The following is a 56,517-nucleotide window of genomic DNA, read 5'->3' on the forward strand; positions in this document are numbered from 1 at the left end:
AACCGATGACTTCACTAGCATCAGTTTCAATGACCGCTAATGGCGCATTCTTGCCATCAATGTCGTAGCGGCATTTTTCGGAAAGCCCAATCGAGCTTGCTCAATGTGCGAGGAAAACACCGCTTACTCCTTACCTTCGTTCAGGTGATCGCTCACTGCGAAGACAAACAACACTAACGAAGGATTCGGCGGGTGCGAGAAATTGAGGATTTCACTGACGATCGGCTTAAGGCCTGGTGCATCCACTGTGGCGCGGTGATTGCCGACGTCGAGAGCAATCGCGACCATGTTCCGACCAAGTCGCTCCTGACGAAGACACTTCGAGAACGGGGCGCCGACTATGACAGCGGCGCGGGGGATGAAATGGACTATCTGCCACAGGTTATCGTCTGTCGACGCTGTAATTCCAGCTTCGCGCCAGACGAGAACTACCTCCTTTGCGTGCTTCACGCGGTTATGGCTGGAAGCCTCTATCCCGATCCGACGAAACATCCCGAAGCGGCAACCATTCTGCGGAGTAACCGGCACGTAGTCCGATCTCTGAAGAAAGGGCCGGACGGACAGCTTCTTTTGTTCGAAAGCCTCCAGCCGTTCACCCTCTTTCCCCACCCCGACAAGGTACGGCGCGTCATTGTAAAAAACGCTCGGGGCCACGCCTATCACGAGATCGGCGAGCCGCTGCTCGAAGCGCCTGATCACGTTGCATTCGTACCGCTGGAGCAGTTGAGTCGAGAGCAGCGCGACGCCTTCGAGACTGTCGGTACCGGCGCGGAACTTTCTGTTTGGCCAGAAGTCGGAAGTCGCATGACCGTCCAACTGCTCGACGAGGAAGCGATGGTCGGCGGCTGGACCACGGTCGAGCCCGGTCGCTACCGCTATTCTATAGACTGGTCCGACGCCGTGAGGGTGAAGACTGTCGTATGGGAGTATCTCGCTACCGAGACATGCTGGGAGCGCTAGACACTGCTAAACGGCTCCGGCAACGACGGGACTATTGTCGGCGGAGTGGCCATTGGCAGCGGATGCGGTACACGCACCCGTCAGTGCGAGCCAATTTTTCGTTCATGCTACGCTGTAGCGTCACCTAAGGTGTTCGTCCTGCGACAACGGCTTTTCCGCGAACAAGAAATAACTTATCTAGTTTCAACCCCCAGCTCTGAATCGCGGGGATGCAATTAGCGAAATTAGCAGAAAGAGCATTGGATCGATTTCTGCGGCTCTCATAAAAGGTGGTCGAATAACCCAATGCCTGCTTCGGGCGGTACTCAAGGAGCTGCGGACGGAAGCGTGGCGGCGATGAGATCGTGGTCCAGAGTTTTACTGTCACAGATGACCACGCTTCGCTATCCAAGTTCCTGCAGCGGTTCCAGCAATCGTGAAGACGGGACATTAGCACCCGCTCAACGAGGATGATCATGAAGGCCTACGTGATCGACAGCAATATGCTGCAGTCGGACGAACTCCGCCGCTACTTTAAGGAAGAATGCGGCAATCTAGCGATACTCCCGGATCTCGCGTGGTACGAACTCTACAAGCAGCAATCCTTAGAAGGGCTGAGATTGGGGGCTTTCTGTCGTCGGCGATTATGCTGAGCAGGTGATCCTCCTTCGGTCTGGGGGCCAGATATCGAGCTTGGATCCTGCGGTCGCTGAGGATTTGAAACGACTGGTCTTCGAAGGACCTGAAGGAGAGATCGGCGAACTTGTTCGCCTCGTAAGGTCTGACGAACCAATGGACGACTTGGCGGCGGCTCAATTGAACTCGCTATGGGACTGGGCACGAACTCTGCAACCTTCGTTGATCGAAGGCGCGATGGACATCGCCGTGTCTTTTCCTGAGATGCAGGAGCAGATGTTCAATCACCAGGAGCTTCGGATTATCAGGACGAACGGCAAGTACACCGAAGAGATGGTCTTCACCACCTTCGGCGCCGCGTTGCAGATTTGGGAAACTTTGGCAGGCTATTACGAAATCGAGTGGGAGGGCCTCGACGAAACCCTCGTGTGCCGCGCCTATCTCTTTCGGTATGCACTGGGGATAGTGATCAATCTGCTCTGGTGGATCCGCGGCGGCAGTCAAGCGGTGGTGCGCATGGATCGAATGAGCAATGATCTCATCGATCTCGGTTTCGCTGTGTATGCCACTTACTTCGACGGACTTTTCACCCGTGACGAGAAGGCCGCCTGGGTTCATGCCAATCTAGTCGCAGCAATCGCAAGTTTTCGCAACATTCACAGCGCTGATTGAACTCCTGCCGCACATGTTTCGCAAAGGCCGCCCGAAAAGTCCCTTGGACGCGCCCGTGAGTTTCAGAGGCTCATGGCGAGGCACTAGCCTGGCTGGGGCGTGAACAGCGTCGCTCGCGAAAGGGTCTTTGCTGCAAGCCCCACGTACCAGGCATTCATCCGGCTGTCCCAGCTGCGCACCTCGCAGAACGTTTTCCAGTCGAACTCGTAAATCGACAGCAGCTGCCAGTCGGAATCGATGCGCACGACAATCAAATATTCGAATAGCTGCTTCTCCCGGTCATCGCGATCCGGATAGACGGTGCCGGTCTTACGCGCATCGAGCACGCCCTTGATCGAATAGCGGTCGCCGCGCCGGGAGAGGGCATCGACATTCTGCGTGCCGGTCGGCGCAGGCTGTAGATTGGGACGACCCGGAGTAGCGTTGTAGAGGGCGATCGCAAGGTTTTCGGCGACCTGCCCGACATTCAACGCCAGTCCGCGTCGCTTGAGCTCCGCCGCCACCCGGGCGCGCAATCGAAGCAAAGCAATGTCGCTTAAGTCAGCGAGCGCGTCCGACGGATCTGTTGGCGGAACCGGCAGGGCTTGGCTCATAAAATCTCCTCCGCTGTCGGTGAAATACGTTTCTCTGCAATCTCGTCGAACATGGCGTCGCTGTTCAAGAAGGCTGTAACTTTTTGAGCGAGCTGACTTTCTGGCAGGCGGCCGCGTCCCTTAAGCGCGCATTCCCAGATCAACAGGCTGCGCCAGCCGAGCTCCTTGAGCAAGCTCACCGCAGTGGCATCGCGCTGGCGGTTCAGAGCGATCTTGGCTAGCCAGAATTCTGTGCGAGTCGCCGGCGTACGAAACAGGGAGCAGGTGTGACCATGCCAGAAACAGCCATGCACGAAGACAGCTGTGCGAAACCGTGGCAATACGATATCAGGCTTGCCCGGCAGGTCCCCGCGATGCAGTTGGTATCGGAATCCGCGGCTGTGCAGCAGCCGGCGTACTGTCCATTCTGGCGCTGTGTTCTTCGCGCGGATGCGGCTCATATTGAGCCGGCGCTGCTCCAGTGTCAGTCTATCGGCCATCGCTCCCGGCCGCCTGCTCCCGGGAGACAGCATCGTCCTCGGCCAAGGGCGCACCGACCGCCAGATCGGCGGGCACGGCAGGAAAGGCTGCTGACAAGGCGTGAAAGGCATCCGACCCCGCGGACAGCACGGCTACGCTGTCCCGAAATTCGACGGCAAGGCTAGCAACGATCCCCGCATGGAGCAGACGCTCACGCTGGCGGCCGATAAAGGTCATCAGAATCGGCTGATCGCCGTTATTGTCCGCAACTGAGCGCAGAAGCACGAAATCCTTACTGTCGAGGAAAGCGCAAGCGTTGGCCGTGATCTTGCGGCCGCCGAGGCGCCAATTCTTGCCGACTTTACCAATGTTCCTGAGTTCGCGGTTGCCATAGCCTCCATAGACACAGATCAAATCCATATCCGCGCCGCCGTTTTCGAACAGCTGCGCGCTCAAGAGCTTGCGCGCGACAGGCGTGGTCAGCGCGATCGCGCGCTGCTTGCTGGTGGCGCTCAGGCGGTGCGCCGAGAAGATACCCAGGTCCGATTCCGCCAGTGATCTGACGACGATAATCTCGTCGCGCCGGCTCATCAGCGACCCGCGCCCGCCGCGAGCGGCAGGTCCTCTGAGCTTGCTTCCCCTATGAGCTGCCTGTGCAGTGTCTGTGCGATCGCGCGCGCCAGCAGCGGTGGGACGGCGTTGCCGATCTGACGGAAGGCCGGGTTCATTGTTCCCGCGAAGCGAAAACCGTCAGGGAAGGACTGCAGGCGGGCAGCTTCGCGTACGGAGATCGGCCGTGCCTGCCGGCTGTCGTAATGAATGTGGCTGTAGCCGTCCTTGCCGAGATGCGCGAGGAGAGTTCGGGCGGGCGTCACTGCTTCCATCTTGCGCCACTTGTTCGGAAATTTCCCGGCATCGTAAGGCGGCACGAAAGCGGCCTTGAGAGCATCCCATTCGGAATCGCCGTCTTCCGGCCGCTCACCCAGTGCCTGGAGCCGCTCGAGCTCGGACTCGAACAGGCTCAGTGCGTAGCGATGCGCCTCAGGATATTGATCACCCGGCTTCAGGCCGGCGAAGATACGATAGTCCCGCGGGAGGTATCGTATCACATGGTCACGCACATGCGAGCCGCCCTCGAACCCGGGCCAAGCCCGCATCGCCTTCACATAGTCGTTCTGCTGGTTATGCCCACCATAAGGGAGCATCGCATCGAGTCGCCGCGTGCCGCGCCGGAGCGTCCCTTCGGCAAGTAGTTCCCGCGCCATGATTTCCGGAAGATCGCCGATGGCCTCTTGGGTGCAGACCGCAGGCTGCAGGGTATCATCAGCTTCGGGCGCAGCCTTATATCCGCTGCCGCTAGTTGCCGCAGTAGGTAGATCCTTCCCCGTCGCCAATTTAAGCGCGACAGCGCGCGACCCCTGATAACCGGACGGCAGGTCGATCCAGTGCGTCGGCGCGGGAAACTCGACATCGTCCGCAAGCTCCTTGCGGATTGCGATGAGGATCATCCGTTCACGCATCTGCGGCACGCCGTAGAAGGCTGCGTTGAGCAGCGTGTAGCGGACAACATAATCCTTGCCGGCGAGGATCTCGCCGATCTCTGCAGCGAGATTGTGACCGCCATGATTGAGCATGTCCGGCACGTTCTCGATTACCACCGCGAGCGGAGCGCAAGCCTCCACATAGGCGAGATATTCAATATAGAGCCGCGCGCGCGGATCATGCCGGAACGCCTCGGGGTGTTCGGCTATCTCGCGCAGCTTTGAGCGTCCAACACGCGCAAATGCCTGACAGGGTGGACCGCCGACAATGACATCGAAGGCACTCGCCGCCGAGCCGAGACCAAGCGCCGTGGTAAGATCGGTAGGAGATGTCGCAGTGATATCGCGCGCAATACTGTGGCGGTCTTCGCCATGATGGAAGTTGAGGCCGTGCGAGCGGGCCGCTTCAGGATCATTCTCGACCGCGGCGACGATCTCGTAACCCGCCGCCTGAAAACCAAGCGAAATCCCGCCACAGCCCGAGAAGAGATCAAGCACACGAGGGCGCGCCCCGGCGTGTAAACGCTGGATTTTCTGGCGGATGACTTTCGGGTCAGCGCTCATGACCGGTCGCTTCCGAACGGCAACTCAGTCTGGCCGGCTTTCGTCGCAAGATAATGCAGAACTGCCTGTCGAATCACCCAGGCACAGGATACATCATTGGCAGCAGCCAACGCCTGCACTTGGCGATGCACGCCTTCTGGCAGTAATACGGTTGTGCGGACGGTTTTTACTGTTGCCAAGATTGCGATACTCCTTAATACCGTGATACACCAGATCGCACCACTATGCACCACTTTTCATCAATGCATGGCCGGAGGCGATGTGCAGGATCGGATGAGTTCCCAGACGGGCTGACAGAATTGCGAGAACGCGGTTTCGCGCCGGTCAGCTCCACTCTCCGCACTGTCCGGCTCATGTACGCGTTGGCAGACACGCGTTTCTACTGCCGCCATCGGAGATTCTCTTTGCGTCCTATCGAGATCACGCCATCACCACATGCACTCCTGAGATCTCTACGTGGTCTTGGTTATTCACCCGAAACCGCGCTCGCTGATCTAGTCGACAATTCGCTCGCTGCCGGTGCGCGGCAGGTCCGTATCCGTCTCGAATGGCGCGACAGCAATCCAATTGCCGAAATTCTCGACGACGGTGCCGGTATGAGCTTTGATCGGCTCGTTGAGGCCATGCGCTTCGGGGGCGCTGGACCCGACGCCGAACGAGAAGGCGGAGATCTCGGGCGGTTTGGACTGGGATTGAAGACTGCTTCGCTGTCCCAATGCCGCGAGCTGACCGTTGCGTCGCGCCGCGAGGGCGTAGTCGCGCGGCTGGCCTGGGATGTCGACCACGTCGGGCAAGAATGGCGCGCCGACGCGCCTGACGAGTCGCCGCCAGGTGAGCTGGCGACCGAATTCCAGACGTCAGGCGATGGCACGCTGGTGAGCTGGGGCCGGATGGACCGGTTCGGCGGGCTCTGGGGGCTTGATCGCGATGCGTTCAATGACCGCATCTCCGATATCCGCGCGCATCTTGCGATGACCTTTCACCGCTTTTTAAGTGGCGAAGCACGGCGGCTCGCGATCAGCGTTAACGGCCGGCCCCTTGCCGCCTGGGATCCGTTTTGCCGAGGACATGATGCAACCATTGCGTTGCCGCGTGATATCATTCGCAGTCCTGAAGGCGCGATCACGGCACGGCCATATATTCTTCCTCATCGTGACCGGTTCGCGAGCGAACGCGAATGGGAAGACGCCGGCGGCCCGGGCGGCTGGATCGAACGGCAAGGGTTCTACGTCTACCGCGGCGACCGCCTCGTCTCTGCCGGAGGCTGGCTTGGCCTCGGCGGCGCTCGAGCCTGGACTCGCGAGGAGTCAAGCCGGCTCGCGCGTATTGCTCTCGATCTCCCCGTCGCGATGGACGAGACGTGGCGGATCGATATTCGCAAGTCTGTCGCTCGACCGCCCGCCTGGGCGCGGGCACGATTAGCAGGTCTTGGCGCGGACTGCAGGCGGCGCGCTCGCGAGGTCTTCGCTTGGCGTGGTGTCGGATCGGGTGGCAAGGGCCGCCGGGGCGACGCTGATGGGGGAGCATGGCCATGGGAAGCGCGCAGCGCCAAGGCCGTGCCACGCTATCGTGTACGACGGGACCATCCTGCAGTTTCGGCTGTGGTTGAAGCGCTCGGTGCCGAATCGAGGCTGCTTGAGGGACTGCTCTCTGCCCTCGAACTCACCGTTCCGGTCGAACGCATTTGGCTGGATGTCGCCGAACAGGGCGGCGCGGATCCTGCGCAACCGGTGGCAACCGAGATTGCCGAACTCGCTGCACCGCTTGCAACGCTGGTGCGCAGCATGAATAAGATGGACGATAGTGGAGATCGGCTCGACTCGGTGCTACGTTCGCTTGGCGTTGCGCAGCCTGCGTTGCGCGCCGCCATCATCCAAAAATTGGGGGAGAATTGAGCTGATGGATCCGGTCACACAGCTTGCGAACACTGCCCGCGTTGCACTCGGTCCGCGAGCCGGCGACCGCACGCTGGGCACGGATGAGATCATGGCGGTGGTGCGCGCCTCGGCCCCGCTTGTGGGGCTTACCAGTGGACACAGTTTCACCGAGGATGAGGTTCAAGCAGCGACGCGCGATCTTGAGGCCCTTTTCGTGGTTGCGCAGGGACCGTCGATCCGGCTGCTCGGAGAAACGCAACCGCCACCCTGGTATCTTGGCGAGCGTCGTCGCCCGGGCGCCTTTTTCTCGCGCTATCTGCAGAAGCTGGGCGAGAGCGGGTGGGCGCCCCGCGCGCTCGAGGTGCTTGAGGAAAGCACCGCTGATGTGCTTGAGCTGATCGATGATCCCAACCGGGATGTGCCCTGGAATTGGCGCGGCCTCGTAGTCGGCAATGTTCAGTCAGGCAAGACCGCGCATTATGCAGGGGTCATCAACCGTGCCGCTGATGCCGGCTATCGCGTAATTATCGTTCTGGCGGGCATGCACAATATTCTGCGTCGCCAGACCCAGCTGCGTCTCGACCAGGATTTTCTCGGCTTCGATACCGCCGGGAATGCCGGAAGCGGGGGGCGGCGGCCGGTCGGAGTCGGCTTGTTGCCGGGACCGGTGCAACTGGTCGACAGTCTGACTACCTCCCAGTTGAACGGCGATTTCAACCGCACGGTTGCGCAAAATTCCAATTTCGCGCCGGCTAACCGCCCGTTCGTGTTTGTCCTCAAGAAGAACGGCGCAGTGCTCAAGAACCTCAATCGCTGGATCGCGCGACTGCCCGAGGAGTCGCGCAACGCACCACTGCTAGTGATCGATGATGAGGCTGATCAGGCATCGCCTGACACGGGAGATCAGGGCTTCCTCCCGGACGGCAGCTTCGATGAGGATTATGATCCGAAACGCATCAACGGCGAGATCCGCAAGCTGCTCGGCGGGTTCAGGCGCAGTGCTTATGTCGGCTACACTGCGACTCCCTTCGCCAACATCATGATCCATGATGAGCGTGCGGCTGAGGACTATGGCGCCGACCTATTTCCTTCCGCCTTTATCGTTTCGCTGTCCGCTCCGGACGATTATTTCGGACCACTCGCGGTGTTCGGTCGCGACGACGACGCTGATTCAATGGGACTGCCTGTCATCCGCCATCTCGACCAGACCGCTGAGAATTGGATTCCTGACCCGCACGATAAGACGCTGCGGCCGATATACCGGGGCGTGACGCGAGTCCCGCCGAGCCTCGCGGAGGCGATCCGCAGCTTTGTCGTCTGCTGCGCAGCACGAGCCGCGCGCGGCCAAGCCAACGCGCACAAGACCATGCTTGTGCATGTTTCGCGATTTCAGGATGTCCATGACCCGGTCCATGCCCAGGTCGAAGGAGAGCTTCGCTCGATCCGCAATGCGATCGCTGCGGCCGATCCGATCGAAATGGCGGAGCTCGAGCGGCTGTGGCGCGAGGACTTCGAACCGACCACCGAGGCGATGGCATCGTCTGTGTACGGCCGTTCTGTCCGTCGGATCGGCTGGGATGAGGTCGCAGCACGGCTGGGAAATGAGGCTGACCGAATTCAGGTCGCGGTATCCAACGGCCGCAGCCGCACGGGGGTCGATTATGATGCTGCCGACGCTGCCGGGCAGAGCCTCTCGGTCATTGTCATTGGTGGCGACAAGCTGTCACGTGGGCTGACACTCGAAGGTCTGTCGACCAGCTACTTCCTGCGTGTCTCCCGTCAGTATGACAGCCTGCTGCAGATGGGGCGCTGGTTCGGTTACCGCCGCGGCTATGCCGATCTCTGCCGGCTGTACACCACCACCGATATGGAAACCTGGTTCCGACATTTGGCTACGGTCAACGAGGATCTCCGCGCGCAACTGGCACATATGCGCGTTACGGCTGGCACTCCCAAACTCTACGGTCTCAGCATCGCTGACCACAGTATCATGAACGTGACGGCTGCGAACAAACGGCGGCATGCTGTGCTTCGTCCGGTCACCTACGCCGGCGAAGGCAAGATCCAGACGGTGCAATACCGGGACACCGATACTACGATCGCGAATGCTGCGGCTGTCGACGGCCTTCTCGAGGAACTGGAGGATCCGGAGATCGATCCGGCCCGGCCGGGAGGCCGACCACCGGCAGCGGGGTTCATCTGGCGGAATGTTCGTGGCAACCGTGTCGCCGCGCTGCTTGAGGCCCTGGCGTTTCCGCCGGAAAGTAGCGACGTCGATGGAAAGCGCATGGCGGGCTATATCACTACGCAGCTCGGGCGGGGCGAGCTGAACGACTGGACGGTGTTCGTACCTGCTGGTGTCGGCGCCACTGTGCAGGTGGCCGGGCGCGATCTGCCCAGCGTTCGTCGCTCGCCGATCGCCCGTTCGACCACTGCGCGATTTATCACCAAGTCGATCCTCAGCCCGCTCGACGAGGCCATCGATCTGAGTGACGATCAGTATCGCCGCGCGCAGGCAGAAACTGATCAGGTACTAGCCGACGAAGGCGAGCCTCCCGCCGACCGTCCGGCCGGTCCCTGGATCCGAAGGGTCCGGGGTGAGGATCCGCGTCGCGGTCTGCTCATTCTCTATCCAATCGACCCGGCAGGCGCCGGCCTTGAACCTGGAATCCCACTCTGGGGTGTAGTGGTGAGCTTCCCGACCTCGCCGACAGCTTCGGCCAACTGGCGCCTAGAAAATACCGTCCAGCAGCGCGCGGCACCATGAGCATGACTCCTGATGCGGCCGCATTACTGGGGGAGTGGGACGAGCTGGCTGCTGTAGCTCCAGGGGACCGGCTGTATCGCACCCGACGGCTTTCCCGACCCGCGCAACTCGACCTCCGCGCGGGTCTGCGAGAAATCGACGGCGCGCCGTGTCTCGTTGCATTGCCGGGTGGCGCTGGTAATTCCATCGCTTCTTTTGAGACCGCAGGCCTGCGGCTGTCGCGAGCCGCTGATCCTGCTGGCCTCCTGCTTGTCCTCTCACTCGAAGAACCCTCCCGACGTGATCTTTTCGCCGAGATTTGCAGCGATTGCATCCGCACCGTCCTGCGCTGGGAAGATGAAGGCGAAAACGAATTGGTCACCGTCCTCGCCGCACGCCTCGCTGCGTGGCGAGCGTTTCTGCGTGATCAGACCAGTGGTCTCTCGAGAAACGAGATGGTTGGCCTAATCGGTGAGCTCCTCGTCCTCGATCGGCTGCTCGATGAGAACGCTGAAGCGGTCGCCGCGTGGAAGGCACCCGATGATGGGTTGCATGACTTCGTGCTCTCCGGTCATGGCCTTGAGGTCAAGACTGCGCTGGGGCCGACGCGACAACTCCATATTTCGACGCTCGATCAGCTTGACGACGCCGGGCTCGCCTCGCTGCACATCGCGCACGTCCGCCTTGTAGAGTCGGTTTCCGGCGACACGCTCGGCCAGATCACCACACTGATCGAACAACGGTTGAACGGTGAGCGGGCGCGTAGTGCTTTTCGCAATGCGCTTTTGCGCCGCGGACTCTTACCGGGCGGCGACGCCAACGCTGGGCCGCGGGTCGCTTGCGCCGGGATTGATGGTTACGCGGTGAGCGATGGCTTCCCGCGGCTTCTAAGGAACGATGTATCGCTCGGTATCGCCGAGGCCACCTATCAGGTTGAGGTGCGTGCGCTGGCCGGCTTTGCCGTCGACATGGCAACGGTGTTAGACACGTTCGGGGGGACGGGCAATGAGTGAGAATGCAACGTCGGAATTCGCTCGAGCGCTGGCGGATGAAGTCGATGAGGCGCGTGATGATCCGACGATAGACATCCCGTCGACTGAGGCGCTCTTCACCCGCATAGTCATCGATGAACTGGAGGAAATTGGTCATTTCGAGGCGGCCTTTGATCTACCTCAAGAGGGGAAGGTCGGCCGGTCACCGTTCCGGATTAGTGGGTACGTGATCGATGAGGACGCTGGCCAACTTACTCTCTTCGCGACGCACTACTCGGGCGACGTGCCGCCGCGTCGCGTTCCCGCCTCAGACCTTCTAAAGACTGCAGAAAAGGCTGGCACCTATGTCGCTGCATGCATTGGCGGGCTTGCAGACCGCATCGAGCCTTCCAACACAGAGGCTGGGGACCTCGCGCGTCGCGTGGCGGCGCTTGGCGAGCGCATCGACCGCTTCCGGATCGTCGTGCTGACCGACTGCATTGCAGGGGGCACGCTGCCCGCGACGGTCGACAGTCATGGAAAGTCGATCGAGATCGAGCTCTATGACATTGTCAGGCTACACAGAGTTCTTGGAGAAGGCCAGACCCGCGGTGATATTGACGTCGACCTTGTCGCCCTGGCCGGTCATCGCATCGCCTGTCTGCCGGTCGCTTCGGGGGCAGGGCATTACGACGCGTTCCTTGCGGCTTTCCCTGGGGAGGTGCTGTCTCGCATCTACGATCGATATGGCACGCACCTCCTCGAGCTGAACGTGCGCGCATTTCTGGGACTTTCCGGGCGCAAATCGGTAAATGCCGAACTGCGCCGCACGCTGGTCGAACAGCCGGAGATGTTTCTGGCATACAACAACGGCGTGGTCGCAACTGCCGATGAGGTCCGGCTCGAGTATGAGGGTGGCGCGGTGTACCTGACCGGTCTGCGGGGCCTGCAGATCGTCAATGGAGGACAGACGACGGCATCGCTTCACCGTGCACGGCGCAAGGAAAGCGTTGCGCTTGGCGCGGTGGAGGTACCGGTCAAGATTATCCGAGTGACCGAGGGGGATCTGGAGCAAATAGTCTCCTCGATCTCCCGCGCAGCGAACCGACAGAATACTGTGCAGCAGGCCGACTTCTCGGCCAGTGACCCGTTCCACCGCGAGGTGGAGACATTGGCGAACAACGAGTGGCTCGAAAGCGGGCGCGGGCGCTGGTTTTATGAGCGAGCGCGCGGATCATGGCTCGCAGCCGAGCAGAAGGCTTCTTACCGCACTACCGAGCAGCGCGCCTTCCGCGAGCAGACGCCAAAGTCCCGACGCTTCGATAAGCTCGACCTCGCACGTTATCTGTCGGCGTGGGACGGCTTCCCCTGGCGTGTCGCTTTTGGCGGTCAGAAAAACTTCCAGGCGTTCATGCAGCGCCGCAAGGAGCTGACCGCTCCACCTCCGGACACTGCTTGGTTCCACCGGCTGATTGCGCTCACTATTCTTTATCGTACGACTGAGCGTCTGGTCCGAACGATAAAATTCCCTGCGTATGGCGTGAATATTGTCGCATATCTGATCGCCGCCCTTGGAGAGCGCACCGGCGGCCGGATCGATTTCGACTTTGTCTGGCGCCAACAAAAGCTGTCGAACGAGATGGAGGCCCTCATCTCCGCCTGGGCTCCGCTGATCGATCAGGCGCTGCGTGCAAGCGTCGGTAACCACAATCCCACGGAATGGTTCAAGAAAGAGGACTGCTGGGCTGATGTCCGCAATCACCTGCCGACCCTGTCGGATCCGCTCCCGGCAGAGCTTAACGGCACCTCAACCACGACCGGCGCTTTGGCGGAAAGACGCGCACAAACTCTCCAGGTAGCTGACTATGATCGAATCGAGGAATGCATGCGCATTCCATCGGCGGTCTGGGTGGCGGCGGCCGAGGCCGGTCAGCGCAGCGGAGTGCTGCATTTCAAGCTCGCCAGCATCTGCATGACACTCGCCAACTATGCGGCAGGCGGCTGGAGCCGTCGTCCTTCGATTAAGCAAGCAAAGCATGGGCTCGAGAGTGTTGCTAAGGTGCGTGCCGCGGGCCTGTTCGACGAAACACAACGCGACGCCGGGTAGAGGATTGCAGCGTGCATGACCTTTAAGAATGTCGATGCCGAAGTAATGTTCTTGTCGCCGCCCAATCGCACGGACGTCAGCCCGCGCGGAAACACTAACAGCAAGTTAATTGGTTGTCTGCCTCTCGGTCGAATGCCGCCGGGTTTACCAGCCGAATCGGTTCGGCTTGTCCCTTTCCGGATGCCCTCTCCCCAGGGCATCTTCAACTGAAGTGAGCATAATGACGGACAAAGTGATCGCACAAGTCCCAGGCTTCATCATCTACCGTACAACGGATTCCGGACCGCCTGTCCCATATGTTCCGGAAGCGCGGGAAGAGTCCAGCAATCACGGATTCATGGATCTGCGCGACCATCCGGAGCTGGTCGACGCCATTCCCGAGTGCATGAAAAGCCCCGGCCTTGCCGATCTCATCCGTGCCCTGAACGAGGCCGGCTCTCTTCTTATGTCGATCGGATGCGAGTGCAAGATGAACGACCGGGAGCCGGACGACGGAAATCCTTTTCTGCGCTACTTTCACTCCTATACCGACCTGACCTTCCGCGATCCGGCGAGGCACGCAACGGAAGACCAGCTCGTGACACTCGCGAAAGCAATGGCCAACAGCATCCAGTTCGAGGAGGAGGTCCCCTGCTCGTTCGAGCTCGGCGTCCAGCGTATGAAGCATTTCTTCGGCGGCGAGGGCTATAATCTCAGCATGGGCCTGTCCGGCTTTGGTTCTGACGAAGCTGAATCCCGCGCGAACTACGAGAAGGCCGCTGCTTTGACCGCCGCCATGTTCCGGCGCCTGACCGCGAAAGAGAAGCTCGGTGCATCCGGACTTTAAGGCTTACGCGGAAGCGCTTCATCCCAAGTTCGAGGCCCTGATCGCGATGGCGCCGGTGTCCGGCGGCAATTTGCCGAAGATCATGCCGGCGCGGGGCGTTTATCTGTTCAGCGAGGGGAACGACCATCTTTATGTCGGCCGGACGAACCGGCTGCGCCAGCGGTACGGCGATCATTGCCGGCCAAGCTCCGACCATAACAGCGCCCCCTTCGCCTTCAAGCTCGCGCGCATCGAGACCGGGTTCATCGAGAAATCCTACAAGGCGGGCGCCACGAGTCGGAAGGGCCTGTCCCTCAACGAAATCTTCATCGCCGCCTTCACAGGAGCGAAGGCGCGGGTCAGAGCCATGGATTTCCGGTTCGTCGAAGAGGTCGATCCGACCGCACAATGCCTGCTTGAGATCTACTGCACGGTCGCGCTGCGCACCCGTCACAATGACCTCGAGAACTCCTAGCCGGCTTGATTCAGGCGCTTAGCATTCCGGGATGGAGCCGCCTTCACGTTGTTCCGTCCGACATTTCTGGCCTCTCCTGGCTGTTTCCTCCTCCGCCGCGGTGCTCCCGCGACGTTGCCGACAGCGTTGCCGACCGCAGAGCGGAATTTCCAGCGCCCTGACCAGGGAAGCTTGTGACGGGTGGCATGCCAGGAAGTCCTCGCGTTCACAGCGTGCGCGACGGAACCAAGCATGATGAAGGCGGCGATGATGCCCGCGGCGATGGCGGCGCCGGGATCGACAGTGCGCGAAGGGCGTGGAACCAGACATAGGCGCCGACCGCCAGAGCGGCCAACATGATGACGTTCCCGACGGGATCACCAGTTCCTCTCCGCGGCGGCTTTGCCGGAGCCCGGTTTTCCTCCTGTTCTTTCCTGTAGCGATCATAGCCCAGCATTCCGCCCAAGGGAGTAGGTTGGGAACCCGGATCGCCCGATCAAGATATTTGCGCCTTGCCTAATAGATTTCCTGACAGGATTTCCAGACAACGGAAGGCCAGAAAACAGGTGGTCCAGCCGCCATCAATTTCTGTGTCCGGAAAACGATCGATTTCCGGACCCAGGAAGACGGCTATGTGCTTCAGTGGCGTGCGTACTCGATTGCAATAAGAAGGTACATAATCGCTATGATTGCATAATAGAACGGCATCATTCTTTGGTCTCCAATGTTGCGGAGGTGCGACGTGCGCCTCCGTCACATGGCGAAGGCTTTGCGGATCAAAATTCGCTGAGACAGGCGGGACCCGCCGTGATGACGGAGTCAGCTGCCTTGGGCGTCTTTATCGCTACCAGCCTTTCTTGAACGATCCATCAGGGCGATGACGGTGCTATAAAGCGCTGCCTGAACCTCCTCTAGCTTCGTCGGGTTCTGGTCTTCCTCGACGCCATTGCTATAGAGGTGGCCTTCCCAAAGGCCGCCGACGAATTGCCCGCCAAGCGTGAATCCCCCAGTCTTGCTGCTCACGACCGACAAGTAACCGTCGTCGGGATGCAGGCGGCGTTTAGGCAGCTCAGGAAGGGGAAATGGCACCGATGCACTGAAAAACTGCATTTCGGATGGGTCGCGGAGTTGCATCTTCACCCGCCAAGCTCCGTAGTCATAGCCGCTCGGCCTGTAGATATGGACTGTCAGACGATCGGTGAGCCGTCCATATTCTGCCTTAACGAACTCCTCGATCAGCTCTCGGGCTTTTGTTGTCGGCTGGACGCCGATCCCCTGGCAAATAGCTTCGAAATCAGCTTTGGTGCCGCTGGAGATCCTAGCCTTTATGATAGCGTCTTTTTCCACAATGCAGTTCCTTGTGACCACATTTTTAGAATATGTGTCTTGTGCCCCCAAATGTCAATTATGGGTGCACAAAAAAATTATCGTCTCGATGTTCTTGCAGCCGGCGCGGCTGATTACTATTTGTGTGGAAACAGTTTCGGGGATGGAAGTGGGTTCAAATCCCACCACGTGGCTCGTTGCGGTTGCCTTCTTCTTATTAGCGATAGCGATTGACGCTCTCACCAATGGAAAGGACAACCACATGAAAACAACGAACTCTTTTATTGCCAACGTGCGGACCGTTTACAAACGACTGAAGACTAGCCTGATCACGACAACTCAGGCGATCGCGACAGCCGTGGTGACGGATTTGGTGACCACCTTCCTCCATTCGAAGGGCGCTCCCGGAAACGGTTGAGCGCCTTTCTTTTTATCCTCGAGGTAGAAAAGAGGCGGGCCGAATGCCCGCCCCTACTTAGGCAAGTTTCCGGTCCAGCCAGTCATAGCCGAGACCGGAACAGGCGGCGATGGCCGCGATCAGCAGCGGGTGCAGCTCTGTCGCGATGGCTCCGTAGAGGAAGGTGCCTGAGGCTACGGCAAACGGGGCGAGCTTGTTGAACGTTTCTGGTGACATGATGTTTTCCTATGTCGAGCGGCAAAAGCACCGCACCAGAATTGTCGGCCGTGGCGATGCAAGGCACAAAAAAATGCACTTTCTTCACCGACAGGATTCTGCGCAAACCACCATTGTGCATCACCAATGCCTGTAATCTAAAATACACCCCACGCCCGAAACCTCCCCCTCCCCGTCATCTCCCGCAGGCCCAGCTCCAAAACAATCCGCCGCGCCGCCTGCGGCGTGACCTCGAGCGTCTTGGCCACCATCCCAGCCGACACCAGGGGCTTCGCCATCACCAGCTCGATCAGTTCCGGCAATTTTGAAGACGTCCGCCGCCCCTCCAGTTTACGGTCCATCATCGTTTTCGCCAGCGCCAGCCGGTCATGTTCCTTCAGCCCGATCTCGGCGGCCGCCAAAAGCCCGTGCGCTATCGCGAGCAGTCGGGTCTCCCGTTCGCGATGCCGGCGCCGATCGACGGGAATGGTTTTGAGGCCGAGATTGATCGCCGCCAGATGCGCTCCGCTGGTGATGCCGGCCTGGCGCAGGATCGAGGCGGCCAACAGTCTGCCAAGCCAAGGCGCGTGTTGAAGGATCGACAGTTCGTTCCAGGCATCGAGGGCGACGATCGCCTGCAGCACCGCCGGCAGATTTTCGACATGCCGCAGCACACCGCGCATTCGTCGAGCCTGGAATCCTCGTCCCAGTCGAGATCATAGACCAGCGGATCGGCCGGAGCCCGGCCGGGCTTCTTGGCTCGTTCGATCGCGGCGTCAGAGCGAGCGAGCAGCGCATCGATGGCAGCATAATCGACGCCGGGAATCCCGTCAGCTTCGTCGATGTCTTTCCACTCATCTTCTGGATCGGCCGTGACCGCGGGCCGAATGACGCCGGCCGGCTCCAGCGCCTCAGCGCCGAGCGTAGTAATGTCCGACGTACGTCGCAAAGTTCGGATACCCTCTGTCGATAACGCCCAGTCCGGCGTCTGCGCGGCGATGCGCCTGCGAGTTCGCAAAATGTCACGGGCGATTGTCAGTTCATGGGTGGGTGTGCGGATATCGCGGGTGGCGTCATGGAGGACGAGGTCTTCCAGGTGGACGAGTTCGCCGTCGATCCACAGCGAGGCACAGGCGTCGGCGAAGTTTTGGCGTTCGATCCATCCCTGACCGACCGGCGAACGGGCAATCCGCTCATCGAGACGCGTCAAGGCGACACCGGCGTCAAGCCGGCCGCATCAAGGTGGATATGCTGATTTTCGCGAGATCGTAAGCCATTGAAATCATGGTAAACGATTTGCTAAAGGAAATCTATCTCGGTATTACAGTTCGCCACTGGATATGATGCTCCAGGCCACGCCTAACCATCGATAAGTACTGGTTATCGATGGCAGTTGATCTGGAGTCGCAAATCAGAAAGAACTGGGGCAAATGGCGGCCCTGAAGGCCGCCAAAACTGCGATTTTGGAGCGCCCGTGGCCAAAGCCAAGAAATCAGCAACCGCGGTGGAGTGCCGCGCCGAGGAGCTCGACACCATCGCCGCCGTGCTGCCGATCGAGCGCCGCGACGAGCTCGCCGAGCTGCTCACCGACCAGGATGTCGAGACGCTGCGCCATCTCGTCAACCAGGGCATGGGCGACAACACGCTGCGGGCGCTGACTTCCGACCTTGCCTATCTGGAAGCCTGGGGACTGGCGGCGACCGGACAATCCCTGCCCTGGCCGGCACCCGAGGCGCTGCTTTTGAAATTCGTCGCGCATCACCTCTGGGATCCGCAGCACCACGAGATGGATCCCGATCACGGCATGCCGGCCGCCGTCGACGAAAAGCTTCGGAGCCAGGGTTTCCTGAGATCCGTCGGGCCGCACGCGCCAGCCACCGTGCGCCGGCGGCTGGCGAACTGGTCGACGCTAACCAGATGGCGCGGTTTTAACGGCGCCTTCGCCTCCCCTTCTGTGAAATCAGCAATCCGCCTCGCCGTGCGCGCTGTCCCGCGGACGCGGCGCCGCAAGAGCGCCAAGGCGGTCACCGGCGATGTGCTGGCAAAGCTGCTGTCGACCTGTTCCACCGACAGCCTGCGCGATCTGCGCGACCGGGCGATCCTGATGGTCGCGTTTGCCTCCGGCGGCCGCCGGCGCAGCGAGATCGCCGGCCTGCGGTGCGAGCAGCTGACCGTCGAGCCGCCGATCGAGGAGCCGGACGGCCCTCCCCTCCCCTCACTTGCCATCCATCTGGGCCGCACCAAGACCAGCTCCGGCGAGCAGGACGATGTCGTATACCTGACCGGCCGGCCGGTAGAGGCGCTGAATGCATGGATGGTGGCCGCGAAGATCGAGAGCGGCAGCGTGTTTCGGGCGATCGGGCGGTGGGGGACTGTTTCGAAGCGGGCGATCGATCCGCAGTCGGTCAATGCTATCCTCAAGCAGCGGGCCGAAATGGCTGGGTTGGATGCTGGGGAGTTTTCCGCGCATGGATTGCGGTCGGGATATCTGACAGAAGCGGCCAATCGCGGCATTCCCCTCCCCGAGGCTATGGAGCAGTCGCGCCATCGCTCCGTGCAGCAGGCGTCTAGCTATTATAACAATGCAACAAGGAGGAGCGGCCGGGCCGCGAAACTTCTCTGACCGAACTCGACAGAGGGCCGTCTTGAGCAAGGTCGGGTACAAGAGTACTGCGATTAAGAGCGAATTTTCACGCTAGCGATTGGTGCAGCGGGCCTTGAGTTGCTAACCGACGTCACCCACGGCAGCGGCCTAGGCGTCCGAATGCTATAACGAGCAATCTCATAAACGCTTTGAAAGCGTTCTTTGTTACATGAGAAGTTGGCAAGAGCCAGGTAGAGTATGACCGACAAAAAATTCTTATGCGCCACGTGTGACCAAGAACTCCAGATATGTCATTGCGAATGTTCAAGCATGTTCGTAGCGGGCACTAAACGTCTTTGTGAGCTCTTGGAGTTCTGCCTCAAGAAGACGGATCATGAATTAATCATCTCTTCGCCTTGGATAACGGACAAAGCCGTGCGGACGATCACCGAGCGTTTGGCAAAGGAGGCGCATCGGATATCAATACATATTTACACCGACTACGCGTCAAACCGGGAAGAGCCAGGTTTGAGTAAAAATAAGCGGCAGACCCTCACCCAGGGCAGCAAAGTCACCTTGAAGAAGCGATTTGAGCGGAGCGTGCGGACGCTCCGCTCCCTTGGGGTATCAATCCATCAGCTTCGGAACGTTCACAATAAATCGCTCGTTGTAGACGACAAGATCTTCATCGACGGTTCTTTCAATTGGCTTTCTGCAGAGAGGACAGCGAATTCGCCGGTGGTTCGCCACGACTCTGCTTTGGTCATCACCGGCAAACAGGCGCATCGTCATCGATGCGAATATCTGGATGCCCAATACCGGATAGAGCTCGAACCAGAGCCATTGTATCTCGACGACACCGACCGAGACAACGACATAATGGATTTCATTGATCTCAACACTGAAATCGCTCGGTTTCCGAGGAACAAGGATGAACCAATATACACTCGGTCGCTCGCACTTCCGCAGTGCCAGCCTTTGTTCTTTGCCGTCTGCGAGCGGGACAAAGGCAAGGTGATGCGACGTGGTATCGACATGGCCATCCTGAAACTCAATGAGGGATCCGTCCCGCTTATGCGGGAGGAGAATTTTCATATTGAGGACGCTTTGGTCGCTGCGAGGCCATACAATGAATACGACGACGAGCAAAAGCGCTTCGTAGTTTTCAGGGTGGAGCGCAGAAACCTCGCCACGGATATCAGGTTAACGGGCACGTTCTCGCGGAGTAGGCCTCTCCGCGATAGCAAAACTCCACTCCAGACACATGACATCATTCCACCAAACGCGTTGTGCCTGCTTCCAACGGTCTTCGAAGAGAGCTAAGAGGGATTGGGAATGACACGCCCCGATGTATTGCCTGCGGCTGCGCTTTCTGCCCTGACTGACGTGGCCGAAAGCCTAGCCAGGCATATGCCGATTGATCGTAAAATCGATGGAGTTGACAGGATCACGCAGCACCGCTACTCGAATTCGCTCATCGAAAACTCGCCTGCACAGTCAGCCGCAGGTCGCATTCTGTAAGAATGCAAATATGCTTCGCGGCTTCGGTCTAAATGAATTTAGCGCAGCCCGACGCAACGGCCGGGCAGCGCAAATGCTTTAGGGCGCTATGGTAGCTCCGCGCATCCACTAGGCGTGAACCCCGCGGCTCCCATACTTCTATAGTCCGTCGCGATATTGACGAGCTGGGACATTGCTTTTGCAAATTGCATAGGAACGATGCCGCTCGTCACGAGCGCAGACCGGAGGCGAATTTTCGCCGGGGCAATGCCTGTCAGTTTGGTCAAAACGCCTGGATCATTCTTGAAAAAGCTGATGCGATCGAGATGCTTCTGGATTGGCGTCCGCTTGCCGTTTCGCATTCCCGTAGTCGTGTAATCAGCAAGACGTTCACCAACTTCACCAACCGTTCGATCGAGCAGCAGCCGTTTGCACTCAATGATCCAGACATCACCCTCCTTGTTCCAGGCGAGCACGTCTACATCTCCAAGTTCCTTCTTTCCGTGGAACTGTGTCATCAGCTGATCGGGCAGTGCCGTCAGGCCAAGCTCCGTCAATCGCGCCGCAACGGAATGATTGAAGGCATGCCCGCGCTGATCGACGACTTTGCCGATCCATTTTCCGATCTCTTTGGTATCGAATAATTCGGCTCCTAACCTGCCTTCGATAACCTCGAAGTAGCGCCGAACGACTCGTAACAGGAGTACCGAAGAAACCAGGATTTCGGGGTCCTCGCCATCGCTCAACTGAACAAACGGGCGTCGCGTCAGCGACAGCTTCCTGTTCATTCTCCAAGGCTCCCAATCCCGCGGACGGGCGCCTTCCGGCTTTAACTCGTCCCACTGGGGCCTCGGCCTTAAGGTGAGAGATACGTAGGCGCGATCAACGTCGACATCGGTGCCGAGATCAGCCAGCAGTTCACGAAATTCGGTTCTGGTCATCGAGACCAGGATATCACCATTTCCGAGTGCCATTTCCGCCACGCTGTGCGACAGCTCGATGAGCTCCGCTAGCCCCATGCCGAACTCAGCGCGCACCCCCGCGATGAGGTCGGGATCGAGCACCGGAGCCGTGGGGCTCCGCGCGTCAGGCTCGGATTTGTCAAATGAATCCGCGTAGCCTGCGGCCGCATCGCGAAAGGCGCGGTCACCGTGCGCGTGAGTATAGGGCTTATGCAGCTGATCGTAGAAACCCTTATCAAAGAGGAAGCATCCACTCGGTGTGATCCTAAGAGGACCTGTTGCCAAACCGTAGTAGTAGGCATCGCTTTGCGTCGCACAGTCTATCAGTGTGCAGACTTCCGCAAGCAGTTGGTCGAAGTCGATCTCCGTGCAGGAAATGCCGCCTTCGGTCGGGCAGGTACACAACGCCATTTCCGCCATCGCTCGGCTGGCCACTCCGGCCGAAGCCCGCTTCCCCTCCTGCTCATTGTGTGTCGACAGGACATCTCCCTGATCCTTGTGCAGGGCAAGAAGCGCTGCAGCGGTCTGGCCCCACTCGGCTCTATCCCGATCGATAGCCTCATGGTTAACAACCGCTTTTACGACCAGACTTCGTCGATCAATCGTTGCCAGCCGAGCACGGATTCTATCCCAAAGCCGAATCACCGCAGCATGTAGCAGAGATTTGACATTGCCTTGCTCAACAATCCCACGCCCCGTTGCGCCAGCTAGCGTCGCCAGCCCGAGGTCGGACCAGGCCCGGTCTTCGTCTGATTGATAGAGCGGCGTCGGTAGGGGCAACGCCGCCTGGATCATCTGCTCGGGGTCTCCTGCCGGGATCGCATGTGCAAAACGGGCGTCCTTAGTGCCAGCAATCCTTACAGCGAGCTCGTCCGCCCAATCGACTGAGCGAGGCAATCCCGCCAGCTGGCTGGCGCCAAGCGCCATCGCTGCGATGAGATAACGCTCCGCAATGTTCGTCTCGTGGATGTAACCACATAGACTGGCAATCCTTGAATCGATCCTGATCACGCCGCTCGACACTGTCACATTTGGACGCGCGAGCTGATCGGCAGCGATCGGGGCCAGTTGTGACAGGTCTTCAAGATCAGAGAACAGTAATTCCATCGCAACCGGGCCGGCCGGCAGGGTTGTCAGCTCATGCTCTAAAAGAGGCGCCAACCTGAGCAGCCATTTCTGTGCCGCGTCCCAGATGTTCAGGGTCAACGCCCGATTGCCAAACGGTCCGAATTCCTGGTCGATCCACCACGGTCTCTGCTCTGTTTCGACGACAACCCGCAATTTGTCCTGGAGAGCATCCATCGGCGAAACGAAAATGGGGAGTTGACTGACTTCCTTGAAGTACGAGGACGTGGAACGCCTTTGCACCTCGATGAGCGACCGCCCGTCCGGTCCTATAGTGAGATGGTAGTCGCTCTCCGTTCTTATTCGATGACGCGCCAGACCGGCGTAGCCACCGTCGAGGGTCGCTATCCCTGACAACGGCAATTCGACGGGCACAACTTCAAAATTGCGTTCCTGCAGATAACCGTAGAGATTGATGAAGCCGTAAGGGTTTTCGATTTGCCAACCGCGCGAGTGAAGCTTCTCCTGTTGCTCCAGGATTTTCCAGATCCGCTTCGCGGTGAAGTCCCCATCCCAGCTCATTCTTAACCCATCGCTCAGCGACAAGTCGACGTGATGCCAACTGGCCGGAGAAGATGCAGCATCTCTAGCCGATCCTCGCCCTACTCCGCCATGGACGAAAAGAGTTAGCCCGTGCCGATAGTTGGGGCGACTGGCAAGTTCGGTTTCAGCGTCGCGAACCGATTCCATCACTCCTTCGCCCACCTCGGATACTCCGAGCAGTCCTGTTTGCAGTGTCTCGGTAAGATCGTCGCCAATGTGCACAATAACAGCATGGCAGCCATCTCCGAATGTCGTCCTAATTAGGGTGGTGCGCGAATTCAGCTGCTCCAGATCGTCATCCGAAATCCGATTGCTGAAGCCAAGATTTGATGCGAAAAATGTCCGAACGTCCTGAAGCTCGACAGCACGGAGCGTGGCCTCGAGGCGCGGCAACGCGTTCTCCGATTGGGCAAACTCCAGAATAAAGCGGCGTGCTGCTGCCCCGATTGCGGTCGGCAAGGCGAGGAGCCAGTCGTTTCCCTGCCTCAGCAATGGGTACCGCTCCAGGAGCGAATGCCCGAGCACGTCTGACCCAATGACGTCGCGCTCATTGTCTGCAAGAACAAAGGGGGCGATTTGCCAAGCATGAATACGAAGGTTTTCCAGGTCCTGGACGCTGAACCGCGCGGCCGACCGCGTTGCCTCGGCTGTACCTGGCGAAACGGTGACTTTTTTTCCAGGGCGGGACGCACATTTGCCATAGCGTTTGACACCGGTTCGCTCCGAAACCCCGCGGGCAATTTGGAGAATGGCCATTACGTGGTGATAGGCGGCTTGAGCCCATTCCTCATCGGGCAAACAGAGCAGGGCAGCCAGAAGGTTCTGAAGGTAGTACCCGTTATCAATCCAAGAGCCTTCGAGCAGGACGACGCCGCCTCCCCATGCTGGCACGACGGTGGCAAAAACATCTTCGACAGGATCCTCACCGAGGCCAAGGGGGTCTTGAAGCAGGTCATCATTGAGCCACTCACGGATCTGGGCATCAGACGGGATTTGCGTTCCCCGGCAGAAAGCGACGGCGAGATGGATCAAGGCCTCGATCCGGTACGTGGCAACCTGATTTTCGGGGATCGTCGACAGACCCGATAGCGTCTGGACGAGGTGGAGGCCGTCGAACTTCACTAGCCGCGCACACAGTTTTGCCTGCCGCGTAGCCAGGGCATTAAGGTGAAGGCCCTCCCCTAATTGGTTATGTAGCTTTCCAGTTAACAATCGCAATCTCGCTCCAGCATTTTTACAACATGATGGGTACCTCAAGTCGATCGTGCTGGTAATGTTAGGCAACTCTTTTTGGGAGGCTGCCAACTTCGTCCCCAGCCTTCTAGGCAACTTGGGGGATTAACCTGCTTCATTTCCTCTAATTATCTGTATTTGCTTGAATATCTTTCAAAAAAAACGGCTGACAATCGGGATTGGGAAAATAGCCGGATCGGCATCGTAGTAACTAATTTGGCGGTTTGCGTCTATCCCACGCGACGTATGGTATCACCGTTTGCCTTCAACAGAGACATCAGCATCGGTCCAAGCGAGAATTCCCCACGTTCCGCGCGTTTCGTGAGGTCGCGAAGATAGCCTCCAGCAGAATTTATGAAGTTTGATCGCTCGAGAATGCACGCCATAGCCACTGCGGCATTTTCTGGCCCCATCGCATTGCAGGCCTCCTCATAGGCTGACGGGCTGACACCCAACATCGAGCGGACCACCACGGCCGCAGTCATCAGCTCTCGCCAATGTGAAACGCCGCCCCCCGGCCCATAGTCTCCAATCTGCGGACAAGCTCGAAGAATCATTCCCAGCGGGAACACTTTGATCTGTTCGAGCTTTGCCTTCGTCTCTCCAGGCGTCACACTCGTTGCTTGAGGCTCTTCCGGCCCGCTCTCGCCCTGCTCTTTTTCGGAGCTAGGTTCAAATTCATTTATAGATTCGGTATTTGAATTCTGTATGTGGCGGTCATTTGAGATGGCATTGCCGTGCATATTTTTGGTTTCTGATTGCATTTCCAGAAGGTTGAGTGCCTCAGAACGCAAGAGCTCCATCTCATCGAGTGTGGCTTCGACTTGATTTCTGTCCGGATAGCGAGGATGCCGCCCCAGAATTCTAATATACATCATTTCGACATGCTCCCAATTGCCGGGAGCGCCTTCCTCAATCGCAGCTGTTATCAACTTGCGGACATCTCGGCGGCAGATCGTGAGTGCTTCCTTCGCCCGGCGAAAGCGCATACGCTCCGCGGCTACGTCCTGAGCCAGCAAGGCAAGCTCGGTCGCACGCGCAAGCAGCGGGCTCAGATCAAAGCCGTAAGCCTGTTCGATCACCCCAGCTCGATCGCGGTGTGCATAACGTTTTCCGTTTGGACTATCACGACGCTGGATAAGTCCTGCATCGACGAGTGCTCCGAGTTGGCGGCGCAGTGTACTCTCGGTAATCCCGTGAGCGCGAACGGACAGCTGCGCATTGGATGGAAATACAACAAGTCCGTTCTCGCCATCGAGCTGTGGATCAGGGTAGAACGTCAAAAGGGCATCGAGAACGGCAAGCGCTCTGTCTTGCAGGCCAAAGCGTTCCCTCGCTTCGCACACATCGCGAAATACTTTCCACTTTTCGACACGCGTGCCTGGTGTTGAAGCCGCGATCGCCAATTGCCCTTTCACCAAGGCAAGCGTCGCCGGCCGCCGCCCAAAGGGCGTCGTTACATGTCTCGTTTGCATTTTTCTTTCACCTTTCTTCAGGCAAAGGAAATCCGCTCACCAAATCGGTGCCAAAACTCTTGACTGTGATTCCGGGAAATGCGATTCTCGATCTTGCTAAGGATAACGAGAGAGGCCTTCGCGGTTTACCGTTCGGGGGCCTTTTTCTTTTGCGGTCTAATCTCCGTTGCGTTCAGGTTTGGACTGCCTGTATTCGTCGTACAGATGATCCATGCGGCTAGAAAGCCAATCGCTGAAGGGTTTGGCTTCCGCATTCGAAAGCTCGATCGCGACCTTCTTTGACCTGGCATTCATTGTGAGACTCAGCGAACTATCGCTCGACGTCCATTCTTTCGACGATCTCGGGCTTTTCGGATTCTTGGCCGCTGACTTGTTCTTGTACCGGGTGAGATACCCGTGCAGGTTATCGAACCTCGCCTCTTCCTCGAGCTTTAGAAACTCAGCCGTTTCCACATAGCCCGTGGCGATCTTCAGAAGGGCAGGGGTCAGCAGCAGCTGGCGCAAGCTCAACCACTTGTCGCGGCCGATTTTCTTGGCCGCGCCGAGAGCCTTGATGACCGGGGCAGGGACCACATCGACCACGCCTAGCATTTTGGAGAGCATTGCCTCATCAACCGCCAGCGAAGATCTGACCACGTCCTTCGTCATCCCGGACGCGATCAGGTTCTGTGCGAAATAAGCACGCTCAATAAACGAGAGATTTAAGCGGGCGGAGTTTTCCTGTCCTTGCGCAATCGCAGAGTTGATGTCGTCTAACTTCTTGACGACGGCCTTGACCGGTATTCCGAGTTCTCGAGCGACCTTGAGGCGACGATGGCCGAAGACGACCATGTAGCGCTGTCCGTCTGACGAACTGGGTCGAACCAGAATAGGTGTCGTTTGCCCAGATTCTTTGATCGCTTGCTTGAGCTCCTGAAATTCCTCCCCGTCGTCTGAAAGTCGATCGGCTACGAAGGAGACGTCGAGTAGTCGCGGATCCAAATCCACGATCACCTCGCCCTCCATGAGCTTCTTCGTATTCTCCGCTAGGTCCTCAATGGACCGGACGACTGTCTTTGCAGCGCCAGTCATGCCGTAGCCAGGCTTCGTTGGCGTTTTCTCGTTCAGCGAGGAAAGATCCAGTTTTGCGAACGGGTTTTCACGCGACATCATCGGCCTCCATATTCGCCATCAAATGCGATAAGGCATTGGCTCGGCTCGTAAAAAGCGGGAAAAAAACGGCTGACAAGTTGATCATTTCCTCCCCCATGCACTGTGGATGAGATCCACGACCTCGCCATTGGCCGCGTTCAGGCTCTCCATAGCGCGGTCATAGGTCGAGCGAACGAAATCACCGCGCTCAACCTCATACAAAGTCTGCTTTCGTATCGATGCATCCGATATCGCCGTCGACTTAAGCACGTGATTTCGCAGCATCTGTTGTGCAAACATAGACTGCATAAAGCCGACCATCTGTGCTTGCGGAATATCGGTCGGCTCAAAGCGCGTTACGAGGTAACGGAACCATTCCACACGGATTTCTGCACCAGCCTCTGCAACGGGGGTCATGATGCCGCCCAGCATCTGCAGGAACTGGCTCATCGACATGATGTCCAGCATTTGCGGGTGGATGGTAATCAGGATGCCGGTGGAGGCCATCAGCGCGGTGATCGTTAGATAGCCGAGTTGCGGGGGGCAGTCGATGATAACAACATCGTACCTGTCATCCACTTCCTTCAGCGCATTGACAATGCGCATGTGAAACAACCGGCCCTCGTCACCTTTCCGGGAGGAAATGGACAGGGGCACATCGTACTCAAATTCCTGCAGCACGAGATTTGCCGGGACAACGTCTAGTCCAGGAATGTTCGTCGGCTGGATCACCTCTGAGATCGGCTTGCGCTCATCATCGAAACGAAGCGCTTCGTATAGAGACGCGGTGTCATCGAGTTCGGGCTGAATGCCGAACAACGACGTAAGTGACGCCTGAGGATCGAGATCGACGGCGAGGACACGGTGACCGGTGAGGGCTAGGTATTGCGCCAGATGCGCCGCTGTCGTCGTCTTGCCGCTTCCGCCCTTGAAGTTCACGACCGATACGACCTGCATCGGCTCGCCTTCACGACGACGGGGAACGTAATAGCGCTTGTCGGATTTTTTGTTGGCTTCGAGGTACTCGCGGAGTTCCAGCATCTGATCCGCGGTATAGTAGCGTCGGCCGCTGACCGATTCGATCTCTGGGCCCTTCCCTTCGGAATGGATTTGCCGGAGATGGCTCTGGGTAACGCCCATGAATTCGGCGACTTCGCCGAGCTGAAACTTGCGCAGTCCCTTCCGAGCGTCCGGAGGATACTGCTGGCTGCGCAGCATATGCAACGCGCTTGAGATCTTCGCCCCTTGCTGGGCGATCTCAACGTCAAACCTGTTGGGCTGCTGATGGCTCATTTTGAAAACTATTTCCCGGGAGGCTGAACTTTCGAAAAAATGGCCCCATAGCCATAATTTTCGCAACTATCTCCCGATTCTCAGATAGCCGCAAGAGAATTAAGGTTAACAAAGGGTTAAGGCAAAATCGACGGGTTGCACACCCATAGCTTCTTTTCCTTGCGTTTTCACGGATTTAGCTAGGGGGATGGCCCGCCGCGTTCATGGTCCGTTTTACTGTGAATCCTACAATGCGCCCCGCGTTTATGTGGCTGCGCAAGGCCCCCTCGATCACCCCTTATCGCTTTTCCTTGCCGACTCGCGTGAGTGCGACTTGTAGGATCCTACAACTGCCTCTCGATTCAATTCTGTGCTGATTTCGCCGCCACCAACAACGACGGAGAAAGTTCATGCAGGTTCTCGCGTTTTCAGCACCCCGGACGATTCAAGAGGCTCACCTCCTTCACCTCCACTACCAGCTACGTGCGCGGGTTTTTTCCGACCGCCTCGGTTGGGAGGTGGACGTAACGGCGGGGTACGAGTCCGATGGCTTTGACGCACTTCGACCGACCTATGTTCTCGCCATCGCCGAGACCGGCCAATTGGCTGGGTGCGCGAGACTTCTTCCGGCGCTTGGTCCGACGATGGTAGCCGATGTTTTCCCCTCGCTTCTCCCCGACGGTCAGCTCAACGGTCATGCCGCGATGATCGAGAGTTCCCGGTTCTGCGTCGATACGGCTCTCACGGAGGGGAGGGCGGACGGCTCGGTCCATGAAGCGACGCTCACCATGTTCGCTGGCATCATCGAATGGTGCATGGCGAATGCGTACACTGAGATTGTTACGGTGACCGATCTTCGGTTTGAGCGGATCCTCGCTCGCGTTGGGTGGCAGCTGCATCGTTTAGGCGAACCCAAGAAGATCGGCGTGACGATGGCCGTAGCAGGCACGCTGTCCGCCGACGCAGATACGTTCCTCAGGCTTCGCCCCTCCAACTACCGTTCTGAACTCGCCCCCTGTCAGCCTGGCAGCCTAAGGAGAAATACGTGAACCAGCTTCGCTCTCACCCTCGGCTCGTCCGCAAACTTCAGGATGCGCTCGGCGATCAGCTTTGTGTTGCCCTGGATGACGTGAATGTCGTCGAGATTATGCTCAATCCAGACGGAAAGCTGTTCATCGAACGGTTAGGTCACGGCGTTGCGCCCGCCGGCGAGATGTCATCCGCTGCCGCCGAGATAGTCATTGGTACAGTGGCGCACGCGCTGCAGTCAGAGGTCGACACGGAACAGCCCATCATCTCCGGCGAGCTGCCAATCGGTGGCCATCGCTTTGAGGGACTGTTGCCCCCCGTTGTCACCAAGCCTGCCTTCGCGATTCGTCGCCGGGCATCACGCCTCATTCCGCTCGAAGACTATATTTGCGCCGGCGTGATGACAGAATACCAAGCCGCAACGATCCGCAGTGCCATTTCCACGAGGCTGAACATCATCATTTCCGGGGGAACGGGCTCGGGCAAGACGACGCTTGCGAACGCTGTGATCCGAGAGATCGTCAAATCCGCCCCAGACGATCGCCTCGTCATTCTCGAAGACACCGCCGAAATCCAGTGCGCAGCCGAGAACGCCGTTCTCCTCCATACCAGCGATACGATCGACATGGCGCGGCTCCTCAAGAGCACGATGCGGCTGCGCCCCGACAGGATCGTCGTTGGCGAAGTTCGCGACGGCGCGGCCCTGACGTTGCTCAAGGCCTGGAACACCGGCCACCCGGGCGGCGTGGCGACCATCCACTCGAACACCGCCATGTCGGCGCTGCGTCGGCTTGAACAGCTCACGGCCGAGGCAAGCCAGCAGCCGATGCACGAGGTGATCGGAGAGGCGGTCGACCTGGTCATTTCGATCGAGCGGACACCGCGGGGGCGGCTGGTTCGCAACATCATTCAAGTCGAGCGGTTCATCAACGGACAGTATGAGATCGAATCCGATCAGCCCACTGAAGAACAGGAGGCGCGCCATGTCGCGTAAGCATACCCTCATCGCGGCCGCGCTCGCGGCGGCGCCAATCGTTCTTGCCTCTGTCGCGCCGGCGCTCGCCAGTTCCGGCGGCAGCCTCCCATGGGAAGGGCCACTGCAGCAGATTCAGGAATCGATAACCGGCCCGGTCGCGGGTGCGATCGCGCTTGCAGCCGTGGCCATCGCCGGCGGCATGCTCATCTTCGGCGGCGAGCTCAACGATTTCGCGCGGCGACTTGTGTACGTCGTTCTTGTCGCCGGCATCCTGCTCGGCGCCACCAACATTGTCGGCCTGTTCGGTGCGACCGGCGCTTCGATCGGGCTGACCGACGAGCAGATCACGTCAATTGGTTCGAACAGAGGAGGGGAGGAAGATCATGGCTGAGTCCCTGTCCGGCCTGCGGCGTAACCGCATCCATCGCGCGCTCTCTCGCCCGAACCTGCTCATGGGCGCCGACCGGGAGCTGGTCCTGATCACCGGTCTTGCAGCAGTGATCCTGATCTTCGTCGTGCTTACGGCCTATTCGGCGATCTTCGGCGTCACTGTCTGGGTCGTGATCGTCGGGCTGCTCAGGATGATGGCGAAGTCCGACCCACTGATGCGGCAAGTCTATATCAGGCACATTTCCTACAAGCGCTACTACAAGGCAACCACTACGCCGTGGCGACGGTACTGAGGAGGCGGCCATGGTAGCTCTCAAACGCTTCCGGGTAACCGGCCCTTCCTTCGCCGATCTCGTTCCCTATGCCGGCCTGGTCGACAATGGTGTCCTCCTCTTGAAGGACGGAAGCCTGATGGCCGGCTGGTATTTCGCTGGCCCGGACTCCGAAAGCGCGACCGACCTCGAGCGTAACGAGCTGTCGAGGCAGATCAATGCCGTTCTGTCGCGGCTCGGAAGCGGCTGGATGATCCAGGTGGAGGCCATCCGTATTCCAACGGTCGACTATCCATCAGAAGATCGATGCCATTTCCCCGACCCGGTAACCCGCGCAATCGATGCCGAGCGTCGGGCGCATTTCGCGCGCGAGCAGGGCCATTTCGAGAGCAAGCATGCGCTGATCCTGACCCACCGGCCGCTCGAATCCAAAAAGACTGCTCTCAGCAAATACATCTATTCGGATGAGGAAAGCCGGAAAAAATCCTACGCGGACACGGTGCTCTTCGTGTTCAAGAACGCGGTGCGAGAGCTTGAGCAGTATTTGGCCAACACGCTTTCGATCCGGCGAATGGAAACCCGTGAAACGGTCGAAAGGGGAGGCGAGCGAATTGCCAGATACGACGAGCTGCTGCAGTTCGCGCGGTTCTGCACTACCGGGGAAAGCCATCCAATCCGGCTACCCGACGTTCCCATGTATCTCGACTGGATCGCCACCGCGGAGCTTGAGCATGGACTGACGCCAAAGGTCGAAAACCTTTTTCTCGGCGTCGTTGCGATCGACGGTCTGCCGGCCGAGAGCTGGCCCGGTATTCTCAACAGCCTAGACCTGATGCCGCTGACTTATCGGTGGTCATCGCGCTTCATTTTCCTTGATGCCGAGGAGGCCCGGCAAAAGCTCGAACGGACGCGGAAGAAATGGCAGCAGAAGGTCCGGCCGTTCTTTGACCAGATATTCCAGACACAAAGTCGATCCGTCGACCAGGACGCGATGACGATGGTAGTCGAGACTGAGGATGCGATCGCGCAGGCCTCGTCGCAACTGGTTGCCTATGGCTATTACACACCGGTCGTCGTGTTGTTCGACAGCGATCGCGAAGCACTCCAGGAGAAGGCCGAAGCGATCCGGCGGCTGATCCAGGCGGAAGGTTTCGGGGCACGGATCGAAACGCTCAACGCCACTGACGCCTATCTCGGTAGCTTGCCAGGCAACTGGTATTGCAACATCCGTGAGCCGCTGATCAACACCAGCAATCTCGCCGACTTGATTCCGCTGAACTCAGTCTGGTCCGGAAACCCCGTCGCGCCATGCCCCTTTTACCCACCGAATTCGCCGCCCTTGATGCAGGTTGCGAGCGGCTCGACAGCGTTTCGTCTGAACCTGCACGTCGATGATGTCGGCCACACGCTGATCTTCGGTCCGACCGGTTCTGGCAAGTCGACGTTGCTCGCCCTGATCGCCGCGCAGTTTCGTCGCTACGAAAATGCGCAGATCTTCGCCTTTGACAAAGGCAGTTCACTTCTGCCCCTGACGCTCGCAGCCGGCGGCGATCATTATGAAATCGGCGGCGACAGTGTGGAAGAGGGGAGGGCATTGGCCTTCTGCCCACTCTCCGAACTCAAAAGTGTTGCCGACCGGGCTTGGGCGGCGGAGTGGATCGAGATGCTGGTCGGTCTGCAGGGTGTCACCATCACACCCGATCATCGCAACGCCATCTCTCGGCAGATCGGCCTGATGGCGAGCGCCTCTGGTCGCTCACTCTCGGATTTCGTCAGCGGCGTGCAGCTGCGCGAGATCAAGGACGCACTGCATCACTACACCGTCGACGGCCCGATGGGGCAGCTTCTCGATGCGGAAGAGGACGGCCTCACGCTCGGCGCCTTCCAGACCTTCGAGATCGAGCAACTAATGAATATGGGCGAGCGCAATCTCGTGCCAGTGCTGACCTACCTGTTCCGCCGGATCGAGAAGCGTTTGGATGGGTCGCCAAGTCTGATCGTCCTCGACGAGGCGTGGCTCATGCTCAGCCACCCTGTGTTCCGCGACAAGATACGCGAGTGGCTTAAGGTGCTGCGCAAGGCAAATTGCGCCGTCGTTCTTGCGACCCAATCGATCTCGGATGCCGAACGATCCGGGATTATCGACGTGCTGAAGGAATCCTGCCCGACCAAGATTTGCCTTCCGAATGGCGCCGCTCGTGAGTCGGGCACGCGAGAATTCTATGAGCGAATAGGGTTCAACGAGCGTCAGATCGAGATCGTCTCGAGCTCGATCCCCAAGCGCGAATACTACGTCGCTACCCCCGACGGCCGGCGGCTCTTCGACATGTCGCTTGGGCCAATCGCACTGAGCTTTGTCGGCGCGTCGGGCAAAGAGGACCTCAAGCGCATTCGCGCACTGAAATCCGAACATGGCCACGAATGGCCGATCCACTGGCTTGAAACGAGAGGAGTTCACGATGCCGCATCGCTACTCAAGTAGATGGCTCGTCTGCTTAACAGCCGCCGCTCTCACGATTGGAGGCTCAGGCACGGTGCAAGCTGGGACAGCCACCGGCGCTGCGACCGAATGGACGCAGCTCGCCAACAATGCGCAGCTTGTCGATCTCATGAAAAGCTCCGGCATCCAGGTCGACAATCAGCTGACGCAGATCAGCCAGCTTGCAGAGCAGATCCAGAACCAGCTGAAGATCTACGAGAACATGTTGCAAAACACCGCGCAGCTTCCTGATCATATCTGGGGGCAGGTCGAAAGCGATCTCAACCAGCTGCGCAGTATCGTCGACCAGGGACATGGCATCGCCTTTTCCATGGGGAATGCGGACGACGTTCTTCAGCAGCGCTTTCAGAGCTATGCCGATCTCAAGACCAATTTGCCGAGCAACGCAACCTTCTCCTCGACTTACCAGTCCTGGTCGGACACCAACCGTGACACGATCACCAGCTCGCTGAAGGCCGCGAGCCTGACGACCGACCAGTTCGAGAGCGAGGAAGACACGATGTCCTCGCTGCGGTCGATGTCCGAGACGGCTGACGGGCAGATGAAGGCTTTGCAGGTCGGGCACGAGATCGCCGCTCAGCAAGTCGCGCAAATGCAGAAGCTTCGCGGCCTCGTCTCCCAACAGATGACAATGATGGGAACATGGCTTCAGACGGAACAGACCGACAAGGATCTGGCGCAGGCGCGGCGGGAAAAGTTCTTCAACGCCGAGGTCAAGAGCGTTCCGGAGGGCCAGAAAATGGAGCCGCGCTGGTGAGCCGCCCCGTCCTGATTGCCTTGCTGTTGGCTGTCGCCGCTGCATCGTCTGCAATGACAGTGCTGATCGTCAATTCCCGAAACACAGGAACACCTGCGTTCACCGAGGAGCAGCGCGCCGTCCGGGAAAAATTCTTCGGCTCCGACAAGGAGCTGCCGCCGATCAAGGAAGGTCAGGAGATGCGCCCGAGATGGTGAAGGTTGCTGTCGCACGCTCGTTCCTGATGACAGGTCTCTTTTTCCTCGCCTATGCCGTTCCCGCATTCGCGCAGGAGGGGCAAGTCCTCACGGAATTGGAAAACCAGGTCTCGTCTGCTGCGAGGGGGTGGGAGACCACCATCATGGAGGCGGCGAAATCCCTATTCTGGATTCTCGCAACGATCGAGATCGGCATTGCGGCCGTCTGGTTGGCGATCCAGTCAGCCTCATTGGACAGCTGGTTTGCCGAACTGGTGCGGCGGATCATGTTCATCGGGTTCTTCGCATTCGTTCTGACCCAAGGTCCGACCTTTGCGCGAGCGGTGGTCGACAGCCTTTTCCAGATTGGCGCCGGCGGTGGTTCAGCGTCGCCCGCTGAGGTGTTCGACGCCGGAATCCGCGTCGCGTCGCAAATGTCGGAGCAGGCACAGTTTGGGGTTTTCGAAGACAATGCGCTGGCGATCGCGGCGGTGTTAGCAATGGGCATCGTCGTTATCTCCTTCTCGCTGGTTGCAGCGATTTTCGTGTCGGTCATGGTCGAAATGTATGTCGGACTGCTCGCCGGCATGATCATGCTCGGGCTGGGTGGTTCGTCCTTCACGAAAGACTTTGCTGTTCGATACCTCGTCTATGCCTTCGGCGTCGGCATGAAGCTGATGGCCTTGGTGATGATCGCCAAGATCGGATCGAACGTCCTGCTTGGCCTTGCGCAAGCTCCGACTGCCTCATCGGACCAGTTCGTTACGACCTTGGCGATCGCCGGTATTTCCGTCGTAGTCTTCATCATCGCCATGTATGTCCCGAGCATCATCCAGGGCGTTGTCCAGGGCGCATCGGTGTCCGGAGGAATGGAAGCGATCCGCCACGGCGGGCAGGCGGCGTCTTTCGCCGCAGGCGCTGGCTTCCTCGCCGCCGGCGCCGCCGGCGCAGGCTTTGCGGCCGCGCAAGCCGCACGAGCTGCTGGTTCATCCGTTGCAGGTGCCGCTCTTCGCGGCATGGGCGCGAGCTTCAGTTCCGGCGCGCAAGCAGCCGGATCAGCCGCGAAGGAAAAGGCAATCGGCTCTCCGGGCGCTTATGCCGGGTCCATTCTCGGACTGGCCAATGCGAAGCTCGATGAACAGCGCGGCGGTCATAGCGGACCGAAGCCTCCTCCCGAACGCAACGACAAACCGTAATCGAGACAAGGGAAGAATAAATGGCAGCGAACCGCGCCCCGGAAAACCCATACCTTGCCGCCCGCCAGGAATGGAGCGAACGCTATGGTTCCTATGTGAAGGCAGCCGCCGCATGGCGGATTGTTGGTGTCCTCGGTCTGGTAATGGCCGTCATCGGCTTCAGCTACGCGATGTATCTCAGCACGCAAGTGAGGCTCGTGCCTTACATCGTCGAGGTCGACAAGCTCGGAACTGCGGTCACCGCAGGCTTCCCCGAGCAGATCGAGTATGCCGATGTCCGCGTGGTGCGCGCCACACTCGGCAACTTCGTCACGAGCTTTCGCTCGATCACGCCGGATGCAGTGGTGCAGAAGCAATATATCGACCGCACCTACGCTCTTCTTCGCACCTCCGATCCGTCGACGGAGAAGGTCAACGCCTGGTTCCGAGGCAATTCTCCGTTCGAGAAGGCAAAGTCCTCGACCGTTGCCATCGAGGTCAACAACATCGTGGCGCTCTCGAACCAGACCTATCAGATCGACTGGACGGAATACGAGCGGGACCGCAAGGGCAAGGAAACCGGCACGCGGCGGTTCCGCGGGATCGCAACGGTGACGCTCACCGCGCCACAGGATGAGGCGACGATCCGCCTCAATCCGATCGGCCTCTACGTCCGGGATTTCGACTGGACGGCACAGCTTTAAGGGTAGGGATTCTTTCAATGAAAAAAACGGGATTGATCGCGGCCGCCGGCTGCATGGCCGGACTCTTGCTTGCGGCGGGCGCGCAGGCGCAAAGTATGACGAGCAACGAGGTGAAAGGAACAAATCTTTCCAAAAAGTGGCGCGGCACGCCGGGATTGGTGACGACGGGACCGGACGGAAAGGTGATCTTCCTGTTCGGCGAAACGCAACCTTCCGTCGTCTGCTCGCCGCTGCAGGTCTGCGACATCGAACTTCAGGGTGGCGAGATCGTTCGCGATGTTATGGTCGGCGACACCGTGCGCTGGAAGGTAGAGCCGGCCACTTCGGGGGCCACAGGCGGACAGGCGATCCATCTCATCGTCAAACCGTCGGAGCCAGGCCTTCTCACCTCAATGGTCGTGACGACATCGCGGCGCACCTATCACATCCAACTCAAGTCCCATCCGAGCCAATACATGGCGCGCGTTGGTTTCGAATATCCGGAAGACGTGTCCACCAAGCTCGCCGACATCAACACCCGTCTCGAAACGGGCGGCATTCCGGGCACCGCGCCGGACAAGCTGAACTTCTCCTATTCAATCAGCGGCGGTGCTTCGTGGAAACCGAAGCGGGTCTATTCGGACGGGGTGAAGACCTACATCCAGTTCCCGAAGTCGATCTCCGGCCAGGATGCGCCTGTGCTTTTCGTCGTCTCCGGCGGTCAAAATCGCATCGTCAACTATCGCATGAAGAACGACATGATGACCGTCGACTATGCGATCGACAAGGCGATCCTCGTTTCCGGTGTCGGTTGGCGGCAGCAGAAGATCACCATCCGGCGGGGAGGCTGAACCATGCGCAAGCTTCTCACATATTTCGTCGTGGGCGCGCTGCTCTCCGGTTGCCAAACGGCGGACGACGCACTGACCACCAGTTCCACACCTGTGGCCGTCACCGGACCGGCTGCAAGCGCCATCGCCGGCGACATGGCAAGTCGTCTGGCCGAACAGATCGGCCCGGCCGGTGCTACGACCACGATCAAAATGGAGACGGACGCATCGGAGTTCGCATCCGCCCTCGAGGCGGCCCTGAAGGGGCGGGGTTATACGGTCGTCAGGGACGGCAAAGTCGCCAAAGACATCAAGCCGGTCGAGCTTGCCTATGCAATTGAGGGAATCGACGGGCAGCTGCTCGCGCGGGTTTCGACGCCTTCGATCGCTCTCGGACGTGCTTATACACCAACGGCGGCAGGCGCCACGCCGGCTAGTCCGCTTTCGATCATGCAGCGTAACTGACGGAGAGCAATATGGTCCAGTCGCTCCAACTTGGCGCGTCAGCCCAGGCCGACGATCAGAATGGCATGCGCCGGCTCAACCGCCTGCCGATCATCGTCGCCATCATCGTCATCGTGCTATTCGTCGGCGTGGTCGTGATTGGTCTGTCACTGCGCGGGCTTTCCTTCAATCATGGCGACATCGAGGGTGCTTCCAACAGCCCTGCGACCAGTTTCGGCGATCAGCTTAAGCGGGGTGTCACCGACGGCATTATCGGTGACCCAGAAAAGCAGGAGGTGTTTCAACCGACGCCAGTCGTCGCGGAGAAAAAGGAAAAGCAGGAACCGGTCTTCGAGCGCCAACCAACAGATCGACAAGATCGCCGACAAAGGCTCGAATCCGAAGAGGAGTGGAAGGCACGCCTGAAGCGAGAGCAGGATGAACAATATATGCGCGAAGCCCAGCGGCAACGGATGGCGCGTCTCCAGGCCCGTTCCACGGCGCTCGATTCGCCGCTAAAGGTAGACATCTCCGATGTCGAGAAGGCTGCAATCTCCACCAATGACACCGTCCGCCAGCCGACAAATGCCGTGACGAGCAGCGCCTCAGACCTTTATGGCGCGGCCATGAAATCAGGCTTGATGGAGCAGAACGTCGATCAGAACGGGCAGACGTCGAAGGAGGACTTCTTTAATCAGGACATCAAGGATCTCGGCTACCTGCCGAACCAGGTCGTGCCGCAGATGTCACCCAACGAATTGAAGCGCGGTTCAGTCATCGCGGCGACATTGATCACCGGCCTCAATTCCGACCTGCCGGGGCGCATTACCGCTCAGATCAGCCAAAATGTCTACGACAGCGCAACCGGTTATCGCCTTCTCATCCCGCAAGGCGCAAAGCTCTTCGGTCGCTACGATTCCAAGGTGTCTTTCGGCCAGGAACGGGTACTCGTCGTCTGGACGGACCTCATTTTTCCGAACGGGTCTACCCTGCAGATCGGTGGTATGGCGGGCACTGACGCTGAAGGTTATGGCGGCTTCCAGGACAAGGTCGACCGGCATCTCTGGAGAACATTCGGTTCTGCAGCCCTGGTGGCAATCATCGGGGCGGATACCGATATGTCGATGCCTGAGAGTTCGACGCTCGCGACGCAGGACACGGCTTCGGATGCAGCAAGACGGAATTTTGCCGCGTCATTTGGCCGCGTAGCAGAAGAGACGATCTCGAAGAATCTGAACGTTCAGCCGACGATTCGCATCCGGCCGGGCTACAAGTTCAATGTGTTGGTCGATCAGGATGTTATTTTTCATTCTGTCTATAGCGGCCGCTAAACAGCTAACGGACGCTCAGATTTTCGCTTGTCGCTGAACGTCGCAAGTACATTCCGCGCGGGGCGCAGGTGTGACTAAAAATCTCTATAAAAATCATCGTCTTTAGATCAGAAAGAGTTGAATACCCGGCAGAGGTCAATAGACCTAAGCGATGCAACGAACGTGGATCTGCTTCGCGTAGAAGCAACTGCCGTATCGTCCAATGTCCCATGTGGTTCCGGCTAGCCGAACGGTGGCAACCGGTAGCTCGCGGCGTCAGAACGGCGCGACGAGTGGGAGGCTTGCACCGTCGAAAAAAGGAGAAAAGTTAGTGGACGGTGACCTTCGCTCTCTCATCGATATGACAGAAGCCGCGCATGATGAACGTATGATCAAAAGTGCTTTGAAAACATTTGCGCACGCATGCGGCTTCGACCGTTTTGCTTATCTGCAGACTGAGGGGTTGGAAATCCGCACATTCAACTCCTATCCGGAGGAATGGCAGGGTGTTTATCTCGAAGGCCATTACTCCCGCATCGACCCGGTCGTTACTGAAGCCAAGCGTCGCATGGAAATGTTTTCCTGGACGGCCGACGATTGGCCCGCTCGTGGAACCTCCGAACTCAGGCGTTTTCGGGACCAGGCGATCGAGTACGGAATTCGGAGTGGGGTGACGATCCCCGTCGAAGGAAGTTTCGGGTCGACGATGATGCTGACGTTTGCATCTTCGGCGCCGACGGCTGACGTTTCAAAACTGCGGGATGCGCAACAAGCGATCCGAGCGGTGCTGGTGATCCATTACTGCCTGAAGATTATCGCTGCGACGACCATTGTCGCTCCGAGACGGTTGCTTTCACCAAGAGAAGCAATGTGCCTCATGTGGGCGGCAAAGGGTAAAAGCGCTCCGGAAACCGCAATGCTAACGGGGATCAACCCGAGGACAGTGCAGCACTACCTTGATAAAGCGCGCGAAAAACTTGAGGCTGCGACCGTCCCACAGCTCGTCGCAATTGCTAAAGATCACGGGTTGGTTTGACCGTCATTCATGTTTATCGAGTGGAACCTCGGGGACGTAGCCTAACGCATCGATGATTTCCGAAAGTTCTTCTTGCTGGACTTCAGATTTCTTTTGGCGCGCGACATACTCCTCCTGCAGGCTCTTGAGCACGGCGGCGGAAATTGATGGGTCTGCGGTCGCGCGAGCCCATTCCTCATAGACAGCTTCGTCGGCGGCGATCAGGAGGCGGTGTTCGAGAATTGCCGAGACAGCCAACGCCTCAAGCTTCGACTGTTGCATCGAGCTGAAGCGCGATTCTCTTTCCTTTTCTCGACCATTTGCATCGGATGAGCTCGCTTTGTTCACCCGCTTCTCCCAAACTTTCATTCTCTCACCAAGCGGCCCCGAAGGTTCGCCTACATCAAATGGGACACCGTTACATCCAAAATCTCTGAGTTGCAGACAATGTGCTGATGCTTATATCGACAACTAAACCCATTACCCGCCCGCATTGGCGGGATTTACGGGAAGGAGCTTTACATACTTTAGTTGATAAACTCCGAGTGTGTAAACGGCGATCTTTCGGCGCATGGACATGCGCAAACTGGTCGGCTCGAATTTTGCCCGCCTGCGTCGGGAGAAAGGCCTGACACAGGAAGAGGTCGAGGCGCGTTCTGGTTTCAGCCAGCAATATCTTAGTAGCCTGGAGCGAGGTCGTCGCAACCCAACTGTGATTACGATTTATGAACTGGCTCAAGCCTTAGATGTCAGCCACGTCGAATTAGTGCGACCGATTGGTGAGACCCAAGTGAGTACGCAAACAGGCGCATAATCTGGGATCTCAGCAGCTTCAATCCGGCCCGCGACAACGAGAAATCGTCGAAGCAAGCCAAATGGAATTGAGATTTGTGCTCCTCTCGAGTCCGAACAATCGCTGCGATGAAATTGCAAGGCGCTGCCGCAGACGAGATCGTCGAGGGTTATCCGGCTCTCACTGCGCGCATGGTGGACCTCGCCGCAAGCTACATCTTTACTCCAGGCGACCACTAGAATTGTCAACTTTGTCCATCGAGGCAATTAGTCGTGGTGAAGAATTCATAATGCGAGGGCTTTCTCGGCGCCAGGGATTGTGATACAAATCCTAGGATAATAGATCCTATTCTCCGAGCTTTTATATCAATGCCCAGTTCAGTCACGCAACGCCAAATCGCTCGGACCGTGCTAACCGAGCGCGGAATAGCACGTTTCGTCGAACTGCGGAACGCAGGAGTCACGGCTGCCACCATGAGCCGAATGGAACGAGATGGTGAAGTGCTGCGGCTTGCCCGCGGTCTCTATCAACTTCCTGATGCGCAGCTCGACGCCAGCCACAGCCTGGCGGAGGTTGCCAAACGCGCGCCCAAAGCCGTTATCTGCCTCGTTTCGGCATTGGCATTTCACAGCCTGACAGATCAGCTCCCCGGACAAATCTGGCTTGCCATAGGCCGTAAGGACTGGCCGCCGAAGCTGGAAGCCCCCGCTGTGCGCATCGTGCGCTTCACAGACAGCCTTCTCAACGACAGCGTCGAAACCCATATCATTGAAGGCGTTCCTGTGAGGGTCTTTGGAATCGCCAAGACAATTGCCGATTGCTTTCGATATCGCAACAAGATCGGCCTTTCAGTAGCGATAGAAGGGCTGCAGGAGGCGCTGCGGCAACGAAGGGCTACTCCTGGCGAAATCGCCAACCAGGCCGAACGCGGTGGCGTTGGCTCTGTGATCCGGCCGTATCTCGAGGCGCTGACCGCCAATGGCTAAAGAAATCAGAAACGTCGGCGCCTCGGTGCGCGCCCGCCTGTTGCAACTCGCCAAGGCAAGCGGGCAAAGCTTCGATCTCGTCCTGACGCGTTTCGCCCTTGAACGGTTATTGTTCCGGCTTAGCCAGTCGCCCCACGCCGATCGCTTCGTTCTAAAAGGGGCGATGTTGATGATGAGTTGGTTCGACAATCCGCACCGAGGCACGCGCGACCTGGATCTTTTGGGTTTCGGTGATCCGAGTCCGGACCCGATGCTTGAGACATTTCGGGAAATTCTGGCGCAAGAGGCCGACGATGGCGTTACGTTCGACGCTGATACGCTGCATGTGGATCGTATTCGCGAGGCACTGGATTATGGTGGGCTCAGGCTGCGGGTGATCGCTTCGATCAGCGGAGCCCGGATCAACCTGACCATCGACATCGGTTTTGGCGATGCGCTTGAGCCTGGGGTGGAGGTTTTGGATTATCCTTCCATGCTCGATTTTCCGATGCCGCGGCTTCGGGCCTATGCGCGAGAAACGGTCATTGCCGAGAAGTTCCAGGCAATGGTGATGCTGGGGCGAGTAAACAGCCGCATGAAGGATTTCTACGACATCTGGATCCTCAGCAGGTCTTTCGACTTCAGCGATGATCGGCTGGCGCGCGCAATAGCCGCTACCTTTGATCGCCGCGAGACACCGATCCCCATTGACCTGCCGGACGCCCTAACGGACGCCTTTGCCAAGGACCAGCAAAAGCAGCGACAATGGCGTGCTTTCATTGAAGGCGTTGCACACAATCCTGGCGATCTGATCGACGTCATCGCGGGGATTGCCACATTCCTGATGCCGCACGCGGTTGCGGCTGCGAGGCTGGACGAATGAGCGGTTTGGTCGCAACCACGCGAGTTCATGGCTCAGCGAGCAGAATTCAGATCCTGTCGGGTTTTTGTCGGGCAACTTCATAGCTGGAACCCGTCAGTACGCGGGTTTTACTGGCTCGCCGCCATTACAACCGCGGACGAGGCATCTGGAAGCGCATTAATTTCATGCTTTGGAGTCGCCTAAACTTTGGCTTGGCCGGAACATGCCTCGCCAATGCGAGGTGAACTCAACGCTGTTGTTGACCAATGCGGGAAAGATCGATCCGTATCCCCGCATGCCTAACATCCTGCATCGTCTCTGGTTGTAAGTCTTTCGGCGTCGCTTCCTCGCCATCCACTTCCTTATCGCTTTGCTGCGGCGCTTCGATGGGTATGCCAGGATCCTCCGCCTGAAACACGCCGACACCCCCGAACTCGCCGGTCTTCCATGCGTAGACCGCGTCCTCGAAGATTTGCGGGAAGACGTCTTTGCTCGTGGGGTTGCCATACCATTTTGCAACGATCCTCAATACCTTGGCGAACATCGCAGTGCCTTTCCGGAGGTTCTGGCAAGGATCGACGAGATCGGGCTTCAGATCCGCCGGTTCCTTGACTCCCACGCCAGCGGGGAACTGGGTGAGCCCTACGCGGACGACCGCTTGACCAGCATATTGGCGCACGATCGCAATCGCCTCCTCGGCCGATGCCGCTTTCGGAACGAGGATCAATCGGTCGCCTGATTTGACGGTGACGGCGAAGGGATCAGCCGAGCCCGCCGCCATCACGAACTGCTCGACGATCGTCGGCTTGAGAGAAGGGTCTGCGCATTCATTTATCAGGGCTGCGTCGATCATGGTTTCTCCTGAGCACTCAGGTGTTGAAGGCAATAACAATCGGTTTTGCGAAGAGCTTTGACCACGCTGTAGTGGCAGTTCGCTGGATAGCAACGATTGATGTCCCTTCGGTCCACCACCCGTTTCCGACAGCAACAATGAGGTCCGGATCGTGCAGCATCGACTGAAGCACCGGCCAAACAATCAGTTGCTCGTAGCAGATCAGCGGTGCCGCGCGGCTGGCGCCGATGGAGACGACCGGGTTCGCCAAGAAATCCGCCCGAGCACCACCACTCTCCCCAAACCAGGATCGCCACGGCTGCCACATCGAACCGGGAACCGGCATACGTTCGCGATAGAGGATATGGCCGCCCCTCCCGTCGACCGCGACCAGAACATTGTCGTAGCCCCCAGCATCGACCATCGCCGCACCGGCGATCACCGTCCCATCATCATCCCTGAAGGCGTTCGTCCAAAGCCGCGCCACGGTCGGTGTCCAGAAACCGAGCGCAGTTTCCGGCAGCACCACAAAACGGGCCCCATCGCTGGCCGCGCCACGCACCGTTGCGATCATGTCACGCTGGCGTTGAAGCCCGGGCTCCCGACCGAGCGAAGCCCCCATATCAAGATCGACGCCGCGCCAGCCTTCCGGTAGTTTCGGGTCGGTCCAGATTGCGGCGGACCACAGCCAAGGGCCTGCGAAGGCGATGGCGACAGCTGGCCAAATGCGGGTTACGAGACCCGCAAGGCCGGCTGTCATGAAGCCAAGTCCCCACCATCCCCATCCCGGAAACAGAACACCCGCGGCGGTGACAGGATGCGCCCAGCCCGTGATGCCGAACGGCGGAACGGCCATGACGGCTGCCGCAAGGAGGTAGCGAAACGGACGCGCGCGTCCGTTCATCGTCCAGACGAGCGTATGCACGGCAACGAAACTCATAGACGCACCCAGCCAGAGCAGGAGGCCTGGCCAGATATCCGACGAATAAAAGGCGGCAACGCCTTGTGGCAGACCCCGGGACGCGGCCAGGAAGTATCCGCTGGAGACAAGTGCCGCGACCGATCTCGTTTGCGAGATCGACCAAAGAACCGGAAACCCGAGCGCGACGGGTAGGAGCAACACATGGCCGCTCCAGCCCACCACGCCGATCGCGATCGAAGCGAATATCAGCAGCGCCGGCTGAAGGTAATCACGGCACATAGGTGAACACCTCCTGCGCCAGCCCGAGAATGCCGGAGATCGGCACCGGGCCAAAATATCGGGAGTCATAGGAGCCGGGGAAGGCGGAATGCAGGAAGACATATCCTGGCGGTATGATGCCGCTCGGAAACGGCGTCAACGGCCGGCCTTTTCCATCACGTAGTGCGAGACTGGATGAGGAAACCACCCGCCCATCCACTCTCACGTTGACGCCGATTTCGACACGCTGTCCTACAACGGCGATCACTGTCTTGATCAACGGTGCGACGTCGCCCGGGCAGGAACCAGAACGGAAATAGCCTCGTGCCCTGGCTGCCCGCATCGCCGCCGTTTCCAGCGGGCAGATGAACAGGAGGTCGTCGACTGCCACCGGTCGATGAAGCGGGATAATGCGCCATAGGCCCAGTGGCTCGCTCGGCGTCAGATTGATGCGGTAGCCGCCGGCGACGGCAGTCACCACCAGCAGAATGGTGGCCGCGGCCGCTATCGACAGAACCGCAGTGGCACGTCGTTGTTGCGTGGTCATCGACCGGGTGGTTGCTGCCCGGGTCATTTCAGCGAGAGCCCTTGACTCTTGGTTTGCCGCAGCGTCTCTGCCTGCTTGAGCGCTTCGGTCGTGCGTTCATGAGCGCCAAGCTGCTGGACCGTCCGCATAGATTTCCACGCGGACTGGACCTCAGCCTTCTGGACGACCGTCATTCCTGCTGTGACGGTCTCGAAAGTCTTGCCATCAGTGTCTTTGGCAGCCAAAGGCAGGAAGGTCCGTTCCCCGAAACGCTCCGACACAGCCTTGGCAAAACCTTCGAGTTCTGCCTTCACGTTTCTGTCCGCCAGCGCATATTCGAGGCCAGCCGGGAGATCGTTGCGATCGATGGCATCTCGCACGCGTTCGAGCGTTTGCTTGGCAGATGGGGAGAGCGCCGGGATATCGACTGAAACCTTGAGTCGGACCGCGCGCTCCTCCGTCTCATGTTTGAATTCGGCCTCGGCCCGCTCACGAAGGTAGCGTTCAAGATTTCGGGCAAGCGCCGGCACATTGGCGATGGCTTTTTCCCGGTCCTGCTTGTCGGCACGGCTGGCGAGAAGACCGGTTTTGCCCTTCAGCGCGCCAAAGCTCTCTGGCTCGCCGGTAATCCTTGCCAGGGTCGACTGCTCGACCGACTGGTCCTTCAACATGGTATCGACATTGATGGCCTTGAAGGCCACTTCCGGCTTCGCGTAGACGAGCTGGAAGCGGGTCGAGACGTCCTCCCATTGCTTCTTGAGCCCGGGATCGCCGGCGAGCTTGTCTTCGACAGCCTGGTCGAGCGATTTCGGGAAGGTGGCGATACCTGACACCATGGGCTTGGCCTCCTTGATTGTGTCCGGGATGGAGTGTTTGTGGCTGCCGTGGACCAGTCCGAGTGCCGCGCCGATGGCGGCAAGACGGGCGCCGAGATTGTCGAGCTTCTGTTTCTGCCGGACGGCCCATTGGAGGCGATCGTGTGCGATCGTGCGGGCGACGTTGACAAGATGAAGGCCGCGGGCTTCCGCGAAGCGCAGCGCCTGGCGATAGAACGACGCCTTCTCGTAATCGAGGGTCGTCTCCTTGGCGTTTCGGCGCGACAGGATCGGGATGAGCCCGCCGGATTTCGCAAAGGAACGACTGCCGTAGTAGATCGCGAGATCCTCACGATGGCGCGTCATGGCCACATAGGTGAGATGCCGGTCCAATGAAAGGGAAGCAAGCACCTTCACCCGGTCGACGGTCGCGCCTTGGCTCTTGTGGATGGTCGTGGCATAGCCGTGACCGAGATTGTTGTAGAAGCGCTGCTCGATCGTGACCTGGCGACGATGTTCCCTTTCGCCGATCTCAGCGACGATCCGGCCGGGTGCGGCCTCAACCACCTTTGCGAGCATGCCGTTCTTGACGCCAAGGCTGCCCTCGTTCTTGAGGAACACGATCTGGTCGCCGGCCGCGAACATGCGGGTTCCGTCCTCCGTCTTGAACGCAAATCCGTCTGCGACGACGCCACGCTCGACCAGCTTGGCGCGGGCCATATCGTTGAGCTTTCGGGCGTCGCGGCGAAGGTGTGCGAGGATCAGGCTGGTCTTCGAAGGGTCGTAGTCGCGGTCCCACGCTGCGATCAGGCTTTCGACCGCCTCGTCCTTCAGTCTCAAACCAATCATTCGACCATGGGCGGTGTAGGCATCGACAGCCTTGCGGATATTGCCACGCGCGAGATCGAGCGAGGCGTCGCGCATCCATTGCTGGCGCTGACGATAGATCGTCTCGAGTTCGGCATAGCCGATGCGATCGGCAATGGCGCGAAAGGCCGCACCCGCTTCGATCGGTTGAAGCTGTTCCGGATCGCCGACAAGGACGAGTTTGGCGCCGGCCTTGGTGACTGCTTCGACCAACAGCGCCATCTGCCGTGACGAAACCATGCCGGCCTCGTCGAGTACGAAGACGGTCTTATCATCGAGCTGGTTGCGACCCTGGTTCCAGCGAAGCTCCCAGGACGACAGCGTGCGGGAAACGATGCCCGCTTCCTTCTCCAAACCTTCGGCGGCTTTGCCAGCCAAAGCTCCGCCGACCACACGATAACCGGCCGTTTCCCACGCCTCGCGCGCAGCCTTCATCATCGTCGTCTTGCCGGCCCCGGCGCGGCCGATGACAGCGGCAATCCGCGTGGTCCCGGCGACATGCTCGATCGCCGTTCGCTGCTCATCCGACAGACGGGAATGGCGCGTAAAGGTCGCCTGCAGCACCACCTCACGGGCGCCATGGGAGGTGCTGCCGGAGAGCCAGATCGCGCGATTGGCCATCTCGGCCTCAAGCCGGATCATCTCGCGCGTCGTGTATTTCGCGGGTGTCCGAATACCTGTCGCAAAGTTGATCCGCTCGCGTTCGAGCCGGAGTGCTTCCGGACTTTGCAGAATGCGGACCATCAGAGTTTGGAACAGAAGGACATCGTCGATATAGCGATACAACACCTTCGCAACATCGCGTTCGTCGAAGACGCTCTTCTCCCGCGTGATCAGGTCGAGCACGATCTCCGGACGGCGCTGGATGCGGCGGGCGTTCTCCCTGCGGCGCTCCTCCTGAAGCTCGACGCGTTCGAGTTTGGGAGTCGAGGTCTCCGACTTGTGGTCGGATTGCTCGGCCTTGCGCTCGATGGCTTTGGCGCCGACGCCGAGGTGAATGGTTGGCTCGAGGTCGATACCCTGCTTTTCGAAGGAACGGCCATCGATGCGGATTTCGAGGCCGGCAAGCGCCAGATGTTTGTTCTGGCAGGCAAACCAGCCGTCGCGAAACGCATTGAAATCCTCAGTTCTGCCGGCCCATAGCTCATAGACGATCTTGCCGGCATCATTGCGGATCGGCTTGCCGTCCGGGGCGAGAACCGCGACCTTCTTTGAGCCGAACCCGTCCTCGGTGAGCGGCCGCAATGTCGTCATCAGATGCACATGCGGATTGCCTGGGGCGTCGTGATAGACCCAGTCGGCGACCATGCCCTTCGCGGTGATGTGGCACGCCACAAAGTCGCGCACGAGCGCGATGTTCTGCTCGGCCGTCAGTTCGAGCGGAAGGCCTATGGTGACGTCCTTGGCGAGCTGCGCGTCGGATCGCTTCTCGAAGCCCTCCACTTTGTTCCAGAAGGCCTCGGATGCGCCGGCGACCGAGCGATCGGCAATCATGCTGCGCACCCATTCCGGCGCGTCGGTAGGGATCACGAACTCCTCATGCAGGAGCCCCTGCTTTCGCGTGTAGTCGATCGTCCGGGCTTCCCGCTCAAACTCCATCTTGGCGCAGTGCCGGTAGGCCGCCGACAGGACGGCGCTGCGGCCTGAGCCACGGGCGACGACGCTGACGGAGAAGTGAGGGACGGCCACGGCGAAGTTCTCTCCCGGTTGCAAACGAAATCGAAGGGTTCGTCGGGAGCGGCGGCCCCGCCAGGCACTCTCAGCAACACGTCGCGCCAGCGACGTATAATTGCGCCCTTGGAAGCCGCTCCTTCGGAACGGCCGGGATCATCCACCAAAGCATCGCCGCTGGCGATTGTAGGATTCACAGTAGTGCGTTCGCTACTTAAGTTCCGGAAACTGGCTTCGAAAGACAAGCTTTCTCAGCCAGGGAGACAAACGGACATGAAGAAGCCATCCGCGAAGATCCGCGACGAAATTGCCAAACTGCAGGAGCAGCTCAAGCTCGCCGAGACACGGGAAGCGGAACGCATTGGCCGGATCGCGCTCAAGGCAGGCCTCGGCGACTTCGAGATCGACGAGGCGGAGCTTCAGGCAGCGTTTGACCAACTGAGCAGGCGATTTCGCGGAGGGCAGGGGGGTACGACCGGAGGGAAAAAGGGGGCAGGCGATGGCAGCGGCGCAACGTCGACCGCGACGGTCGCGTCTGGCCCGAATGCAGGCGGGACTGGCGAGGCTTGAACGGATGGTGAGGACGATGACATCCGACTCCCGCAAGAAGGACACGCGCGAAAAGATCGAGCTCGGCGGCCTGATCGTCAAGGCCGGTCTGCGCTATGAGAAGCGAGCGCTGTTGCTGGGCGCGCTGATCGATGCAGCGCGCCGCATCAAGGGTGACGATACCGAGCGCTCCAGGATCACGGCCATCGGCGTGGAGGCCTTCGGCAATGACGATCAATAGGATTGCACTTGTCGTCGGACCAACGGCGTTGATGATCCCGGTCGTCATCGGAATGACCGGGATCGAACATTGGCTATCCGGGTTCGGGAAAACCGAGACCGCACGACTGGCATGGGGGCGGGCAGGGATCGCGCTTCCCTATCTCGCCAGTGCCGCAGTCGGAATCTTGTTCCTGTTCGCGACCGCCGGCGCGATCAATATCAAGCAGGCAGGTTGGGGCGTCGTTGCGGGATGCAGCGGTACGGTCCTGATCGCGGCACTTCGCGAGACAATACGCCTTTCCGCTTTCATGAAGACGGTACCCGCCGACAAGACGGTCTTGGCCTTTCTCGATCCGGCAACGTCGATCGGAGCGAGTGCCGCGCTCTTATGTGCCTGCTTCGCACTCCGCGTCGCGCTCATCGGCAATGCGGCCTTCGCAAGGGCCGAGCCGAAGCGCATTCAGGGCAAGCGGGCGCTTCATGGCGAGGCAGATTGGATGAAGCTCACAGAGGCGGCAAAGTTGTTTCCCGATGCTGGTGGCATCGTCATCGGCGAGCGCTATCGGGTCGACAAAGACAATGTCGGCGCCCGAGCGTTTCGCGCCGACAGCGCTGAGACCTGGGGCGCCGGTGGCAAGTCGCCGTTGCTGTGCTTCGATGGCTCGTTCGGCTCGTCGCACGGGATCGTCTTTGCCGGTTCCGGCGGTTTCAAGACAACGTCGGTGACGATCCCAACGGCGCTCAAATGGGGCGGCACGCTGATCGTGCTCGATCCATCGAACGAGGTCGCACCGATGGTCTCCGCGCATCGCGGCGGAGCGGGGAGGGACGTATTCGTTCTCGATCCGAGGAAGCCGGACATCGGCTTTAACGTCCTGGACTGGATCGGCCGTTTCGGCGGAACCAAAGAAGAGGATATTGCCTCAGTGGCCTCATGGATCATGAGCGACAGCGGCAGTGCGCGTGGTGTCCGTGACGACTTCTTTCGTGCATCGGCGCTGCAGCTTCTCACGGCGCTGATCGCCGATGTCTGCCTGTCCGGTCACACGGACGAGAAGGAGCAGACGCTTCGGCAGGTGCGCATGAACCTCTCGGAGCCGGAGCCCACATTGCGCAAGCGGCTGCAAGACATCTACGACAATTCGGGTTCGGATTTCGTGAAGGAGAACGTCGCAGCCTTCGTCAACATGACACCGGAGACCTTCTCCGGCGTCTACGCCAATGCGGTCAAGGAAACGCACTGGCTTTCCTATCGAAACTACGCAGCTCTCGTGTCTGGGAAGAAGTTCTCGACCAGCGACATCGCGGCCGGGAATACGGACGTCTTCATCAACATCGATCTCAAGACATTGGAGACCCATTCGGGTCTTGCGCGTGTCATTATCGGTTCGTTTCTGAATGCGATTTACAATCGCGACGGACAGATCAAGGGGCGCGCCCTGTTTCTCCTCGATGAGGTCGCCCGCCTCGGCTACATGCGGATCATCGAGACCGCGCGCGACGCCGGACGCAAATACGGCATCACGCTGACGATGATCTACCAGTCGATCGGCCAGATGCGCGAAACCTATGGCGGCCGCGATGCTGCAAGCAAATGGTTCGAGAGCGCCAGCTGGATTTCGTTCGCCGCGATCAACGATCCCGAGACCGCCGATTACATTTCTCGACGTTGCGGCATGACCACGGTCGAGATCGACCAGGTGAGCCGTAGTTTCCAAGCGAGGGGATCATCGCGGACGCGCTCGAAGCAGCTCGCTGCCAGACCACTCATCCAGCCCCACGAAGTCCTGCGCATGCGTGCCGACGAACAGATCGTGTTCACCGCAGGAAACGCGCCGCTCCGATGCGGACGAGCTATCTGGTTCCGGCGCGGCGACATGAAGCATGCGTCGGCACGAACAGGTTTCACATGATCGGCGATACGCCAACTGCATGATCCAAGCCGGCGCGCAGTGCAAACAAGCAAGGCTGATCCAGGAAAATGAAGAGTATCGGAGAAATCAGCATAGCGACGCCCGACGGGCGGGATTTCGGGAATTCTCGTCGTGCGACGGGCGGGAAACAGAGCAGCCGCGGGAGCCTCAACATAGTGGCCCCAAAAGGGGAGGCGGGATCGACTGCTCCCCGACCCTCGCACACCATTTTGGCGGCCACGCCGCAGCCCGAAGACAAGCTCCTCCGTAAACGCAGATGAAACCGGGTCCGACATAGGGTGAGGCGAAACGAGGAATCGGATAGTGGCGAAATCGAATATAGTTCCGTTCAGAAAGCCGCCGAAGGCCGGACGCGGTCGCGATCGGCAGCGCGCGGGCGGAGGACTGGTAAGATCTGAGCGGATCAGACGGCGTAAACGCGCGGCGGCAGTTCTATGCACGGTGATCATTGCCGTTGGAGGTTGGCTTGCCTATGGCGGCAACGAAGCTCTCCCCGGTTTCGCCACTTTGGCCAAGACACCGACGACGGATTCATTGTCGGCGGCATTTTCGATCTGCGGCGACAGCCACCGGACGAACTGCGTCGTCGATGGCGACACCTTCTGGTTCGAGGGCGAGAAAATCCGCATCGCCGACATCGATACGCCTGAACTCAGCCCGCCCCGCTGCGAGGCCGAAAGGATCAAAGGTGAAGCGGCAAAATCCCGGCTGCTGGCGCTGCTCAACGCTGGGAAGTTCTCTCTGGCGGCCGGGTTCCGTGACGAAGACAAGTACGGTCGCAAACTTCGCATCGTGTCTCGCGCAGGCAATTCGCTGGGCGACGTCTTGATCGGCGAAGGGCTCGCCCGATCATGGGATGGTGCCCGACACGGCTGGTGCCAGAGCGGGTGACAGCGAACCATCGCTTCCCCGGCACGGGAGAAGGATAGGGGTTTGGGGAAAGGGAGGAGGGAACCGTCCCCTTCCCCATGGGAGGAAGTTTGAAGGAGGGGCGTTGCCGTTCCTTCATGGGGTGAGGTTTGAGAGGGGCGGCAGAGCCCCCCTTTCATAGCCGCTCCGGCTGGAACGGCTCACGCGAAGTCAAGGACCAGAGGCGGCAAGCCGCCTCTGGTCTGGATCTCAATCAGCGGGATCGAAGAAGGGCTCTTTGTCGTCCAGGCCGATATGCCATCGTTTGTCGAACCACCGCGACGGAAGGTAGATCTCATCGCCGCCAGAATGCGCAATGATGATCTTGCCGGGTTCGTGAAACAATCCGAAATCGACCTTGTTGTCGATTGCCCAAAGCAGCGCCGCTGACAGAAACTCGCGCGAGATATCGGCGGGAAGATGCACCTCCGCATCGAAATTTCCGCGCAAGCGTTCAAGCCAATCCGGCTGTTGATCCGACCGCTTCTGGTCGTCTCCAATCTGGTGAGTGATTTGATGCTTTGTCATCAGGGTCTCCTTTTCGTTTCTGACGAAAGGTGTCCGCACCGTAGTCCGTGAGGGGTCCGGGACCGCGGAACGCGGCCGCCGTGCGGCGAGCGGAGGAACCGATTTTCTCTGTGCCGCTTGCGGCGCTGGGAAAATTGGAGGGGCCGCGATGTCCTTGACGCCGGAACGACGGGTGCAAAATGGGATGTCAGAGAGAGATTAAACCGCGTCCTGAAAGGACGCGACCGCTTGCCAGCACCGCTGGCCATGGGACGTTCCGGCCATATCCCATTACGATAGCAGGCACAGGAATGCGTCTTGCCGCGAGAGGATCGTAACCCGACAGGGCGCAGACCGCGTGCGGGCTCGGGTCGCAGCGCGACTAGAGCCGTGCGCCGTCGGCGCCTCGCCCGACACGCCATTCTTCACGAAAATGAATCGGTCGCACTTGTAAGATTCACATATGTCGTTGGACGTGGCGGCGACGTGTGGCGATCATGCCGGCATGATTTCGCAACCCTACCAGCTCTATGTCGAACGATCGGATCCAGCCAAGAACATGGCGCGGTATTATGCCATGGAGATCGAGCAGACGATGTTCGGAGAGGCTTGCCTGATCCGGCGATGGGGACGGATCGGCAAGCGTGGCCAGGAGAAACGGCATGTGTTCGAACGGGAAGAGGAAGCGGTTCACTTATTCCTTGAACTGTTGAAGCAAAAACGTACTCGCGGCTATCGGCCCAGAACAACTCTGCGATATTTGCAGAGCTGACCCCAATCGTCTCCGATCTCTCAAATGGCGAAACAGGGGCCGCCGAAGCGGCCCCTGTTGGCGCGTTATTCTCGCCGGTTCCAGTCGGTCTCGAACGACGCCTCGATCTCGACCAGGAACGGGATCTTGATTGTGAGCTCGAGACCGAGTTTCCCTTGCGGAAGAAGTGACAGATCACGTTGCCGAGGACGCGGAGCCTGCGGCCGGTGGCGATGAGGAATTGAGCGAGCTGTTGCACGGTATATTCTCCTTTCGAAAAGCGGATATCGCGGGGATAGGCCAAATGACGGGCAAGGAGGGAGCACCTGAAAGGCCGAAATGAGAGTGGAGGACCTGCCGGCGCCTGAATTTTGGCCTGCGAGGAGCCGCAACGCGGTGGGGAAAATTCTGGCGCCGGCAGCTTGCGGCGCGACGGACGGGATGCAACATCCCCGATGTCGATGACAGAGATCGAAAGGAGAGCGGCAGTGGATCGCTCATCTCCGTGCTGTGGATGCCGGCGGACTGGCAGTGTTGGTGATTATGCCGCCCTCAGAAGGGCGGCTCGGCATTGATGGAACCGTCCTGTTCGGCAAGTATCATGGTCAGCTCGGCCTGGGCGATTTCGAGTTCGGCTTCGATCTGGCGGCGCTCGGCGGGCTCAACGCAGGCGTTCAGCTCAGCGCGCAGTTCTTGGATTTGTTGTTCGATCATCGTCATCTCCTTGATGTTTGAGAAAGATGACGCCCACCGTCGTGGCGGTGGGTCAGGGTCAAGGATCGCGCATGCGACCGCCAGCGGCGGCGAGTGGGGGAGCCGAAATGCGCCAAGCATTTTGGGGGGACCGCTCGTCCTTGAGGCTGGCCCGGCTCCACGGCACGATTGGCTTGATATGAGCAGACCCCACTTCCCCGTATGGCACCCAAAAAGCTGGAAACGGGCTCGACGCCCGTTGCCTGCTTTCTCAAAGCAGCCCGTTGGCCCCGCCTTAGGCGGCGGGGCCTTGGTGGGATCTCAATCCCGGTTGGGGCGGGACCAGATCAGCTGGTAGCCGTCCTCGCCTTCGACCTCGGTGAGCGTTGCGTAGATCGGCGCCGGGAAGCTCGGGTCGTCCAGCTTGACCGAGAGGTAGTCGCGGTCGGTCTCGCTGGAGCGCTTCTGCCAGGCCGCACCCAGCTCGACATTGCCGGCGTAGATACGGAAGTGCGGACCCTTGTCGGAGGGGTTTTCGATGCGGGCGATGCGGGCCTTGACGTTGAGTGCGAGGGTGCGGATCGAGCCGGTGAAGCCGCTTTCGGTGGAGGTGAAGGTGCCGATGGTAGCCATTGTCTGTTCCTTTCTTTCGGTTGTTTCGGGCCGCGCCCTTCGCGGCCTCGATGGCTGTCGCAAGGATCGGGGACGATCGGACCGCACCCCGAAGGGGCCGAAACGACGTGGAGGGCGGCGGGGAGCGGCTTTGTTGCCCCGCGAGGAATGCGAACGCAGTTCGCAGGGGAAGAAAGTTGCGGACGGCCGTTGCGGGAGAACGATCGAGGCTAAGCCGGTCTTCGATCAGACATGCCTCATCGAGCCCGCGCGGGACGTGGCTATCACAGCGATGGGAGGAACAAGGCAATGGCGGCCCTCGTCATGGCGTTACCGTGCCGAGACACCGCAGCCGCTAAACCGTTACCCTGTCTCCAAGTCATAGCGTCGAATTCGGATGCGACAAACTCGGCCGGCCGGGCAGTTGCCTCCTGCCATTAACGCGGTATCGTGCGCTTGCGATTCGTCGCCTGGAGGATCTATGCGTCAGCAGACAAAGCCGTTTATCGTCGAAATCAAGCAGTCCCGAAAACTGAAAGCCACCGATCCAAGACCATCGATCTGGGTGAAACTGGACCTCACGTCCGATCAGCACACGCCGGCGGAGAAAGAGCCTAGAAACCTGTCGGCCGTTGCGGGTGACAACGACCGACCTTGACGTCTCCTACGCAGCCGCTCTGTTGTCGGCCTGGATGGACTGGAGTCCGTGCAGAAAGTTGACAGAACGCTGGGCATGTGCCGCGGCTTGGAAGATGGCCCGCCTGTCGTCGGATAGAACCTTCAGCCACGAGCCGAGGTAAGACGCATGGTCCGGCCGTGGCTCCAGCTCCGGTGCGATCCCGAGATCAGCGCAAAGGAAGCAGCTTCCAAGTTCGGCGATCAGTTCCTCGCGAGCCCGCTCGCTCTTGTCTTTGGCATATCGGCTGAGATCGCGCCCAACGCGATCGGCGCGCGCCGTCCAATGGCAACTTTCGTGACTCAGGGTTGCCACGTAAGACGCGGCGTCGCGGAACGTCTCGAACGGCGGCATCTGGATGTGGTCCGTGACTGGCGAATAATAGGCCTGCACCCCACCATGGCGGATGACTGCGCCGGTGTTGCGGAAAAAGCGATCGGCGTGCTCCATGCGCTCGTCAGGATCGAGCACCGGACCGGGTTTGTGATGGTACGGCTCCGGCAGCCTGTCGATCTGTTCGATGTTGAACACTGTATATGCTTTCAGAAACGGGATTTCCCGGTCGACTTCTCCACCATTGCCGTCCGCCTCGGACTTGGTGAAGCGGCTGGCGAAGACGACCGTCGAACCGGTCTCGCCCTTGCGCACCGCCGCTCCCAGTTCGAGCGCCTGCTTGAACGTCATCCACATGGGTGAGGTGAAGCCGCGCGCCATTCCCTCCGACCATAACAACAGAATGTTCATGCCCGAATAGGGCTGACCGTTGTAGCGTAGCGGCCGGGTAATCCGGCCATTGGTGTTGGCCGCGTGCCAGGGTTTCATCCAGGGTTTTACACCTTTTTCCAGATCGGCAACGATCCGGGCCGTGATCCGTGCATAGATGTCGGCGCGTTCGCCCTCGGCTTTCCTGCTCATGTCATTATCCTCCGTTTTGGAGGCCGCGCCCACCGCGGCCCCGTCGCGGAGGTCCGAAGGCAGGAGCGATCGGGTGGCATGCCGCACCGGAACTGCCGGAACGGAGAGAAGGACGGCAAAGCCGTTGCGGCGGACAACCGGCTCCTGCAGGACCGCCGACCGGGACGGGGTCGCGTGGCGAGCGGGGTCCATGTTTCTCTTCCTTCTGATGACCTGGAAAAAGGCCGGTCCCAAAGGAACCGGCCTAATGATCAGGGAGAGGGAAGAAAAAGCGGAGCCGAAGCTCCGCGCGAAAAACGGCTCAACCGAGTGCCGCCATCTGCGCCTCCGCCGCCTTGCGGTCGAGCGACTGGCCCGGGTTTTCGACCGGGCGGTCGAAAGGCTTCCAGGCTTCGCCGATGACGTGGCTGTAAGCAGCGACTGCGCCCTCGGCGGCCATCCGCAACGCGTGGGACTGTATGCCCATGTCGGCGGCGAATTCGCGTTTGCGCTGGGCGGCGCTGTCGTAACCGACCGGGCCATCGAGATCCTCGTCGCGGGCATCGTTTGCCGA

Annotated in this window: 55 protein-coding genes and 2 pseudogenes (1 of these 57 only partly in view); 35 read left to right on the plus strand and 22 right to left on the minus strand. The window is 59.4% G+C overall.

Features of this window, described 5'->3' with window-relative positions; all coding sequences use genetic code 11:
• Positions 1–192 precede the first annotated feature (192 nt).
• From HJB83_RS24055 to HJB83_RS24065, 3 genes are all read left to right on the plus strand, one after another.
• Positions 193–960 carry a hypothetical protein gene (locus HJB83_RS24055; RefSeq protein ID WP_221159668.1) on the plus strand — a complete coding sequence of 256 codons (768 nt, stop codon included), beginning with the start codon at positions 193–195 and terminating at the stop codon, positions 958–960.
• Positions 961–1,415: 455 nt separating this feature from the next.
• Positions 1,416–1,592 (plus strand): hypothetical protein, encoded by a 177-nt coding sequence (locus HJB83_RS24060; protein WP_221159669.1) that lies wholly within the window; start codon positions 1,416–1,418, stop codon positions 1,590–1,592.
• 40 nt (positions 1,593–1,632) lie between these two features.
• Positions 1,633–2,247 (plus strand): hypothetical protein, encoded by a 615-nt coding sequence (locus tag HJB83_RS24065; RefSeq protein WP_259671402.1) that lies wholly within the window; start codon positions 1,633–1,635, stop codon positions 2,245–2,247.
• 83 nt (positions 2,248–2,330) lie between these two features.
• Here HJB83_RS24065 and HJB83_RS24070 read toward each other — a convergent pair whose 3' ends face one another.
• From HJB83_RS24070 to HJB83_RS24090, 5 genes are read right to left on the minus strand one after another with little or no spacing between them, the layout of a single operon-like run.
• Positions 2,331–2,840, minus strand: a complete 510-nt coding sequence (locus tag HJB83_RS24070) for a hypothetical protein (protein ID WP_221159671.1) — start codon at positions 2,838–2,840, stop codon at positions 2,331–2,333.
• Positions 2,837–3,319 (minus strand): very short patch repair endonuclease, encoded by a 483-nt coding sequence (locus HJB83_RS24075; protein WP_185828506.1) that lies wholly within the window; start codon positions 3,317–3,319, stop codon positions 2,837–2,839. Before HJB83_RS24075 ends, HJB83_RS24070 begins: the two co-directional genes overlap by 4 nt.
• Positions 3,309–3,890 (minus strand): hypothetical protein, encoded by a 582-nt coding sequence (locus tag HJB83_RS24080; protein ID WP_185828507.1) that lies wholly within the window; start codon positions 3,888–3,890, stop codon positions 3,309–3,311. The genes HJB83_RS24075 and HJB83_RS24080 overlap by 11 nt, the downstream gene beginning before the upstream one ends.
• On the minus strand, positions 3,890–5,404 hold the full coding sequence (locus tag HJB83_RS24085; protein WP_138385523.1) for a DNA cytosine methyltransferase: 1,515 nt from the start codon (positions 5,402–5,404) through the stop codon (positions 3,890–3,892). Before HJB83_RS24085 ends, HJB83_RS24080 begins: the two co-directional genes overlap by 1 nt.
• Entirely contained in the window at positions 5,401–5,583 is a 183-nt protein-coding gene (locus tag HJB83_RS24090; protein ID WP_210384122.1) for a CopG family transcriptional regulator, read from the minus strand. The genes HJB83_RS24085 and HJB83_RS24090 overlap by 4 nt, the downstream gene beginning before the upstream one ends.
• 225 nt (positions 5,584–5,808) lie before the next feature.
• On the opposite strand from HJB83_RS24090, the gene HJB83_RS24095 reads away from it, so the two are divergent.
• From HJB83_RS24095 to HJB83_RS24120, 6 genes are all read left to right on the plus strand, one after another.
• A complete protein-coding gene (locus HJB83_RS24095) occupies positions 5,809–7,299 on the plus strand; it encodes an ATP-binding protein (protein WP_221159672.1) in 1,491 nt (496 codons plus the stop codon).
• 4 nt (positions 7,300–7,303) lie between these two features.
• Complete coding sequence (locus HJB83_RS24100) at positions 7,304–10,048, plus strand: Z1 domain-containing protein (RefSeq protein WP_221159673.1); 2,745 nt, start codon at positions 7,304–7,306, stop codon at positions 10,046–10,048.
• Entirely contained in the window at positions 10,045–11,040 is a 996-nt protein-coding gene (locus HJB83_RS24105; RefSeq protein ID WP_221159674.1) for a PD-(D/E)XK motif protein, read from the plus strand. Before HJB83_RS24100 ends, HJB83_RS24105 begins: the two co-directional genes overlap by 4 nt.
• On the plus strand, positions 11,033–13,105 hold the full coding sequence (locus HJB83_RS24110; protein WP_221159675.1) for an AIPR family protein: 2,073 nt from the start codon (positions 11,033–11,035) through the stop codon (positions 13,103–13,105). The genes HJB83_RS24105 and HJB83_RS24110 overlap by 8 nt, the downstream gene beginning before the upstream one ends.
• Positions 13,106–13,325: 220 nt before the next feature.
• Positions 13,326–13,931 (plus strand): hypothetical protein, encoded by a 606-nt coding sequence (locus HJB83_RS24115; protein WP_221159676.1) that lies wholly within the window; start codon positions 13,326–13,328, stop codon positions 13,929–13,931.
• The gene (locus HJB83_RS24120; RefSeq protein ID WP_221159677.1) at positions 13,915–14,385 is read left to right on the plus strand and encodes a GIY-YIG nuclease family protein; all 471 of its coding nucleotides are present in this window, start codon (positions 13,915–13,917) and stop codon (positions 14,383–14,385) included. Before HJB83_RS24115 ends, HJB83_RS24120 begins: the two co-directional genes overlap by 17 nt.
• A gap of 798 nt (positions 14,386–15,183) precedes the next feature.
• Here the strand turns inward: HJB83_RS24120 and HJB83_RS24125 are convergent.
• The gene (locus tag HJB83_RS24125; protein ID WP_221159678.1) at positions 15,184–15,711 is read right to left on the minus strand and encodes a hypothetical protein; all 528 of its coding nucleotides are present in this window, start codon (positions 15,709–15,711) and stop codon (positions 15,184–15,186) included.
• Positions 15,712–15,724: 13 nt separating this feature from the next.
• Between HJB83_RS24125 and HJB83_RS24130 the strand changes: the two genes are divergently transcribed.
• On the plus strand, positions 15,725–16,108 hold the full coding sequence (locus HJB83_RS24130; protein ID WP_221159679.1) for a hypothetical protein: 384 nt from the start codon (positions 15,725–15,727) through the stop codon (positions 16,106–16,108).
• Positions 16,109–16,165: 57 nt separating this feature from the next.
• On the opposite strand, the gene HJB83_RS24135 is transcribed toward HJB83_RS24130, so the two are convergent.
• Both HJB83_RS24135 and HJB83_RS24140 read right to left on the minus strand, forming a co-directional pair.
• Complete coding sequence (locus HJB83_RS24135) at positions 16,166–16,324, minus strand: hypothetical protein (RefSeq protein WP_221159680.1); 159 nt, start codon at positions 16,322–16,324, stop codon at positions 16,166–16,168.
• A gap of 137 nt (positions 16,325–16,461) precedes the next feature.
• Positions 16,462–17,589: pseudogene (locus HJB83_RS24140) on the minus strand (RHE_PE00001 family protein).
• A 188-nt stretch (positions 17,590–17,777) separates the two neighbouring features.
• Here HJB83_RS24140 and HJB83_RS24145 point away from each other — a divergent pair.
• The 3 genes from HJB83_RS24145 (at position 17,778) to HJB83_RS24155 (ending at position 20,408) form a co-directional block, all read left to right on the plus strand.
• On the plus strand, positions 17,778–18,926 hold the full coding sequence (locus HJB83_RS24145; protein ID WP_221140537.1) for a site-specific integrase: 1,149 nt from the start codon (positions 17,778–17,780) through the stop codon (positions 18,924–18,926).
• 291 nt (positions 18,927–19,217) lie between these two features.
• A complete protein-coding gene (locus tag HJB83_RS24150; protein ID WP_221140539.1) occupies positions 19,218–20,210 on the plus strand; it encodes a phospholipase D-like domain-containing protein in 993 nt (330 codons plus the stop codon).
• Positions 20,211–20,222: 12 nt separating this feature from the next.
• On the plus strand, positions 20,223–20,408 hold the full coding sequence (locus tag HJB83_RS24155) for a hypothetical protein (RefSeq protein WP_221159681.1): 186 nt from the start codon (positions 20,223–20,225) through the stop codon (positions 20,406–20,408).
• Between the two features lie 86 nt (positions 20,409–20,494).
• Here the strand turns inward: HJB83_RS24155 and HJB83_RS24160 are convergent, their stop codons facing one another.
• The 4 genes from HJB83_RS24160 to repA form a co-directional block, all read right to left on the minus strand.
• Positions 20,495–24,139: a hypothetical protein gene (locus tag HJB83_RS24160; RefSeq protein ID WP_221159682.1), complete on the minus strand. Its 3,645-nt coding sequence runs from the start codon at positions 24,137–24,139 to the stop codon at positions 20,495–20,497.
• A gap of 341 nt (positions 24,140–24,480) precedes the next feature.
• Positions 24,481–25,725: a plasmid replication protein RepC gene (repC, locus tag HJB83_RS24165; RefSeq protein ID WP_221159683.1), complete on the minus strand. Its 1,245-nt coding sequence runs from the start codon at positions 25,723–25,725 to the stop codon at positions 24,481–24,483.
• A 156-nt stretch (positions 25,726–25,881) separates the two neighbouring features.
• A complete protein-coding gene (repB, locus tag HJB83_RS24170; protein WP_168259693.1) occupies positions 25,882–26,874 on the minus strand; it encodes a plasmid partitioning protein RepB in 993 nt (330 codons plus the stop codon).
• An 84-nt stretch (positions 26,875–26,958) separates the two neighbouring features.
• Positions 26,959–28,149: a plasmid partitioning protein RepA gene (gene repA / locus HJB83_RS24175; RefSeq protein ID WP_221140545.1), complete on the minus strand. Its 1,191-nt coding sequence runs from the start codon at positions 28,147–28,149 to the stop codon at positions 26,959–26,961.
• Positions 28,150–28,538: 389 nt separating this feature from the next.
• On the opposite strand from repA, the gene HJB83_RS24180 reads away from it, so the two are divergent.
• The 13 genes from HJB83_RS24180 to HJB83_RS24240 all read left to right on the plus strand — a co-directional run bounded on the left by HJB83_RS24180 (position 28,539) and on the right by HJB83_RS24240 (position 39,706).
• Positions 28,539–29,177, plus strand: a complete 639-nt coding sequence (locus tag HJB83_RS24180; protein ID WP_127431485.1) for an acyl-homoserine-lactone synthase — start codon at positions 28,539–28,541, stop codon at positions 29,175–29,177.
• Positions 29,174–30,151, plus strand: coding sequence for a P-type conjugative transfer ATPase TrbB (trbB, locus tag HJB83_RS24185; RefSeq protein WP_221159684.1), 978 nt, complete (start codon positions 29,174–29,176; stop codon positions 30,149–30,151). The genes HJB83_RS24180 and trbB overlap by 4 nt, the downstream gene beginning before the upstream one ends.
• The gene (locus HJB83_RS24190; RefSeq protein ID WP_168337876.1) at positions 30,141–30,524 is read left to right on the plus strand and encodes a TrbC/VirB2 family protein; all 384 of its coding nucleotides are present in this window, start codon (positions 30,141–30,143) and stop codon (positions 30,522–30,524) included. Before trbB ends, HJB83_RS24190 begins: the two co-directional genes overlap by 11 nt.
• On the plus strand, positions 30,517–30,816 hold the full coding sequence (locus HJB83_RS24195) for a conjugal transfer protein TrbD (protein ID WP_131702484.1): 300 nt from the start codon (positions 30,517–30,519) through the stop codon (positions 30,814–30,816). The genes HJB83_RS24190 and HJB83_RS24195 overlap by 8 nt, the downstream gene beginning before the upstream one ends.
• A gap of 10 nt (positions 30,817–30,826) precedes the next feature.
• A complete protein-coding gene (locus HJB83_RS24200; RefSeq protein WP_221140548.1) occupies positions 30,827–33,277 on the plus strand; it encodes a conjugal transfer protein TrbE in 2,451 nt (816 codons plus the stop codon).
• Entirely contained in the window at positions 33,255–34,052 is a 798-nt protein-coding gene (gene trbJ, locus HJB83_RS24205; RefSeq protein ID WP_221140550.1) for a P-type conjugative transfer protein TrbJ, read from the plus strand. The genes HJB83_RS24200 and trbJ overlap by 23 nt, the downstream gene beginning before the upstream one ends.
• Positions 34,049–34,249, plus strand: coding sequence for an entry exclusion protein TrbK (gene trbK, locus HJB83_RS24210; RefSeq protein ID WP_131702481.1), 201 nt, complete (start codon positions 34,049–34,051; stop codon positions 34,247–34,249). Before trbJ ends, trbK begins: the two co-directional genes overlap by 4 nt.
• A complete protein-coding gene (gene trbL / locus HJB83_RS24215) occupies positions 34,243–35,424 on the plus strand; it encodes a P-type conjugative transfer protein TrbL (RefSeq protein ID WP_221140560.1) in 1,182 nt (393 codons plus the stop codon). Before trbK ends, trbL begins: the two co-directional genes overlap by 7 nt.
• Positions 35,425–35,444: 20 nt before the next feature.
• Positions 35,445–36,107 (plus strand): conjugal transfer protein TrbF, encoded by a 663-nt coding sequence (locus HJB83_RS24220; RefSeq protein WP_034523051.1) that lies wholly within the window; start codon positions 35,445–35,447, stop codon positions 36,105–36,107.
• 17 nt (positions 36,108–36,124) lie between these two features.
• Positions 36,125–36,937, plus strand: a complete 813-nt coding sequence (gene trbG, locus HJB83_RS24225) for a P-type conjugative transfer protein TrbG (RefSeq protein WP_087002831.1) — start codon at positions 36,125–36,127, stop codon at positions 36,935–36,937.
• Between the two features lie 3 nt (positions 36,938–36,940).
• On the plus strand, positions 36,941–37,381 hold the full coding sequence (gene trbH / locus HJB83_RS24230; protein ID WP_221140562.1) for a conjugal transfer protein TrbH: 441 nt from the start codon (positions 36,941–36,943) through the stop codon (positions 37,379–37,381).
• A gap of 11 nt (positions 37,382–37,392) precedes the next feature.
• Positions 37,393–38,691, plus strand: a complete 1,299-nt coding sequence (gene trbI / locus HJB83_RS24235) for an IncP-type conjugal transfer protein TrbI (protein WP_221140564.1) — start codon at positions 37,393–37,395, stop codon at positions 38,689–38,691.
• Between the two features lie 310 nt (positions 38,692–39,001).
• The gene (locus HJB83_RS24240; RefSeq protein ID WP_127431476.1) at positions 39,002–39,706 is read left to right on the plus strand and encodes an autoinducer binding domain-containing protein; all 705 of its coding nucleotides are present in this window, start codon (positions 39,002–39,004) and stop codon (positions 39,704–39,706) included.
• Positions 39,707–39,709: 3 nt separating this feature from the next.
• Here the strand turns inward: HJB83_RS24240 and HJB83_RS24245 are convergent, their stop codons facing one another.
• The gene (locus HJB83_RS24245; protein WP_164735978.1) at positions 39,710–40,033 is read right to left on the minus strand and encodes a transcriptional repressor TraM; all 324 of its coding nucleotides are present in this window, start codon (positions 40,031–40,033) and stop codon (positions 39,710–39,712) included.
• 223 nt (positions 40,034–40,256) lie between these two features.
• On the opposite strand from HJB83_RS24245, the gene HJB83_RS24250 reads away from it, so the two are divergent.
• From HJB83_RS24250 to HJB83_RS24260, 3 genes are all read left to right on the plus strand, one after another.
• Positions 40,257–40,499 (plus strand): helix-turn-helix domain-containing protein, encoded by a 243-nt coding sequence (locus HJB83_RS24250; RefSeq protein ID WP_087002841.1) that lies wholly within the window; start codon positions 40,257–40,259, stop codon positions 40,497–40,499.
• Positions 40,500–40,846: 347 nt separating this feature from the next.
• The gene (locus HJB83_RS24255) at positions 40,847–41,464 is read left to right on the plus strand and encodes a type IV toxin-antitoxin system AbiEi family antitoxin domain-containing protein (RefSeq protein WP_127431473.1); all 618 of its coding nucleotides are present in this window, start codon (positions 40,847–40,849) and stop codon (positions 41,462–41,464) included.
• The gene (locus tag HJB83_RS24260; protein ID WP_168337871.1) at positions 41,457–42,326 is read left to right on the plus strand and encodes a nucleotidyl transferase AbiEii/AbiGii toxin family protein; all 870 of its coding nucleotides are present in this window, start codon (positions 41,457–41,459) and stop codon (positions 42,324–42,326) included. The genes HJB83_RS24255 and HJB83_RS24260 overlap by 8 nt, the downstream gene beginning before the upstream one ends.
• A 226-nt stretch (positions 42,327–42,552) precedes the next feature.
• On the opposite strand, the gene HJB83_RS24265 is transcribed toward HJB83_RS24260, so the two are convergent.
• From HJB83_RS24265 to traA, 4 genes are read right to left on the minus strand one after another with little or no spacing between them, the layout of a single operon-like run.
• On the minus strand, positions 42,553–43,158 hold the full coding sequence (locus tag HJB83_RS24265) for a TraH family protein (RefSeq protein WP_168257337.1): 606 nt from the start codon (positions 43,156–43,158) through the stop codon (positions 42,553–42,555).
• A 16-nt stretch (positions 43,159–43,174) separates the two neighbouring features.
• Positions 43,175–44,338: a conjugal transfer protein TraB gene (locus tag HJB83_RS24270; protein ID WP_221140566.1), complete on the minus strand. Its 1,164-nt coding sequence runs from the start codon at positions 44,336–44,338 to the stop codon at positions 43,175–43,177.
• Positions 44,328–44,891: a conjugative transfer signal peptidase TraF gene (gene traF / locus HJB83_RS24275; RefSeq protein WP_127431469.1), complete on the minus strand. Its 564-nt coding sequence runs from the start codon at positions 44,889–44,891 to the stop codon at positions 44,328–44,330. Before traF ends, HJB83_RS24270 begins: the two co-directional genes overlap by 11 nt.
• Entirely contained in the window at positions 44,888–48,214 is a 3,327-nt protein-coding gene (gene traA / locus HJB83_RS24280) for a Ti-type conjugative transfer relaxase TraA (protein WP_221159685.1), read from the minus strand. The genes traF and traA overlap by 4 nt, the downstream gene beginning before the upstream one ends.
• A 255-nt stretch (positions 48,215–48,469) precedes the next feature.
• Between traA and traC the strand changes: the two genes are divergently transcribed.
• From traC to HJB83_RS24300, 4 genes and pseudogenes are all read left to right on the plus strand, one after another.
• Positions 48,470–48,766 (plus strand): conjugal transfer protein TraC, encoded by a 297-nt coding sequence (traC, locus tag HJB83_RS24285; protein WP_168257341.1) that lies wholly within the window; start codon positions 48,470–48,472, stop codon positions 48,764–48,766.
• 4 nt (positions 48,767–48,770) lie between these two features.
• Positions 48,771–48,986 (plus strand): type IV conjugative transfer system coupling protein TraD, encoded by a 216-nt coding sequence (gene traD / locus HJB83_RS24290; RefSeq protein WP_165548347.1) that lies wholly within the window; start codon positions 48,771–48,773, stop codon positions 48,984–48,986.
• A pseudogene (gene traG / locus HJB83_RS24295) lies at positions 48,973–50,903 on the plus strand (Ti-type conjugative transfer system protein TraG). Before traD ends, traG begins: the two are co-directional and overlap by 14 nt.
• A 439-nt stretch (positions 50,904–51,342) precedes the next feature.
• Positions 51,343–51,792, plus strand: coding sequence for a thermonuclease family protein (locus HJB83_RS24300; protein ID WP_221140644.1), 450 nt, complete (start codon positions 51,343–51,345; stop codon positions 51,790–51,792).
• Positions 51,793–52,020: 228 nt separating this feature from the next.
• On the opposite strand, the gene HJB83_RS24305 is transcribed toward HJB83_RS24300, so the two are convergent.
• Positions 52,021–52,338: a hypothetical protein gene (locus HJB83_RS24305; protein WP_221140572.1), complete on the minus strand. Its 318-nt coding sequence runs from the start codon at positions 52,336–52,338 to the stop codon at positions 52,021–52,023.
• A 442-nt stretch (positions 52,339–52,780) separates the two neighbouring features.
• Between HJB83_RS24305 and HJB83_RS24310 the strand changes: the two genes are divergently transcribed.
• Positions 52,781–53,089 (plus strand): WGR domain-containing protein, encoded by a 309-nt coding sequence (locus HJB83_RS24310; RefSeq protein ID WP_127431462.1) that lies wholly within the window; start codon positions 52,781–52,783, stop codon positions 53,087–53,089.
• A gap of 531 nt (positions 53,090–53,620) precedes the next feature.
• Here the strand turns inward: HJB83_RS24310 and HJB83_RS24315 are convergent.
• Positions 53,621–53,782, minus strand: coding sequence for a hypothetical protein (locus HJB83_RS24315; RefSeq protein WP_168259652.1), 162 nt, complete (start codon positions 53,780–53,782; stop codon positions 53,621–53,623).
• A gap of 300 nt (positions 53,783–54,082) precedes the next feature.
• Positions 54,083–54,394, minus strand: coding sequence for a DUF736 domain-containing protein (locus HJB83_RS24320; protein ID WP_127431460.1), 312 nt, complete (start codon positions 54,392–54,394; stop codon positions 54,083–54,085).
• Between the two features lie 460 nt (positions 54,395–54,854).
• Between HJB83_RS24320 and HJB83_RS24325 the strand changes: the two genes are divergently transcribed.
• Positions 54,855–55,031, plus strand: a complete 177-nt coding sequence (locus HJB83_RS24325; RefSeq protein WP_164735976.1) for a hypothetical protein — start codon at positions 54,855–54,857, stop codon at positions 55,029–55,031.
• Positions 55,032–55,037: 6 nt separating this feature from the next.
• On the opposite strand, the gene HJB83_RS24330 is transcribed toward HJB83_RS24325, so the two are convergent.
• Entirely contained in the window at positions 55,038–55,964 is a 927-nt protein-coding gene (locus HJB83_RS24330; RefSeq protein WP_127431521.1) for an ArdC family protein, read from the minus strand.
• 301 nt (positions 55,965–56,265) lie between these two features.
• Positions 56,266–56,517 carry the 3' portion of a hypothetical protein gene (locus HJB83_RS24335; protein WP_221140574.1) on the minus strand. Its footprint extends 333 nt past the window's final position, so only the last 252 of its 585 coding nucleotides appear in the window; its start codon lies off the right edge, out of view — the gene reads right to left on this strand; its stop codon occupies positions 56,266–56,268.

Origin of the sequence: Rhizobium sp. NZLR11, from assembly GCF_019685115.1 — a bacterium.
GTDB lineage: Bacteria > Pseudomonadota > Alphaproteobacteria > Rhizobiales > Rhizobiaceae > Rhizobium.

Bases quoted from the DNA above. Each gene is read 5' to 3' on its own strand.
- HJB83_RS24190 (WP_168337876.1), top strand. From the start codon at position 30,141: ATGTCGCGTAAGCATACCCTCATCGCGGCCGCGCTCGCGGCGGCGCCA.
- HJB83_RS24070 (WP_221159671.1), bottom strand. From the start codon at position 2,840: ATGAGCCAAGCCCTGCCGGTTCCGCCAACAGATCCGTCGGACGCGCTC.
- HJB83_RS24115 (WP_221159676.1), top strand. From the start codon at position 13,326: ATGACGGACAAAGTGATCGCACAAGTCCCAGGCTTCATCATCTACCGT.
- repA (WP_221140545.1), bottom strand. From the start codon at position 28,149: ATGAGCCATCAGCAGCCCAACAGGTTTGACGTTGAGATCGCCCAGCAA.
- HJB83_RS24180 (WP_127431485.1), top strand. From the start codon at position 28,539: ATGCAGGTTCTCGCGTTTTCAGCACCCCGGACGATTCAAGAGGCTCAC.
- trbL (WP_221140560.1), top strand. From the start codon at position 34,243: ATGGTGAAGGTTGCTGTCGCACGCTCGTTCCTGATGACAGGTCTCTTT.
- HJB83_RS24270 (WP_221140566.1), bottom strand. From the start codon at position 44,338: ATGTGCCGTGATTACCTTCAGCCGGCGCTGCTGATATTCGCTTCGATC.
- HJB83_RS24220 (WP_034523051.1), top strand. From the start codon at position 35,445: ATGGCAGCGAACCGCGCCCCGGAAAACCCATACCTTGCCGCCCGCCAG.
- HJB83_RS24060 (WP_221159669.1), top strand. From the start codon at position 1,416: ATGAAGGCCTACGTGATCGACAGCAATATGCTGCAGTCGGACGAACTC.
- HJB83_RS24195 (WP_131702484.1), top strand. From the start codon at position 30,517: ATGGCTGAGTCCCTGTCCGGCCTGCGGCGTAACCGCATCCATCGCGCG.
- trbG (WP_087002831.1), top strand. From the start codon at position 36,125: ATGAAAAAAACGGGATTGATCGCGGCCGCCGGCTGCATGGCCGGACTC.
- HJB83_RS24085 (WP_138385523.1), bottom strand. From the start codon at position 5,404: ATGAGCGCTGACCCGAAAGTCATCCGCCAGAAAATCCAGCGTTTACAC.
- repB (WP_168259693.1), bottom strand. From the start codon at position 26,874: ATGTCGCGTGAAAACCCGTTCGCAAAACTGGATCTTTCCTCGCTGAAC.
- HJB83_RS24135 (WP_221159680.1), bottom strand. From the start codon at position 16,324: ATGTCACCAGAAACGTTCAACAAGCTCGCCCCGTTTGCCGTAGCCTCA.
- HJB83_RS24330 (WP_127431521.1), bottom strand. From the start codon at position 55,964: ATGAGCAGGAAAGCCGAGGGCGAACGCGCCGACATCTATGCACGGATC.
- HJB83_RS24100 (WP_221159673.1), top strand. From the start codon at position 7,304: ATGGATCCGGTCACACAGCTTGCGAACACTGCCCGCGTTGCACTCGGT.
- traC (WP_168257341.1), top strand. From the start codon at position 48,470: ATGAAGAAGCCATCCGCGAAGATCCGCGACGAAATTGCCAAACTGCAG.
- HJB83_RS24255 (WP_127431473.1), top strand. From the start codon at position 40,847: ATGCCCAGTTCAGTCACGCAACGCCAAATCGCTCGGACCGTGCTAACC.
- HJB83_RS24265 (WP_168257337.1), bottom strand. From the start codon at position 43,158: ATGATCGACGCAGCCCTGATAAATGAATGCGCAGACCCTTCTCTCAAG.
- HJB83_RS24105 (WP_221159674.1), top strand. From the start codon at position 10,045: ATGAGCATGACTCCTGATGCGGCCGCATTACTGGGGGAGTGGGACGAG.
- traF (WP_127431469.1), bottom strand. From the start codon at position 44,891: ATGACCCGGGCAGCAACCACCCGGTCGATGACCACGCAACAACGACGT.
- HJB83_RS24315 (WP_168259652.1), bottom strand. From the start codon at position 53,782: ATGATCGAACAACAAATCCAAGAACTGCGCGCTGAGCTGAACGCCTGC.
- HJB83_RS24260 (WP_168337871.1), top strand. From the start codon at position 41,457: ATGGCTAAAGAAATCAGAAACGTCGGCGCCTCGGTGCGCGCCCGCCTG.
- HJB83_RS24320 (WP_127431460.1), bottom strand. From the start codon at position 54,394: ATGGCTACCATCGGCACCTTCACCTCCACCGAAAGCGGCTTCACCGGC.
- HJB83_RS24150 (WP_221140539.1), top strand. From the start codon at position 19,218: ATGTTCGTAGCGGGCACTAAACGTCTTTGTGAGCTCTTGGAGTTCTGC.
- trbH (WP_221140562.1), top strand. From the start codon at position 36,941: ATGCGCAAGCTTCTCACATATTTCGTCGTGGGCGCGCTGCTCTCCGGT.
- trbI (WP_221140564.1), top strand. From the start codon at position 37,393: ATGGTCCAGTCGCTCCAACTTGGCGCGTCAGCCCAGGCCGACGATCAG.
- HJB83_RS24110 (WP_221159675.1), top strand. From the start codon at position 11,033: ATGAGTGAGAATGCAACGTCGGAATTCGCTCGAGCGCTGGCGGATGAA.
- HJB83_RS24075 (WP_185828506.1), bottom strand. From the start codon at position 3,319: ATGGCCGATAGACTGACACTGGAGCAGCGCCGGCTCAATATGAGCCGC.
- HJB83_RS24310 (WP_127431462.1), top strand. From the start codon at position 52,781: ATGTCGTTGGACGTGGCGGCGACGTGTGGCGATCATGCCGGCATGATT.
- HJB83_RS24080 (WP_185828507.1), bottom strand. From the start codon at position 3,890: ATGAGCCGGCGCGACGAGATTATCGTCGTCAGATCACTGGCGGAATCG.
- traD (WP_165548347.1), top strand. From the start codon at position 48,771: ATGGTGAGGACGATGACATCCGACTCCCGCAAGAAGGACACGCGCGAA.
- HJB83_RS24200 (WP_221140548.1), top strand. From the start codon at position 30,827: ATGGTAGCTCTCAAACGCTTCCGGGTAACCGGCCCTTCCTTCGCCGAT.
- repC (WP_221159683.1), bottom strand. From the start codon at position 25,725: ATGCAAACGAGACATGTAACGACGCCCTTTGGGCGGCGGCCGGCGACG.
- HJB83_RS24250 (WP_087002841.1), top strand. From the start codon at position 40,257: ATGGACATGCGCAAACTGGTCGGCTCGAATTTTGCCCGCCTGCGTCGG.
- HJB83_RS24155 (WP_221159681.1), top strand. From the start codon at position 20,223: ATGACACGCCCCGATGTATTGCCTGCGGCTGCGCTTTCTGCCCTGACT.
- trbJ (WP_221140550.1), top strand. From the start codon at position 33,255: ATGCCGCATCGCTACTCAAGTAGATGGCTCGTCTGCTTAACAGCCGCC.
- HJB83_RS24305 (WP_221140572.1), bottom strand. From the start codon at position 52,338: ATGACAAAGCATCAAATCACTCACCAGATTGGAGACGACCAGAAGCGG.
- HJB83_RS24325 (WP_164735976.1), top strand. From the start codon at position 54,855: ATGCGTCAGCAGACAAAGCCGTTTATCGTCGAAATCAAGCAGTCCCGA.